Consider the following 57,671-nt stretch of genomic DNA (forward strand, 5'->3'; position numbering starts at 1 on the left):
GCAGGCTGCCGTCCCGGACGAGCCGGCCGGAGCGGATGTCCCCGTAGAAGGCCTGGACCGGCTGCTGGAACACCACATAGCCGCCGTCGGGCATGTTCGCCAGCGGCGAGACGATGGTGACCTGGCCGCCGGCGTCGTCGATCTGCCGGGCCTCGCCGACCCGCAGGGCCGCCAGGCTGGCCGCGGCCACCAGCCGCCGGCCGATCAGGTCGGGATTCCAGGAGAACGTGACCGTGCCGGCCGAATCCACCACGGACAGCCCGCCCACGACGAACCCGAGCGTGCCGCTGGTCGCGAGGTTGGCCTGGTTGGGCGAGTCCCGCAGCGACTCCCCGATGACGACGATCGCCACCGGCCGGCCCTCGCGCAGGACCGGGACCGTCACGTAGTCCCGMCAGATCCCGTCGACGTTCATCACGGGCGAGTTGCCGGCCCGTCCCGCACGGGCGGTCCGCCACGCCGGGTCGTCCGGGCCGATCGGCAGGGCGAGCGACGGCGGTTCGGTGGCCAGCAGGTGGCCGTCCAGGCCGGCCAGCGCCCAGACGTAGTTCCTGCCGCTGATCCCTGACCTGGCGAACGAGCGCAGCACGGCGGCGTCGGCATCCCGGTCACTCAACGACCAGGGCGCCGCCGACACAGCCGTGATCAGACGCTGGCTGTCGACGCTGTGCATGGACGCGTCCGCCACGATGGCGGTGAGCGCCACGTGCTCGGCCAGGCGCTGCCGTTCGGCGCTGTGCCGGGCCTGTGTCTGCAGCCACAGGCTGACCGCAGCCATGGCGAGCAGGGCCCCGCCCGCCACCAGCGGCGGCCCCAGCCGGCCGAACCAGCCGCGGGGGGGACAGCCGTAGGCGATGCGAGCGGGCGCGGCCGGCAGCGGGAAACGGTGGCGGGCCGGCTGCCCGGCGGGCCGCCGCGGCTCGGGCAGCGGCGGCGGCGTGGATGGGGGCACCGCTGAAGGGAGCACTGAAGGGAGCACGTCGTCGGTCTCGGTGACGGGCACAGCGGGCTGCGGGCCCGCCAGCGCGCTGGGCGACCCCCCGGTCGCCATGGCGAAGCGGCCTTTCCCGGCCCGTTTGGCCTCGTACATGGCGTTGTCCGCGACGCACAGGAAATGTTCGGGCCGCGCGACATCGAGCGTCGAGGGCGCGATACCGATGCTGGCGTCGACCTGGACCACCGAGGCACCCACCATGATCGGGACACGTACCGACTCGATGATCCGGTCGGCGGCCGCGGCGGCGGCCGCCTCGTCCGCGCCGCGCAACAGGACCCCGAACTCGTCACCGCCGAGCCGGACCGCCAGGTCACCGTCCCGCAGGATCTGGACGAGACGTTCCGCGACGGCCCGCAGGACGACGTCACCGGCGTCGTGGCCGTAACCGTCGTTGACGGGCTTGAAATGGTCGAGGTCGACGAACAGCACCACGAACGGCGCGCCGCCGGCACGGACGGCACCAGCCGCCTTCTCCAGTTCGCTCATGAAGGCCACCCGGTTGGGCAGCCCGGTGAGCAGGTCGTGGGACGCCTGGTAGCTCAGCCGGTCCTGCAGGTCCTTGCGTTCCCCGACCTCGTGGCAGGTCACCAGCACACCGGCGAGCTCGGGATGGCTGGTGAGGTCGCTGGCCTCCAGGTCGAACCAGCGCGGCTGACCGGCGGCGGTGGTCAGCCGTACGTCGAGGACACCGCCCCCGGTCGGGTCGGCCAGCAGCCGCCGGATCCGCGCCACGTCGTCGGGATCGGCGAAGTCGGTCAGCACCCGGCCGATCCAGGACGCCGCGTCGTAGCCGAGCAGGTCGCGCACGGCGGGGCTGACAAAAGTCATCTCGTGGTTGTCACCGACGACCACGATGATGTCCCGGACCCCTCCGAGCATGGTGTGCAGCCGCGCTCGGGCCCGCCGGGCGACCTGCTCGCGGCGCAGCCCGAACACGACCAGCCCGCCGACGCAGACCACCAGAACGGCCAGCAGCGTCAGATCCCCGTGGCGCCCCGCGGCCCGCAGGTCCGCAAACAGCCGCGTGGTGGGCTGCTGGAAGATCGTGACATATCCGGTCGTGGACTGCTTCTCGGCGACGTTGACCACCTGCTCCCCGGCGCCGCTCGACATCCACACCCGGACCGTGCCCGGGACCAGACCGGCCAGTTCGCGTGGTTCGACCAGCCGCCGGCCCCGCAGGTCCTGCTTCCAGCAGGCGGCCGCGACACCGTCCGCGTCGACGTCACACAGGCTGCCCGACACGCTGTCGAGAGCGGCGAACCTCTCGCTGCTCTCCCGGGCCGCCCCCTCGTCGACGACGCGCACCAGCACCGCCCACGGACGCGGCGCGCCCACCGGCACGACCGTGGCCCGCACCGGCATGCCGTCAAGGACGAACACCTGCGACATGGCCGGCTGCCCGGCCAGCRCCGCCGTCCAGGCGGCACCGAGATCGGCGGCCGTCACCCGCGGCCCGTCCGGGACAGCGACCAGCGAGCCGCCGTCGATGCCGACGAGGGCGGCCAGCAGGCTGACGTCACCGACCGGCGCCGTCGCCAGCTGCTCCAGCATCCTGCGGTTGTGGRCCGGCTGGTCGGGTGCGAAGGAGAAGCTGGCGACCAGCGCGCCCATCCGCCGTGGGTCGGACGTTCTCGCGGCGTTCTCCGCGACCCGTTCGACAAGCCGGGTGCGGTCGGACAGCCGCTGCCGTTCGCCTTCACGCAGACCCGCCTGCCGGACCGCCAGCGCCAGCGCCCCGAGCGCGATCACCACCGCCAGCCCGACGAGCAGCGGGACGGATCGTCGTAGCCRCCCGCCTTCTGCGTCACCAGCGAGGACGGGCGATCGTTCGACGAACGCCGGACGGTCGCCCGGTACCGAAACTGTGCGAATGGCCTTTATCCCTCATCGTAATCGGTTGCCGTCACAGAAGAAGTATGCAGACAAAGCCGGAAGACCCGTCGTACGGCGGGTCGATACCGGTACCCACGGCCCCTCGGAGCCCGGCACGCGAAAAACATGATCGCGCGGCCTTTGGCCCTGACACCCCGCAAGGCCTCCGGCCGGGTAGGAAGGCATCGTTCCGGCCCTTGTCACATCTCGGACGATCACCCCCTACCACCACACCTGTGGACAGATGTAACAAAAATGATAGTTGCGGACACTCAGTAGTAAGAACGCCCAGGAGCGGGACGTTCGATCCGCTGGCGGCGGGCGGCCAACCGGCCGTCGCCAGGGCAGGCGGTCAGATCATGTTCCCTGCGTGTCCGGCATCCCTCCCGACTCCTCCGGGCTCCCTCCCGGGTCCGAGATCCGCGGACCGGCCAGGAGGTCCAGCGGCCGGTCCCGACAGCTGCGGCGGGCTGGCGGATCCGATGGCTGGTGGGCCTGACAGGCTCGAAGAACCCCAGGTGAGGACCGACAGCCCGACAGCTCCGGGCGGCCCGGCAGGTCTGACGGAACCTCGGTTGCGAGGCCGTCGGATCCGTCCCGGACGGATCGGCCCCGCCGGCCCGACCAGAACCCGGCCACACAGGCGGACAGGCATACCAGCACCGGCGCTGCCGGGAGCCGCCGGCCACCGAACCAGCGACATCGCCCGCGCGCAAGGACTACAACGACGATGTGTGACGACTACAAGCAATTACTAAGAGTGACCAAATGATGAGATGGAGACGCTTGCCCGACGCGCCGCGGCGGCCACTTCGCCCCGGTGGGCCACATCGTCGAGTTTGTCCAGCAGCCGGTCCCAGACCTGGCGCGGGATGTCGTGCCCCATGCCGTCGATCTCCAGCAGCTCCGCGGACGGGATGGCCGCGGCGGTCAGGCGCCCACTGGCCACCGGGATCAGCGGGTCGTTCGCCCCGTGCACGATCAACGCGGGGATCTCCAGCCGGGCGAGGTCGGGCGTGAGGTCCCCCGTGGCCAGGATCGCGGTCAGATGCCGCGCGGTGCCATGTGGGTCGTACCGACGCTCCCAGGCCAGCCCGGCCTGCCGCCGTATCCACTCGCGGTCGGGGGAGAACTCGGCCGATCCGACGATGTTGTGAGCCCGCTCGGCTCCGTCCACGTACGCCTCCCGGCTCGCCACCATCGGGCGGAGCACGACAGCGGTGGCGTCCCGAGCGGCATGCCCGACACCGTGGCTGCCGGTGGTGGCCGAGATTGAGGTGAGGCTGCGTACCTGGTCCGGGAAGGACAGTGCCACGATCTGGGCGATCATGCCGCCCATGGAGATCCCGAAGATGTGCGCGGACCGCCAGCCGAGGGCGTCCATCAGGCCAACGGCGTCGGCTGCCATGTCGTCGAGAGTGTAGGGGGCGGCGTCGGCGTTCCCGGACATCACGGCCACGAGGTCCGGCYGCCCCAACTGGTCAAAATGGGTGGAAAGACCGACATCGCGGTTGTCGTACACAAGAACCTGAAAACCGCGGCGCACCATCGCCCGAATAAGATCAGGATGCCAGCCGACAAGCTGTTGGCCCAGCTCACCGACCAGAACGAGCGGCAAGCCACCGGAGTCGCCATGCAGCTCGTATGCGATTTCGATGCCATTGGCCTGAACCGTACCCATAGACGGAAGGTAGCGAGCGCTCGCCGCTGGCGCTCGTAATCCGGCAAACTCCGACCACAGGTCACCTATTCGGGTGACGCCGAACACGTATCGGAGCTCGGRCGGGCCGGTCAGCGGGCGGACCGACCAGCCCGCCGGCCAGGAAAGCGGCCGCTGCCCCCAGCGCCGTAGGCCCGTACCGACCCACGCTCAGGACGGCGCCCATCGGTCGCTCGACGAGGCCCACATCGCGCCGTCGACGTCCCGCCAGGAGCCAGCGCATAAGGAATCATCAACACAAAGGGAGCGCCAACGCAAAAGGCCGTCAGAGCCGTCGGCGTGGCGGGGCCGCCAGAACGGAGGGGCCGTCAGAACGGAGGGGCCGTCGGCGTGAACGCCGTCGACACCGAGCGGCACGTATCATCGCGAAACTCCGCTTTTCGACACGGTGTCACGGAGTGGAAAATCCGCGGGTGGCGGCCGCCCAGAAGGACTGACCGCCGGTACCGGTCACCGCTGGAGGCCTCCGGCACGCCACCGCCGGGACGTCTCCAGATCGATGCGAGCCGCGCGGACAGCCAGCCGAGCCCGTTCTACGAGATCATTCCAAGAGAACGAACCATGCGCGGGGGCGGCGCTGGCAGCGGCCGCGGCCAGTGTTTCGATCAGGTCCGTTGCCAGTACGGCGATCTGGTCGGCCAGAGCGTGGTCGGCCAGAAGCGGTGGACCGACACCCGCGGGAAGCCCGGAGCCCGCCTCACGCCCCAGACCAGCGAGTTCGACGGCCAGCGCACGCGTCCGGTCGGCACGGGTACCGGTGCCGGGCCCGGCGGCCACGCCCGCCCCACCGGCTCCCACCCCGGAACCGGGTTCGGGTGAGTTGGCGCCGAACCGGTAGGGGACGCACGGTTCTCGCCAGGAGGTCGGCGACCATCCGTGGATGCGGTCGTGCAGTCGTCGTACCTCGCTGATCAGCGCCGCCAGCGGCGCGTCCACAACTGCCACGTCCGAAGTGATCAGATCCCGAATCGCCGGGGGATCCGCTTCGACCATCCATAAAGGCTACCCCGTGACAGCCGTGGCGGGTCTTGCCGTTGTCCGACTGGTGGTGCACGCTCCTTCCATGACTGGTTGACCAGTGCGTACTGGAGGCGCCAATGTCGCAACAACGCTCCGAAGAGACCCACCACAGCCTTATCGAACGAATTCCTAGAATCACCGGACACGACGTCGGCCACTGGCTGGGATGCCTGGACCGCGGGCCTGGTCTCCTGCGCTTCTCCGAACGCGTGAACTGGCTACGGGACGAGCACGGGCTCCCCCACTGCTATGCGGCGGCTGTGGTCCACGAAGCGGATCTGCGCAGGCGCGCCATCCGGACCTGACCCGGTAAATCCTTTTCGCTCGATGTAACCTTCCTCGCCCGACCGGTCCGGCGCGGCCCGCATGCGTCACAGCCCCATGAGGATCCGGGTCCCGGTCGTCCTCCCCCCTCGGCGACGAGCGCAGGAGCATCCGGCACGGTGCCGCCGGGCCGGCCGGGCGAGAATCAGCCCATGGACATCGACGCGGCACGGGACTACGTCCGRGACAATCATCGGGCTGTCCTCGCAACCTTCCGGCGGGACGGGACTCCGCAGCTGTCGCCGGTCACCGTCGGCGTCGACACCGACGGCAGACTGGTCATCAGCAGCAGGGAGACCGCCTACAAGGTCCGCAACMTCCATCGCGACCCGCGGGCCGGGCTGTGTGTCTTCCCCGACGCCTTCTTCGGGCCGTGGATCCAGGTGCGGGGCCGCGCACGGATCATCTCGCTGCCGGATGCCATGGAGCCCCTCGTCGACTACTACCRCACGCTGTCAGGCGAGCACCCGGACTGGGAGGACTATCGCGCCGCCATGGTCCGCGACCAGCGTTGCCTGATCAGTATCGAGATCGAGCACGCTGGCCCCGACCGCTCCGGGTGACCAGCGGGCCGGTCACCACCCGCGACGGCGAATCCGGCAGAGCAGGTGAGAGTCAACGCTGGCCCGGCCCCCGCCGCCACTCGCACCCACCTGGCCGCGGCCGCACCCGGCTGACCGCCACCGGGCACCCGGCTGGCCGYGGCCGACCAGCCACCATGTACAGCCGGAGCCGCCGTACAGCCGGAGTCATCACGGCCAGCCGGTCGCGGCCGGCTACGCGGCCTGTGCGGGCCGCGTAGCCTGAGCCAGCCAGGGGAGTCAGGCGCGCAGTTTCGACAGCAGCCTGAGCATCTCCAGGTACACCCAGACGAATCCGACGAGCAGCCCGAACCCGGCCCGCCAGGCCTCCGAACGGGGAGCACCGGCTGCGATCGCGCGCTCGATGTAGTCGAAGTCGAGGATGAACTGCAGGCTCGCGACCACGAGCACGGCAAGGCTGAACAGGATGCCGAGCGGGGACGCGTCATTGATGATCGGCAGATGGCTGCCCGACACCGCTCTGATCACCAGGTCGGTCAGGCCGAGCATGACGACGCCGAGCAACGACCCGTAGACGACCCGGGCCATCCGCTCGGTCGCGCGCAGCCGGCGGCTGCGATAGGCCACCAGCATGGCCACGAAGACCACGGCGGTCCCGAGCAGCGCCTGGAGCACGATCCCGTGGAAGGCGTCCTCGTAGAACCGGGAGACCGCGCCTACGAACAGGCCCTCGAGAGCGGCGAAGAGCACGATCAGCGCGGGCCGCAGCCGCCGGCCGAAGGAGATCACCAGGGACAGCGCGAGCGCGGCGAACATCGCCGTGAAGCCGACCGCGGGGGTGGTCGGGGCGATCGCCCAGCCGACCGCCCCGGTGACGGCCATCACCGCGAACAGGCCCAGAGTGTGGACGACGACGTCGTCGACGGTCAGCCCGCTGGGCGCCCGGTACAGCCCGGCGAGCTGCTCCGGCGTCGGGGTGGGCGGAGCTCCCCTGCCCGGCGGCGCATACCCCCCGGGGCCGTAGTACCCGGAGGACGRCGTCGACCGGCCGGCGAAGCCACGCCGGCTGAACACCKGATTCGACGAGCGCATCTCGGCCATCAGGACACGACTCCTTCCGCCGCCCGCATCCAGCCGGGCGTACAGATCGCAACTGCCGTCGGGTTCGGTCGATCATGCTGCCCGCCGCACCACCTGCCGCGCCGCCCACCATGTGGATCAACAAAGTTGATCAATAAGGTGGATCGGCAAAGCCCGGTCGATCGGCGCGCTCGCTCGACGAACCCGTCGGAATACAGAGTAGAACGCCGCGAGCGGAGGCCGTGCCCATAGTCCCGTGAACGACCGCCGGACGGCGCTGRATGACGTTGGAGCACTCCGCAAGATCGCTCGAAGCCCTCGCCGCCATGATCGCAAAACTCGCGGTGGCAACCGCCGGTGCCAGGACGGCGACCAGCATGAGGAAGGGTCACACGTCAATGACGGTGAGACATTCAGGCGAATAGTCTGATGGCATGACCGAGCGCCGGCCGGAATGATCCGGCCGGCGGCCACGGAACAGACCTGAATGTGCCGGTGGTCGGAGTCGAACCGACACTCGAGCTGTTTTTAGGACAGCCTCCTCTGCCTGTTGGGATACACCGGCTCGGCTACATCGGAGATGTTTCTACMACGCTACGTAGGATTTGTGAAAGAGACAACATGAAGAAAGTATAGGAAGTAACCGGAACCTCCTGATCCGTAACCCGTCGTGACACTCACGCCCAACTCGCCTACCGAAGGTACGCGATCAATCACAGTATGACCGGCTGGCAATACGGCCAGCGTGGCAGCGGAGCTACGCGGAGAAGGGCGGGGCATCCTGGCCCGCGACGGGGTACCTCCGGCCCGCCGCCGGGGCCGGGAAGCGCGGCGAGCGAGGAACCCGGCCCGCGCTCCAGCCACGGGCAGGCCTGCGCCCACCAGGACRTGCCCGATGGATGTTGGTCGATGCGGATGGTGATCCGGGCGGCCTCCCGCAAGGCGGAGGACAGCAGACCCCCGCACGGCTCGTAGCGGTGGATGGGGAGCGCTCAACAGCAGAGCTACTGGTGATGACAACAACACGTCGAGTGGCCATCCGGGCGCCGCCCGCGCGATCGAACATCCGTCAGACACGTCCTGGTGCCGCGTCAGCCGATGTTTGGCCGGCCGCCGTGTCCAGGTTGGTTCCCGGCAGGGCTCCGGGAGCCGCCTGGCAGCAGCGCCGCTCAGGGTTCCCGGCAACGCCGGGGGTCGCCTTGGGCACGGCGGACGGAGTGAACGTTGGCCGACGCGGCAGCAGGGGCCGGGCGCCGGGCCGGCGGTCAGCCGGACGAGGCCGGCACCAGCCGGCGGCTGCGGCGGACTCGCTTTCCTGTCTCGCCGACGGTCAACCGGACGACAGCGGTGCTCCCGGCCAGCAGCCGGGCCGCGCGGCGCCCACGCCAACGTCCGCCGCGCCGCCCGCGGGAACACCCCGACAGCCGGGCTGCGCGGCGCTCACGGTCCCCGCGTCCCCGGTGGTCGATGCTCGCTCGCCGGACGGTGGCCGCGCAGGACACCCGCTCATGGAAATGCCCGCCATAGTGACCTACGGCGGGCATTCAATATTAAAACATCACAAATTAGATGATCACAAGTCAGATGGCATGTCCTGTCCCCGGGGCGAGAACAACGGCGGCCCGCGTGTTCAGTCAGTTGGTGATGCCCGGGCGGACAGGTCACAAGACGGCGGCGAACGGCCACCGGAAGCAGCCGGCGACATCCATATCCGCTGCATTCGCCGTACCCGCGGGAGTGCATGAGTGCCGGCCCGGTGGGYCGCGGCACCCGGGCGCCGTAACCGGAACCCACCTCGCCAACGCCGGCGATCCAGCTGCCCCAAGCGAGAGCAGCCGCTCCCGCGGCCGGGGATCCGTACCGTCGCGGCCGGGCAGGCCCACCGCCGGACACGCTGCCGACCGGTTCACGGGCCGCCCGGGATACCGCCGTGACCGGGGAGCCCCGCCACCACGGCCGGGAGCCTGCGCTCCCACGGCCGGGGGCCTGCGCCGCCCCGGCGCGATACCGCGGGTGGTGACGATACGGCGACGATACGGCGGACAGTGACATACGGGAAGTAACGAAGAACTTTAGGTGACCGTACGTCACGAGCCCATTGATCCTGCCCTCTCCTGCCCTCGGTCGTTCCCGGTCAGGCCAGCGGTGTTCCCCCGGGGGTCTTGGCCGGCCCCGCGGTCCTGGCGGGCGCGGGCGACTTGCGGGCGGCTCCGGCGGAACCGTTCGTCTCCGTCTGTCCTGTCGCCTCCGCCCGTCCCGCCGGCTTCCCGGCAAGCGCGGGCTGCTGGGCAGCCGACCCAGGCGCCGCCACTGCCGGAGCGCCCGGCGGGGTCGCGGCCGCGCGGAAGCTCGCCCGGGGGTCGGCGAAGGATCCCAGCGAGACAATCTCCCGCCGGAAGAACAGCGACAGCGTCCAGTCAGCGAGCACCCGCGCCTTGCGGTTGAAGGTCGGCACCCGGCTGAGGTGGTAGGTACGGTGCATCAGCCACGCGGGCCAGCCACGCAGCTTCATCCCGTACACGTCGGCCACGCCCTTGTGCAGGCCGAGCGACGCGACGCTCCCGGCGTACTTGTGCTCGTACGGCGCGATCGGCTCAGCGCGGAGATCGGCGAGAATGTTGTCCGCCAGCACCTTGGCCTGGCGGACGGCGTGCTGAGCGGAAGGACTGGTAGTCGCACCCTCACCCTTGGTGAGGTCGGGTACCGCGGCGCAGTCACCCGCCGTCCACGCCTGCTCGACGCCGTCCACCTGGAGAAAAGCGGTCGCCCTGATCCGGCCCCGGTCGTCGAGTGGGAGATCGGTGTTGGCGAGCAGCGGATGGGCCTTGACCCCGGCGGTCCAGACGATGGTCTCGGCGTCGAACTCCTCACCGCTGTCGAGCACCACATGACCGTCGGCAAGACTTTTTACCCGGGTATTGATTTTCATCTCGATACCGCGGTGCTCAAGCTGCTTCAACGTATACAGGCCCATCGCCGGCGAAACCTCCGGCAGCACCCGCCCGCTTGCCTCCACCATCACCCAGCGCATGTCCGACGGCGACAGTTCGGGATAGAACTTGCAGGCGTCCCGGGCCATATCCTCGAGCTCGGCTATCGCCTCGATACCCGCGAACCCGCCACCGATGAATACAAATGTCAGCGCGCGGCGCCGAAGCTGCGGGTCGGTGCTGGACGCGGCGGCGTCCATTCGTTCGATGACCTTGTTCCGGATGTGGATCGCCTCGGCCACGCTCTTGAAGCCGATACCCCGCTCCGCGAGGCCCGGGATGGGCAGCGTCCGGGCGATCGACCCCGGACAGGCGACCAGAATGTCATAATGGAGATCATGTGGCGCGCCCTGATTTGGCGCGATATAGGCGACACGCTGGGCATGATTGATCCCGGTCACGCTACCGCTGACCACACGGCAACCATTCAGCACCCTACGTAGTGGCACGACAACGTGTCGTGGCTCGAGGTTTCCCGCCGCCGCTTCGGGAAGAAACGGCTGATATGTCATGTACGAGTTGGGCTCGACCACCGTCACGGTCGCCTCRCCCTGACGAAGGCGACGCTGAAGACGCAAAGCCGTGTACATACCGACGTAACCGCCACCCACAACAAGGATGTGCGGAGGTTGTCCAAAGCTCATACAAAAAAGGTACCCGCCACCACGCGACCATGCCCCCAGATACGGCGCCGGTGGACGACGGACTCACGTGACGTACAACACGCGGAGATCAACTCGGTGACGTGTACATCGACAACGGTTCAGTTATTTATCACTGACCGCGCCACTTACCTCCGCCGCGGCACCGAGCACAGCGTCGATCATCTCGGCGGTGACCCGCCCGGTGAACGTGTTCTGCTGGCTGGGATGGTAGCAGCCGAAGACAACCAGCCCCGCACGATGTTCGGTGACGCCCCGTCCAGCGATATCTCGTTCAGTGACGGCTTCTGTGGAGGCGGCTCGCCGCGCCGGGCCGGCTGGTGAACTCGCGGGGCCGGCTGGTGAACTCGCGGGGCCCACCGTGGGAACATCCGCGAGGACGACCCGACGGCCGTGCCCGAACGCCGGCCGTGGCGACGGCACCGGATGACCGGCCCGCCCCAGGGCGGGCCACAGCGCCGTCCAGGCGAACCCGCCGAGCACGACGATCGCGCGCAGCGTCGGCCGCAACAACTCAAGATCGCGGATCAGCCATCCCCGGCAGGCATCCCGTTCCAGCGTGGTCGGCTTGTTCGCCGGTGGGGCGCAGCGCACCGCGGCCACGATGCGGGTGGAGATCAGACGCTGACCGTCACCGGCCGACAGCGACGTCGGCAACCGCGCAAGCCCGACCCGGTGCAGGGAGGCAAACAGCCAGTCACCACTGCGGTCGCCGGTAAAGATCCGTCCGGTGCGGTTGCCGCCGTGCGCCGCCGGTGCCAGACCGACAACGAGCACCCGGGCGTCCGCGGGGCCGAACGACGGCACCGGCCGTCCCCAGTAACGCTCCCGCGCGAAAGCGGCCCGCCGCAACTGGGCGACCTCCTCCCGCCAGCCGACCAGCCGCGGGCAGGCCCGGCACACCGACATCCTGGCGTCGAGCTCGACGGTGTCGTCCGCAGAGGCGGCGAGCCGACCGACATCACCTGGCGTGACCGCCACCGGGGTCGTCGCCGAGGCGGGATCCCCCGGCCAACCAGACCCCGGCGCGACCGGACGCCGGTCGTCGCCATTCCCGGCATCGCCCTCGCCACCAGCGGAACCGCCCTCGCCACCAGCGGCACCAGCGGGGCCGATGACCTCACCTCCGGCACCGTCATCGGCGGCGCCACAGCCGGCAGCATCACCGACGGCACCACCGGTCGCGGCGTCGAAGGAACGCACCCCACCCCGAAGCTCACCCATCGCGCCCAGCAGCCTAGCCCCTCACCCAGTCGACACGGCTCCACCCCGAAACGCACGGCAGCCCGCAGGCAAGGATGTGGATCCAGTGCTGTCATGACAGCGCTGGATCCACATCCTTCGGACACTTCGGAGGGGCTGTCCGAGCAGAGGTGTGGCGGACGGCGACATTCAAGCGTTTCCGCAGGTCGTGTCCTTACCGAAGAACGCCAAGCAAGATCCCCTGACGCTCTCCTCAAAAATTCGCGAATCACGCGAACGAGGGGACAAGTGGTTGCCCTGACAGCCACTTGCCCCCTCGTTATTTTGATCATTAAAAGGTGCGGGAGTGGATGCGGGTGCGGGGGTGAGGGTGGAGGTGGGTGCGGGTGGGGGTGGGGAGGGTGCGCGGAGGCGGGAGTGTGCGGAAGGCGTGGGACCAGGGGTGGGGAGACTGAGCAGGGCGGGAGCCTCGGGCGGGGAGCGGGGCGGTTGGCGTCGACGACGCCACGGCGATCGCCCGGCGACGGGAACCTCGGGCACGGGCGGGGCGGTACCAAGCCTCTCCGCGGGCATTACTAGAAACTAGAAGACACGGGAGCCTCGGGAGGGACCGGGACGGTCACGGGACGAGCAGTGACAGGGCGATGCCGTCGAGGATGTCGTGCTCGCTGGCGATCACGCTGGTCGCTCCGACCCGCTCGAGAAGCGTCCGCAGCACCAGAGCCCCAGCGACGATCACGTCCACCCGGCCGGGGTGCATCACCGGGAGGGCCGCCCGTTGCGCATGCGACATCGCCGCCAACCGGTCGGCCACCGCGGCGACGTCCGACACCGACGTCACGGAAAGGTGAATCCGGTCGGGGTCGTAGCCGGGCAGGTCCGCGGCGAGGGCGGCCACCGTCGTCACCGTCCCGGCAACCCCGATGAGGGTCGCGGCCGAGCGGATGGCCACGGTCCGCTCGGCCAGGTCGAACGCGGCGTGGGCGTCGGCAACCACCGCGGCCAGCTGCGCGGGCGCGGGCGGGTCGTCGTGCAGATGCCGTTCGGCCAGCCGCACGCAGCCGACGTTCACCGACTTCGCCGCGTGCACCCGGGCCGCGTCCCCGAGGACCAGCTCGGTCGACCCACCGCCGATGTCGGCCACGACGAACGGCTCGGGATGGCCGCGCAGCTCGCCGGTGGCACCGGCGTAGGACAGCGCGGCCTCCTCGTCACCGGTGATCACCTCCGGCTCGACACCGAGGATCGCGCGGACCCCGGCTACCAGGACGTCCCGGTTGCGGGCGTCCCTGGTCGCGCTGGTGGCGACCATCCGCACCCGGGACGCGCCAAGCCGGTCGATCTCCGCGGCGTATTCGCGCAGCGCCGCGAACGTCCGCTCCAGCGCCTCGGGGGACAGCTCGCCGGTGCGGTCGACGCCGGCGCCCAGCCGGACGATCTCCATGCGACGAGTCAGGTCCCGCAGCCGTGGGGTGGCGGCGACCGCCTGCCTGTCACTCGCGCGGCCCGCGCCGCTAGCATGATCCGCGACGGGGTCCGGACGGCCGTCCGGCGTGGGGCTGGCGTCGGCACCGCTCGCTGTCTCGGCGACGAGCAACCGGATCGAGTTGGTGCCGCAGTCGATGGCCGCCACCCGGGTCACGACGATCTTCCTTTTCGTCCGCCGCCGTCTTCCTGGCCGGAGCCGTTACCCGGGTGCTGATGGTTCGCGTCGCCGCCGTGCCTGGTAAGCCCACCGTCGTCTTCCCGGCCGGAGCCGCTCTCCGGCCGGGAGGCGTGCTCCCGGCCGAGGCCGGCATCCCGTCCAGGGCCCGCGTCCCGTCCGGAGGTGGCGTCCCGCGCGAAGGTGCACGGGTCGGCGGCCACGCACGGGCCGCGGGCGCCCCAGTCCGGCAGCAGGGCCAGTGCCTCGTCACCGAACGGGTTCACCCCCGGGCCGGCGGCCAGGCTGTGGGCGACCAGCACGTGCAGGCACTTCACCCTGGCTGGCATGCCGCCCGCGCTCGGCGCGCCGGGCAACTCGGCCAGGGCGTCCCGGCGGGCCAGGTAGTCGCGGTGTGCCGCCTGATAACGGCGGGAGAGATCGCTGTCACGGTCGGTGGCGAGCCGCTCGGTCATCTCCCGCATCAGGCCGGACGCCTCCAGCCGCCCGATCGCCGACGCCGCCCGCGGGCAGGTCAGGTAGTACAGGGTGGGAAACGGCGTCCCGTCGGCCAGCCTCGGCCAGGTCTCGACGACGTCCGGCAGGCCGCAGGAACACCGGTGGGCGACCCGGTGCATCGCCCGCGGCCGCCGGCCGAGCTGCCGCGCGACAACCTCGACAACCTCGACGGCCGTACCTGCCTCGGTAGCCCGGCCTGTCTCGGTAGCCCGGTTGGCCCTGGCAGGCGTATCAGGGCCAATGGTCGTGTCAGAACCAGTGGCAGGGCCGGATCCGGCGGCCGCGCCAGAACCAGTTGCCATCCCGGAACCAGCTGCCGCGCCAGGGCCGGTGGCCGTGCCGGGCAGCGCGCCAACAGCGCCTGCCGGGCCGGCGCCTGCTGAGCCAGCGCCTGCCGGGCCGCCGATGGTGTCTGTCGAGCCGGTGACGGCCATGCCGGGCACGCCGGCACCCCGACGAGCGGTCATCGCGCGGTGGCCGAGGGAGTCGGGGTCGGGGTGACCGACGTTGCCGGCACCAGATAGACCTTCTCCCCGGGCCGGGTGTAGTGCAGCCTGACCCGGGCCTCGTCCTGGGCCCACGCCGGATCGTCGTAGCCGGCCACCTTGGTCTTCAGCGCCTCCACCCGTTCGCGTTGTTCGGCGTTGTGCGCCGCGAGCTCGTCGATCTGGCTGCGCTGCCGCAGATAGAGCCGCAGCGGATAGGCCAGGGTCAGCACGAGCACGCAGATCACCACCAGCAGCAGGGTCATTCGGGTGGTGAACGGGGTGCGGCGCGCCACCGGTGTCACCCGGCTGTCGGTGAAAAGCGGGGAAAGGCCCCCGCCCCGGCATATCGGGCGGCGTCGTCGAGCTCGTCCTCGATGCGCAGCAGCTGGTTGTACTTGGCGACCCGCTCGCTGCGGGCCGGCGCGCCGGTCTTGATCTGCCCGGCGTCGAGGGCGACCGCGAGGTCGGAGATGGTGGTGTCCTCGGTCTCACCGGACCGGTGGGAGATCATGGAGCGGTAGCCGTTACGGTGCGCGAGCGACACCGCGTCCAGGGTCTCGGTAAGCGTGCCAATCTGGTTGACCTTGACGAGCAGGGCGTTGCCGGCCTTCTCAGCGATGCCACGGGCGAGYCGCTGCGGGTTGGTGACGAACAGGTCGTCACCAACGAGTTGCACCGACTCGCCGAGACGGGCGGTGAGCTGCACCCAGCCGGCCCAGTCGTCCTCCGCGAGCGGATCCTCGATCGAGACGATCGGGTAGGCCGAGACCAGCTCGGCGTAGTAGTCGCTGAGCTCCTGCGCGCTGCGGCGGGCGCCTTCGAAGCGGTAGGCACCGTCGTCGAAGAACTCCGTCGAGGCCACATCGAGAGCCAGGGCGATGTCCTCCCCGGGCCGGAAGCCCGCCTTGCCGATGGCCTCCACCAGCAGGTCGAGCGCGGCACGGTTCGCCGGCAGGTTCGGGGCGAACCCGCCCTCGTCGCCGACGGCGGTGGCCAGCCCCTGGGTCTTCAGGACGCTCTTGAGCGCGTGGTAGGTCTCCGCACCCCAGCGCAGCGCCTCGGCGAACGTCGACGCCCCGATCGGAGCGATCATGAACTCCTGGATGTCGACGTTGGTGTCGGCGTGCGCGCCGCCGTTGACGACGTTCAGCAGCGGCACCGGCAGCAGGTGCGCGGCCGGTCCGCCCAGGTAGCGGAACAGCGGCAGGTCGGACGCCTTGGCCGCGGCCCTGGCGACCGCCAGGCTGACCCCGAGCACCGCGTTCGCGCCCAGCGCGGACTTGTCCGGCGTCCCGTCGAGGTCCAGCAGGGTCTGGTCGAGGAGGCGCTGTTCGGTGGCCTCCAGTCCGACGATCTCGGGGCCGATCCGGTCGATCACGGCGGTCACCGCGTTGCGTACGCCCTTGCCGCCGTAACGGTCGTCGCCGTCACGCAGTTCGACAGCCTCGAACGCCCCGGTACTCGCGCCGCTGGGCACGGCCGCGCGGCCGAGCGTGCCATCCTCCAGGACGACCTCGACCTCAACGGTTGGATTGCCCCGCGAGTCAAGGATCTCGCGAGCTCCTACAGCCTCGATGGACGGCACGGGCCTCGACCTCCGGTGTGGCGCGTCCGGACGGACACGCCCGACTAGAACGCTACTGTGCGACAGGGCGGGCATCGGCGGCGCCGACGAAATACGACCCGGCCGAGACTATCGCCACCACGCTCGCGACACGTGCCCAAGGCACGTGTCGCCCACGGCCGCCCGCTGGTCCGGTGCGCGACGGGACGGCTGCGGCCAGTGCCGTGACAAGGGGGTCCGGGGGGAGTCCAGAGGCGGGCCGCCCCGCGGACGCCGCCGAAAGCAGGCCACCCACCGGGCACCACGGCCCGTCGCGGCGGGCCGGGCACCGCGAGCCTGTTACCGGTCTGTTACTGCGGGAGTGTCGCGAACGACCAGAAAAAATTATGATCATGGGTGCAACAGCGGCAATGCCGACCGATTCGGAACATATCGGACGATCAAATTTTCCTGACCGATCCAGCCCTTTTCGACCGGTCGGGCTTTTCACGGCCGGCCAGGCCTTCCGGTCGACCAGGCCTTCCGGTCGGGTCGATCGGTCAGGCGTTCTAGGTGATGCGGCCCAGCGGCGGCATCAGCAGCGGGCCGCCGGCCGGCAGGCCGGCGCGGGCCGCGGCAGCGGCCAGCGGGCCCCAGCCGGCGGCGAACACATCACCACCGGCGGTGGCGTACGCCCCGCCGACGACCCGGTGCGCCATCACCTCCAGTGACGCCCCCAGCAGCGCCGTGCCCGTCAGGGGCCAGCCGGCCGACAGCGGACCGGCCAGCGGCGCCCCGCCCACGCCGGCAGCCGCGGGATCCTCGCTCGACCGCGGCGGGCGCAGCCTGTCTGCCAACGCCAGCTTCGGCAGGACACGCAGCCGCGGGGTCACCGACGTGGGCAGGCCGGCCTTCTCCCAGGCCAGTTCACAGGCCTGGGACAGCCCCCCGAGCACGTCCACCAGGCCGCGCTCGTGGGCGTCGGCGCCCGTCCACACCCGCCCCCGGGCGACCTCGTGCACCGCCTCCGGCGTCATCTTCCGGCCCGCGGCGACCTTGGTGACGAAATCCTCGTAGACCCGGTCCAGGAACTCGTCGAGCTTCTTGCGTTCGGCCGGGCTGAACTCCCGCCGCGGGGAGGTCATCAGCGCGTTCTCGCCCTCGGCGACCGCGCCGAAGCGCACACCGACCTTGTCCAGCAGCTCGCGGACGACCTGCTTGCCACCGAGCACCCCGATGGACCCGGTCAGGGTGCCCGGATGCGCCACGATCGCGTCCGCCCCGAGCGCGACGAAATATCCGCCGGAGGCGGCCACCGGCCCCATCGAGACCACCACCGGACGCCCGGTGGCCTGGAACCGTTCGACCTCCCGTCGGATCAGGTCGGAGGCCACGTACGAGCCGCCGGGGCTGTCCACCCGGAACACGGCCGCGGCAACGTCCTCGTCACGGCCTGCCGCCCGGAAGGCGGCGGTGAGGGCGTCCGAGGTCATGGCCGGGCCCCGCAGCGGCGCGCGCCCGCCGCGGCCGAGCAGCACCGGCCCGGTCCCGTGGATGACGGCGATCACCTTGCGCCGTTCGGGTCCGCGCCGGAAGGCCTTCCCGTCCGGTTTCGCCAGCTGCCCGCCCCGGTGGAGCACGGGGGCGGGCAGTCGCGACCGGGACGTCTCCCGGCGCTGGGCCGTCCGCTGGTAGTGGGAGAGGTACATCAGGATCACACCGTCACGCTCGTCCTCGGCCGTGGCGCCCGTACTCCTGGCCACGGCGTCCGCGCCAGCCTCGGCCTCGCCACCGGCACACGCCGCGTGAGCCGCACCCGCCGTGCGAGCCGCGTCCGTCGCGGGGCCGGTGCCGTCGCCCGCGGTGCGGCGGGCGTGGGCCCGGGCGGCGGCGTAGACCTCGTCCCGGTAGCCCAACCGGTCGACCAGCCCGCCCCGGCGGGCCTGCTCGGCCGACAGCGGCGCGTTGTCGATCAGTTCGCGGACCCGTGCCGGGGACAGGCCACGGGCGGTGGCGATGCCGTCCACGATCATGGACAGGCTGGAGACGACGATCCGCTCGCTGGCCTCCCGGTGCGCGGCGGTGAAATCGCGTTCCACGAACGTGTTGACGGCGTTCTTGTACTCGTGGCGCTGCCCGACCTGGATCTCGATGCCGAGCCGGTCCAGGGCGTCGCGCAGGAACGGTGTCTCCAGGGCCACCCCGGTCAGGCCCAGCTCCCCCGGCGGTGCCAGCCAGATCTGGTCGAACGCGCAGGCCAGGTAGTACGGGACGGTCCCGCCGCCGAACTCGCCGAACGCGTCCGCGTAGGCGAAGGCGGTCCCGCCGGCGTCCCGGAAGGCGATGACCGCGTCCCGGATCTCCTGCACCCGCGCCAGCGGCGTCCCGCAGGGGGCGATCCGGGCGATGAGCGTGGCCGCCCGGTCGTCCTCCCGGGCCCGGCGCAGCCCGTCCACGACGGTGCGCAGGGACGGGCGACGCCGCGCCAGGGCCGCGCTCACCGGATCACCGGGTATCCCTTCGACCGGATCCACGGTGAGGTCGAGCTCGAGGAGGATAGGCGCGGACCGTCGCGCATACAAACGATGGACGCCCGCCAGCGCCTGCCGCGCGGTGTCTGCTGCCATGCAGCGAGGCTACGCGCCGCGTCTGCCGCCACGCGGCGAGAGCACGCCCCACGCCCGCCGCCGCGCGGCGAGGCCACGCCCCACGCGCTGTGGGCCATGGCCCATGGCCGTTTCCATCCGCTTCCATCCGCGTGGCCGGAACCGTCCGGAGCGCGCCCGGTGAGCTCCCCCGCGGGCCTGGCTCGGAGCGCGACCTCGGCGAGAGCCGCCCCTAACGGCGCGAACGGGGGTTGCGACCCGTCAGGCGGCCGGGGTCGTGCTTCCGGTCGGGGTCTGCCTCGCTGCCGGCCAGTGGGCGCGCCAGGAGTCGGCGTCGGTTTCCCGTGGATCCAGGTCGGCGGCGCGGATCGCATCCTCGGCGGCGGCGAGCGTGTCCCGGAAACGCCGTGCGGACGCCCGCAGCGCCGCTTCCGGATCGGCTCCGGCCTGCCGGGCCAGCGCCACGGCCGCGAACAGCAGGTCGCCGACCAGCGTCTCGGCCGGCGTCTCGGCCTCGGTCGCCGCGGACCCGGTGTCCGTGTCCCGGGCCAGCTCGCCGACCAGGCCGACAACGGCATCGGCGGGAGACAGCCGGCCCGCGCCGAGGGCGAGATCCACCGGCACCCCAACCTTGGCCGCGCGCTTCTGGAGCTTTGCCGCCAGCGCGAGCGCGGGCTGGGAGAGGGGCACGCCCTCGGTCACCGACCGGCGGCCCTTCTCGACGTCCTTGATCTTGTCCCAGTTCGTCTCGACGGCGGCGGCGCCGTCCACCGTCACCGATCCGAAGACGTGCGGATGCCGGCGGACGAGCTTGTCGGCCAGGCCCGCGGYCACGTCGTCGATGTCCCAGACGGCCGTGCCGCRCTGGGTCTCCCCCCCGCCCCGGACAGCGCCGTTTCGGGCCGTCTCGTCCCGGCCAGCCTCGTTCCGGGGCGTACTGTTCCGGTCGGCACCGTTCCGGTCGTCGAGGTTCCGGTCGGCACGGGTGGCTCCGGTGTCAGGCGTCCCCGCGTCGGCCGGGCCGTCGGGCCAGCCGTTGCCCTCGGCGGCGATCCTCGCGTGGAAGAGCACCTGCATGAGCACGTCGCCGAGTTCCTCACGCAGGTCGGCGTGGTTGCCGTCCTCGATCGCCTGGTACGCCTCGTAGGCCTCCTCCAACAGGTAGGAGGCAAGCGAGGCGTGGGTCTGCTCGGCGTCCCACGGGCAGCCGCCGGGAGAGCGCAGCCGGTCCATCACGGCGACCGCGTCCAGCAGCCTGGCGCCGGGCAGATCGCGCGATCCCTGGACGACCGTCACGGTGAGATCCGCACCGGCCAGAGTGGCGAGCGCGTCGAGCAGGTCGCGCTTCCCGCCTGGCTCGGCCCCACCAGCCCACAGCGCTCCATCAGCCCCCGGGATCTCGCCGGCTGGCAGGGTCCCAGTAGTCGGCAGGGTCCCAGCAGCTGGCGCGGCGAGCCACACCACGGGCCGGGACGGGTCGGCGTACGCGCGCCCGCGCAGCGCCTCGGCGGTGGCCTGCCGGCCGGCGTCCGCCAGCGCCTCGACCGCCAGCACTTCGACCGCGATGCCGGCCGCGGTGAGGGCGGCCCGCTGGGGATGGTCGGCCGAGCCGCAACAGACCGCGCCGGCGGCGCGCAGCAGGTCCCAGGTCGCGACGTCGAGCAGCCCGGGCGCGACCCGGGGACTGGTCACGACGACGACGATGCTCGCGGTCACCGGGCTGCCTCGGCCAGCCCGGTCGGCCTGACCGCCCCGGCTGGCCTGGCCGCTCTGGTCACCGCGGCCGGCCGGGTCAGCATGATCGAACCGGTCGGCCCGGCCGGCAGAACTGTCGACGGGACGGGGGCGGTCACTGGGTGGTCGCGAGTCCCGGGCCCAGCGGCGGCTCGGGCGCCGGAGTCGTCGCGATCGAGACGCCCGCGGCCGCCACCGCGAGCTGGGCGGAGTCCCAGGTGCCGAACCGCGGGTTGATCGAGACCGATTCCCGGGACGCGGTCTCGCGCAGCTTCGTGTACACGGTCTGGTTGCGCTGGTCCGCGGCCAGCGACCGGATGAGGTAGCCCTGAGCCTGATCGAAGCTCAGCGAGATCTGCTTCCCTTTTGCCCTGAAGTCTGTAACGATCTTGTCGTACCTGCCGCGGGCCTGCTCCTTGGCGGCGTCCGTGTCCGGGGCCGGAGCCAGCCTGTCCGCGATCGCCGACTCCAGGGCGTTGGAGCGTAGGAAGAGCCGCAGGTCCTTGCGGGCTATGCCGCCGAGCTCCGCCAACTGCTCGAAGTCCGCGACGCCGCCGAACTCGAGCACGCCGTACGTCTGGTAGAAGGCGTCGAGATCCTGGTCGGTCACCGTGATTCCGAGGCCGCGGGCCTCCCGCTCGAGCAGGTCAAGCTGGACGAGGGTGGTCAGCGCGCGCCGCTGCAGATCGGTGCGTTCGATCGGCGCGATGCTCTGGGCGGCGCTGGGATTGGCCGCGGCGGCCGACCGGCTGACGGCCAGGCCGCGGTCGACAACGTCACGCAGAGTCGACGTCTTGATCGTGTCATCGCCGATCTGGGCGGCGGACCCGGCATGGGTGGTGCACGCGGAGGCGCTGAGGACCACCAACGCCACGCCGGCGAGGATGCGGCGAGTGGCAGAACGGGGCTTCACGGCTGTGACCGTACCGACTCGCCGCCCGCCGCGCACAGCCAGGCCACAGGTGGACGTACCCCCACCGTCTCCGCGCGCCTCGCCGACCACCCGGTCAAAGATCCACCGGACCCGGCTGGGAAGGCCCACCGAACGCGGCGCGATCGCCCTGTCTCAGCGGGACGCGGYCGTGGCCGCCGCCGCGACCGAGTCACCGGCGACCGCCGCCAGCAACTGCGCGGCCCAGGTGAGGACGGCGCGGTCGCGCAGCGGCCGGGCACCGATGCGCGGAGTCTCCGTCGGCGCCGGCACGAGGACCGTGCGCACCGTCGGTTTGACCACGGCCCCCTTGTACAGCCGCTGGAGGCGCATGGTCTGGCTCTCGCGCAGCTCCAGCGGCGCGAACCGGATCTGACGGCCGGCCACGGTGATCTCGGTGACGCCGTGCCGGCGGGCCAGCACCCGCAGGGAGGCGACCGCCAGCAGGTTCTCGGCCGGCTCGGGCAGCGTCCCGTAACGGTCGAGGAGTTCGGCGCGGACCTCGGCGATGTCGTCGTCCGAGACGGCGGCGGCCAGCCGCCGGTACGCGTCCAGCCGCAGCCGCTCGCTGGGGACGTAGTCGTGCGGCAGGCTCGCGTTCACCGGAAGCTCGACCTTGACCTCGGGCGGCTCCTCGACCACGGTGCCCTTGAAGTTCGCGACGGCCTCACCGACCATCCGCACGTACAGGTCGAAACCGACCGAGGCGATGTGCCCGGACTGTTCCCCGCCAAGCAGGTTCCCCGCCCCGCGGATCTCCAGGTCCTTCATGGCCACGGCCATTCCGGCCCCGAGGTCGGAATGCTGGGCGATCGTCGCGAGCCGGTCGTGCGCGGTTTCGGTGAGCGGTTTGTCCGGAGGATACAGGAAATATGCGTAGGCGCGTTCCCGGCCGCGGCCCACCCGGCCCCGCAACTGGTGCAACTGGGACAGCCCGAACACGTCGGCGCGTTCCACGATGAGGGTGTTCGCGTTGGAGATGTCCAGCCCCGACTCGACGATCGTGGTGCACACCAGGACGTCGAACTTCTTCTCCCAGAAGGAGACCATCACCTGCTCGAGGGCGTCCTCGCCCATCTGGCCGTGCGCGGTGGCGACGCGCGCCTCGGGGACGAGGTCGCGCAGCCTCGCCGCGGCCGCGTCGATCGACTCCACCCGGTTGTGGATGAAGAAGACCTGCCCCTCACGCAGCAGTTCGCGGCGGATCGCGGCGGCGACCTGCCGGTTGTCACTCGGGCCGACGAAGGTCAGGATCGGGTGCCGTTCCTCCGGCGGGGTGTCGATCGTCGACAGCTCCCGGATGCCAGTGATCGACATTTCCAGCGTCCGCGGGATCGGGGTGGCGCTCATGGTGAGCACGTCCACCGCGGTCCGCATCTTTTTCAGATATTCCTTGTGTTCGACACCGAAACGCTGCTCCTCGTCGACGATCACCAGACCGAGGTCCTTGAAACGGGACGCGGACGACAGCAGCCGATGCGTTCCTATCACCACGTCGACGGTGCCCTCGGAAAGCCCGTCCAGCACCGCCTTCTGCTCGGACGCGGAATTGAAGCGCGACATCGCCCGTACGTTCACGGGAAACGCGGCGTACCGCTCGGAGAACGTCTGGAAATGCTGCTGGACGAGCAGTGTCGTCGGGACGAGAACGGCGACCTGCTTACCGTCCTGTACCGCCTTGAACGCCGCCCGTACCRCGATCTCGGTCTTGCCGTAGCCGACGTCGCCGCAGATGACCCTGTCCATCGGGACGGGTTTGCGCATGTCGGCCTTGACCTCCTCGATGGCCGAGAGCTGGTCGGGGGTCTCCCGGAACGGGAAGGCGTCCTCCAGCTCCCGCTGCCACGGGGTGTCCGGGCCGAAGGCGTGTCCCGGCGCGGCCATCCGCGCGCTGTACAGGCGGATCAGCTCGCCGGCGATCTCCTTGACGGCCTTGCGGGCGCGTCCCTTGCGCTTTGCCCAGTCGGCGCCGCCGATCCGGTCGAGGCTCGGGCCCTCGCCGCCGACGTATCGGGTGACCTGTTCGAGCTGGTCGGTCGGGACGTACAGGCGGTCACCCTTCGCATATTCGAGGACGAGGTACTCGCGGGTGGCGCCGGCGACGGTCCGGGTCACCATCTCGATGTACCGGCCGACCCCGTGGGCGTCGTGGACGACCAGGTCGCCGGAGCGCAGCGCGAGCGGGTCGATGCCCTTGCGGCGCCGGTGCGGCATCCGGCGCATGTCACGGGTGGTCACACCGCGCTGGCCGGCGAGGTCGGTCTCGGTCAGGACCGCGATGCCCAGCAGGTCGCTGGTGAAGCCGCTGCCCAACTGGCCGCAGGTGACCGTGGCCACACCACGGGCGATGTCGGCGTCCTCGGCGAGGCGGGCGCCGAGGTCGGCATCTCGCAGCAGCTCGACGAGCCGCTGCGCGGGGCCATGCCCCTCGGTCACCAGCAGGACACGCCAGGAGTCGGCGAGCCAGCCCTTGATGTCCGCGAGCGCCCGCGCGGTGTCGCCGTGGTAGGCGGCGGCTGGCCGCAGGCTGGAGACCACCGTGTGGTCGTCAAAATCATCCTCGCCGGTGGCCGCGTCCCACGCCTGGTAGCCATCGGGACGGCTGTCGCCGCCCAGGCCGCCCCCGGCACCCCCGGCACCCCTGGCCCCGGATGCGCCGCCCTCCAGCCGGTCACCGCCCAGGTGGTCGTCGATGGTGACGCCGGAGCCGCCGAACGGGCCGATCGACCACCACGGCAGACCGATCTCGATGGCCCGCTGACGCACCTGCGCGATCGAACGATAGGCCGCCGCGCCGAGATCGATCGGGGCGCTGCCGCCGGCGGCGGCCGTGCTCCAGGACGCCTCCAGGAACTCGTGGCTCGTGCGCACCAGCTCGGTGGCCCGGGCCCGGACCCGCTCCGGGTCGCACACCAGCACGTGCGTGCCGGCGGGCAGCTCGTCGAGCATCAGCACCATCTCGTCGCAGAGCACCGGCGCGAGCGCCTCCATGCCCTCCACCGGGATGCCGTCCGCGATCCTGTCGAGCATGTCGAGCAGTTCGGGATGCGCCTGTGCCAGTTCCCGGGCCCGAGCCCGGACCGGTGGGGTGAGCAGTAGCTCACGGCACGGCGGCGCGAACAGCTGGCGCCGTCCGTCCCGTCCGTCCCGGCTGTTCTGGCCGTCGGACGGGCCGGACAGCGCCCGCTGGTCGGCCACTGAGAACGGCCGGATGTCCTCGACCTCGTCGCCGAAGAACTCCACCCGCAGCGGATGCTCCTCGGTCGGTGGGAAGACGTCGAGGATGCCGCCGCGCACCGCGATCTCGCCGCGCCGCTCCACCAGGTCGACCCGGTGGTAGGCGACCCCGACGAGCCTGTCCACGACCTCGCCCAGGTCGGCGCTGTCACCGACGGCCAGCGTCACCGGTTCAAGGTCGCCGAGGCCGGCGACCTGGGGCTGCAGGACGGCCCGCACCGGCGCCACCACGACCGACAGCGGCGGCCGGCCGGTGCTGTCGGGGTGGGCCAGCCGCCGCAGCACGGCGAGGCGCAGCCCGACGGTGTCGGCCCGCGGGGACAGCCGTTCGTGCGGCAGGGTCTCCCAGCTCGGGAACACCGCGACCGTGTCGGGATCGATCAGGCTCGACAGCGCCGCGGCGAGATCGTCGGCCTCCCGCCCGGTGGCGGTGACGGCCAGCACCGGCCGGCCGCCCCGGACCGCGAGCGCGGCGGCGGCGAACGGGCGCAACGCCGCCGGGGCCGACAGGTCCAGCCGGGGCTCACCGACCGCGGCGACCGCGCGTGCCAGGGCCGGATCCGCACCCGGAGTGGTGGTGAGGGCATCCAACAGCGGGGCGAGGGTCATAAGAGCGTCCGAACCTCTCGGGAACAGCGCACATTACAGACGAACGACAAACTGCAAACAGGACACAGCGTCACGGAGTGGGTCACTGCTGGCGTACCGGGCTGTTCCCCGCGGGACGGCGCCCGGCCTACAAGCCACCCCACGTACACAAGCCCGGCATACACAACCGCGTTCTCCGTTATTTTACGTGCCGGGGAATCGGCGGACTCAGGACCACCTCCGTGGCCCGCCGAACGCCCGGCTCGCCACCCGGGCAACCGCCCGCCGCGACGCCGACGGCCCATGGCCCATGGCGCGCGCCCCGCGGAGTCCCGCCCCACGCCCGCCGGGAGTCCTGTCCGGCATCCCGCGGGGGCTCCAGGCCGCCGGGTCCGTCCCAGATCCACCCAGCGTCCTGCCCTCACCCCTGCGGGAGCCCTTCTGGATCACTGTCCGTGCCCGACCGCGGCCGCTGTGGACGAGGCTCACCCCTGCTTGCCGCTGGGGCGGGCATAGCGGTCGGTGACCTCGGCGTCGACCACCGCGCGGCGTGCGGTGTCCGCCAGCGGTCGGCCCGCCGAACCTGCCGCGGCCGCTGGGCTTGCCGTCCCTGCCGGTGCTCCGCCGCGGCTGGCCGCGCTGTCGGCGGGGCCGAAAGCGGCATCCTCCCGCGACAGGCCCGACGGTACGGTGGCGCGTGGCACGGCCGTGGCCGACGCGGCAACCCGTGACACGCCGAAGCCCCGGTCGGCGGACCGGCGTGTGCCGAAACGTCCGTCGTGCACCACACCCACCATCCGCTCGGCCAGGGCCGGCCAGTCCCGCAGGACCCGCGCGAGTTCCCTGATCCGCGTCCGGCCGGTCGCAACCACGATGACGACGTCCGCCTGCATGGCGGACGCCGCCGTCATCGGAAGATCGACAAGAGCGGGCGTCAGCACGATGACAAGATCGACGACCGGTGCCCGGTCAGCCAGGATGGGCGCGAGGCCGCCGGGACGGGCCGCCCGGGCCTGCGCGACCCGGTTGTACAGCACATGCCCGCTGCCGGCACCGGACGAACGTGCCATGCAGGTCGGCTCGTGGGCCCACCGGGGCAGCTCGCTGGACACGGCGGGTGGCAGGCGCTCCAGGGCCCCGCGCACGTCCGGCTCCGGCGAGGCGTCCAGGACCAGCACGATCCCCTGGTCGTCCGACCAGCTCGCCGCCACCGCCGTGACCAGGTCAGGTGCCAAATCACCCCGCCCGGCCGGTGTGAGGGCGATGACCTTCCCGGTCGGGGCCAGCACGGAGGCCATGGCGGCGACCAGCCGGTCGGCCGGCGGGGCGCTGCCTCGCCCGCCGGAAATGTCCGCGATCAACGGGGTGCCCAGGACGTCGGCCGCGTCCCCGGCGTCGAGCGCCGTCGGGCGGCGCAGGTAGGCACCACAGAGCCCGGCCGCCGTCAGCAGCAGGCCGGCCAGGGCGCCGACGAGGGCGTTGCGCGCCAGCTTCGGAGTGACCTGGCCGAGCGACCGGGCGGGCTCGGCGAGGGTCACCGCGGCCGGCGCGCCAGCGGCCTGCGCCTGCGGGATCTGCCGGTTGAGCTCGGCGAGCTGTGCGTTGAGGGTGCCGACCTGAGCGGCCAGCGTCTCGCTGTCGGCGGTCCTCGGCAGCGCCGTCAGCCTCCGGAGGCCCTGGGTGATCTCGTCACGCAGCTCCGTCAGCGAACGGGCCGTACCGCCGCCGGCCGCCTGCTGCTGGGTGAGAAGCTGCTGGTAGGCGGCCTCGACGGCCTGGACAAGACCCACCGCCCGCTGCTCGGTGCCGTCCCTGCCGGTGATCGTGAAGAAGTCGCCCTGGTCGGACGCGGTGACCGTCAGCCGCTCGGCCACCTCCTCCCGCGACAGGCCCAGTTGCCTGGAGACCAGATCGAGCGCCACGGTGGAGCCGGCGAGCTGGGCCTGGGTCTGAACGATCCGGGCCGCGTCGAGATGATCACTGCCGGGCAGCGCCTGGGAGGCGCCCAGAAACACCCGGCCGGTCGCCTCGAAACGTTCGTCCTGCTGCTTGCTCACGGCCAGCGCGCAGGCGGTACCGACGACCGCCCCAAGGACGATCACCAGCCACCGGCGCCGGAGCAGCCGGAGCGGTGAGATTCTGGGCAGCGCGCGCTCGGCTTCCGCGCGCGGCCAAGCGGCCCGGGTCACCGGAACGTCCTCCTCGGGCCACGAGAAAATACAAGATCATGGGAAAGCGCGAAAAACTGAAGGACGCGGACGCCCCCGTACCACCCGTCCTGCGCGAACATTACAGCCCCCTGGATTCCTGAGACCTCCCGGACCTCCCAGATCGCTGGAACGGCGGACACCCCCGGGGAGTGAGAAACCCGATGGCCCCACCGTCCTCAAGCATTGAAAGTACACGGCACGTCCGCCACATGTTTCCGCGGTGGCGGAACCCGTTGAAGAAAGCGGTCGGTCACGCAAAGTAACAGAAGCGTGGAGGGTGCGGCGACACAACCGGCCGCGATGACACAACCGGCCCCGACAACAACAGCACCCAACGACGACGGTGTCCGACGACAACGGCCGACGACAACGACAGCCGGCGGCAGCGGCGTCCAACAACAGCGTTGGACGGCAGGCATCCGACAGCACATCTGACGGCACATCCGAGGCGACGGCGCCTGGCCGCGGAAACGTGGATCACCGGTCGGGGCCGGGACGGACGGCTCACCGCCGCGCGACAGCCTGATCTCGTAGCTCGGCATGCCGCGCTCGACATGCCGTTACAGCTCRACATGCCGTTACAGCTCGACGCGCCATCACGGGACGCGCGGCCCACCGTCGTCCGCCTGACGCGGGCCTACATATGACCACAAAACAATAAAAACAATTAGCACACAACCGGCCGGGGAACCGGCACGATGAACTTGCCGCCCCTGCGGGCGAACGCCGCCTGCTGATCCATGATCTCGTCTCTGACGTTCCAGGCCAGCAGAAGCAGGTAGTGCGGCTGACGCTGGGTCAGCACGGCGGGGTCGAGGATCGGCGTGCGCGCGCCCGGGATGTACTTGCCCTGCTTGTCGACGTTGCGGTCGACGACGTACTGCACGAGATCGGTGGTGATACCGCTGGAGTTCAGCAGGGCGGCTCCTTTGGCCGCGGCGCCGTAGGCGGCCACGCTCCGCCCGTGCGCGCGCAGCTCGTGCAGGAGGGTGAGCAGCTCGGCCTGCGACTCGCGCACGTCGTCGGCGAAACTCGCGTACCGGTCGAAGGTGTCCAGGCCGGCGGCGCGCTCACGGTCGAGGCGCTCGCCCACCCCCGGGCCGGGTCTTTCGGCCCGGCTCAGTCGCCAGCGCAGAATGCCGCCGGGATGCTCGGAGAACTCCTCCACCTCCGTCAGATACAGACCGTGACGACGCATCAGTGCGTCCGCGGCGATGGTGGAGAAATAGCAGAAGCAGTCGTGGCGGACGGTGTCGAACCCGGTGTGGTCGAGCAGCGCTCCGACACCGGGATCATCCACTTCGACGATCCCGTCATCGGCGAGCAGAACGGACACGCCCTCGGCGAAGCCGTTCGGATCGGGGACGTGCGCCAGCACGTTGTCGACAATGATGACATCCGCGCGCAGCCCCTGGGCGGCCAGCGACCGGGCGAGCCCGGCGTCGAAGAACTCTGTGCGGGTCGGCACGCCGATCGCCCGGGCGACGGACGCGAGCCCGGGTGACGGCTCGATGCCGAGCACCGGGATTCCGCGTTCGACGAACGCCCGCAGCAGATGTCCGTCGCCGCTCGCGATCTCCACGACCAGGCTGTCGGAGCCGAGAGCACGACCGGCGATGAGTTCTCTGGCGCGCCTGTCGGCATTCCGGCGCGGTGTGTCGCCGGACGACGGGAAGGACCGGTAACCGGCGTCGAACATCTCCTCCGCCGGTAGGGCATGGGTGAGCTGGACCAGCGCGCAGGAGGCGCAGAAACCGACCTCCAGGGGAAAGACGGGCTCGGGCTCGGCGAGGTCGTCGGGGCACAGCAGCCGGTTGGCGATCGGTGTCCGCCCCAGGGAGAGGAACGGACGTGGCCGCGGGCCGCCACACGAGCGACAGGCTTCGACCGGGACGGCCGTCACCTGCGTACGGGCCAGTGGCTGACCGACGGACTCAACTGACATGCGATCCCCTACCTGCCTTTCGATCGGCACCTGGTTCTGATCGGCATCTGATCCTGATCGGCCCCGGGGTTCTGGTTGCCGGCGGATTTTCACCGATCGGCATGGCCCACCGGAACGTATCGGAATGACATGGCATACCGGAATGACACGGCGTACAGAGATGTGGCTCACAGGCGACATGGTCACAGGCGACGTGGTCACAGGCGATAACGCGGGACGGCCGCGTGAACAGGGCGGCACCCGTCACAGGAATTACCGGTCGAGAGGGCGACGCGCATCATCGAGCTGTCCCCTTCGGGCATGTCACGATCTGCTCGCGGCATGCTCAGAGAGCCATGATAGTGGCTCGTCCGAGGCTTTCGACGAGGCCAGTGGCTGTGATGAATCCGTCAGCCGCGGCGGCTGACGGCCAGGTGGACGGTACGTCGGAGAGCCGTCACGAACGCACCCGCCGGCCCGGCCGGTCCCAACAACCCGGCGACCTTCAGGTCCCGACAACCCGAGAGCCTTCAGAACGCCCGGCGCCCGCCGGTGCGCCGCGTCGTCCGTGCACCCGTGCACCCGTGCACCCGTGCACCCGTGCACCCGTGCACCCGGAAAAAGATCGTGTCGGCTCGGATCGCCCGCCAGGTCAGCCCGGCCGCCGTCTTCGCGCCGTCCCTGTCAGGCGCGTACCAGGACCACCGGATTCTCGCCGAACTCGGCTGGCGGGCATTTCGCGGGACGCTGATCCTCGACTACGAGATCCGCAAAGTTCAAAAACCGCCGAGGATGCCGAAGAATCTCAGGACTGCGGCTTGGCGGGCGAGACGTGGAAGGTGTTCTGGGTGGCCTCCAGCCCCCTGTCCAGCAGCGACTCCACGGCGTCGGCCGCCCGGTCCACCAGAAACGGGAGCTCCTTGCGTTCAGGAGTCGAAAAGTCGCGCAGGACGAAGTCGGCCGGGTTCATCCGACCGGGTGGGCGTCCGATCCCGACCCGGACCCGCAGGTAGTCGCGCGACCCCAGCGCGGCGGTGACCGAACGCAGGCCGTTGTGCCCGTTGTCGCCGCCGCCGAGCTTGAGCCGGATCGTTCCGAACGGGATGTCCAGCTCGTCATGGACGACCACGATGTGCCCGATGTCGACCTTGAAGAAGGCGCGCAGGGCCTCGACGGGCGAGCCTGAGACGTTCATGAAGGAACGGGGTTTGGCGAGCAGCGCGCGGACGCCGACGAGGCGGGCCTCGGCGACGTCCGCGCGTCCCCGGTGCGTGCGGAAACGGTCCCCGACCCGCTCGGCCAGCAGGTCGAGAACCATGAATCCGATGTTGTGCCGGTTGCCGGCATACGTCGGGCCGGGATTGCCCAGCCCGACGACCAGCCACGGCCCGGTGGCCTGGGGCCCGGTCTCCGACGGAGTCATCGCGGTGTCATCCGGGCGGTGGTGTCATCCGGGTGGAAGAAACGCCGGTCAGGCCGAGGCGCCGGCCTGCGCCTGCTCGCCCTCGGCCCCACCGGTCGCTTCGGCACCGGCGAGGTCGGCGTCCACCTGGGCGGCGGTCGGCTTCGCCAGCCCCTGGACCACGATCTGCTCGGGATCGGTCTCCAGCACCGTGCCCGCCGGGATGACGAGCTGACCGGCGCTGATATTCGCGCCGGCCTTGAAACCGGTGACGTCGACCTCGATCGACCCGGGGATGTCGGTCGCGGCCGCCTGCAACGAGACGGATGTCAGCTGCTGGTCGACGAGGGTGTCGCTTTCGGCCGTCCCGACGACGGTCACCGGCACCTCGACCRTGACCCGCTCGCCCCGACGGATGATGACCAGGTCGACGTGTTCGAAACTGCCCTTGATCGGATGACGCTGGACGTCCTTGGGAAGGGCGAGCTGAGTCCCGTCGGAGAGCTCCAGGCGGAGYAGCACGTTCGTACCGGCATCAGTCTTGAACGCGTGCAGAAGGTCGTGAGCGCGCAGCGAGATGTGGCGGGGCGGCTGGCCGTGGCCGTACAGGACGGCCGGGACCTTGCCGGCCTTGCGGGTACGACGAGCCCCGCCCTTGCCGAACTCGGTGCGGGGCTCCGCGACGATGCGGACCTCGGACATGGCGGTACTCATCCTCCTACTGCGGATCTTCAATGGACATCGGCGCCGCCTGAACACAAGAAGCCGGCAGCGCCACGACGCGGTCTTTCAGGGTACCGGATGCATCATGAGCCGACGGATCCGCCCTACCGCCGGTGGAGAACCGTTGCCGCACAATGCGCCCATACGGCTGTATGCGCCCATACGGCTGTAACAGCCCGATGACGAAAGGCCACCTGGGAGGAGGCGCTACCGTCGAGGCGGACGGGGCTCCGGCACGATCCGGGCCTGTTCGACGTTACCCGAGGGAGCCGCCGTTCGGGCGCGGCCGCCACCCGGACGGCTGCCCCGGGGCGGAACCGTCGGAACCAGGAACCGTCGGGATCACCGGTGGGGCGCGAACATTATGAGGCCGACTCCGGCCAGGCAGACGAGCGCGCCGGCGATGTCGTAGCGGTCAGGCCGATAGCCGTCGGCGACAACGCCCCAGGCGAGGGAGCTGGCGACGAACACGCCGCCATAGGCGGCCAGTACACGCCCGAAGGCCGCCTCCTCCTGGAGCGTGGCGACGAAACCATAGACGCACAGGGACATCAGCCCGCCACAGACGAACGTGACGCCCCGATGCTCACGAATCCCCTGCCACACCAGCCAGGCCCCACCGATCTCGGCAAGCGCGGCCAGGACGAAAAGCAGCACCGTACGCAGGACGAGCACGGCCGGYGTCCGAACCAGTGACTAAACCAGTCGACGGTTCAACCGATGGGTCGGACGGATCGCGGGGTTGTCCATGGCGTCGCGACCGACAGTCACATGTCTGGTCACGCGTCGCCGCCGAAGAGCTCGGTCACCGAACCGTCCTCGAAGACCGCTCTGATGGCGGCGGCCAGCAACGGCGCGATCGACAGTTCGGTGATCTTGTCGATGCGGGCCTCGCTGGGCAGCGGGAGGGTGTTGGTGAGCACGACCTCGCTGATCTCGGAGTTCTTCAGACGGTCCACGGCCGGGCCGGAGAGCACACCGTGCGTCGCCGCGGCGATCACATCGGTCGCGCCGTGCTCGCGCAGCGACTCCGCGGCCTTGGTGATGGTGCCCGCAGTGTCGATCATGTCGTCGACGACGACGCAGGTGCGGCCCTCCACCTCGCCCACCACGTCGAACATCTTCACCTGGTTCGGGACGTCCCGGTCACGGCGCTTGTGGATGATCGCCAGTGGACAGCCGAGCCGGTCGGTCCAGCGTTCGGCCACCCGGACCCGGCCGGCGTCCGGGGCCACCACCGTGACCGCGGACGTGTCGAGCTTGGCCTCGATGTAGTCGGCGAGCAGCGGCAGCGCGAACAGATGGTCCACCGGGCCGTCGAAGAAGCCCTGGATCTGGGCGGTGTGCAGGTCCACCGACATCAGTCGGTGCGCGCCGGCGGTCTTGAACAGATCGGCGATCAGCCGGGCCGAGATCGGCTCCCGGCYGCGGTGCTTCTTGTCCTGCCGGGCGTAGGGGTAGAAGGGCGCGACCACGGTGACCCGCTTGGCGTTGGCGCGTTTCAGCGCGTCCACCATGATGAGCTGCTCCATGAGCCAGGTGTTCACCGGCGAGGAGTGACACTGCAGCACGAACGCGTCACATCCGCGTACGGATTTCTCGAACCGGACGAAGATCTCTCCGTTGGAGAATTCATACGCGTTGGTGGGCACCGGTTCGACATCGAGCTCCCGGGCAACCTCGGCCACCAGGTCAGGGTGCGCACGGCCACCGAAAAGCATCAGGTTACGCCGATTATCCGTCTGGTAGGCCATCAAAGGTTCTCCACCTTCGTCCCGCTCCGTCATGGTCGTTCTTCACAGCGTGGCAGGCTCTACGTACGGCGCCCGTTGTCGGAGATACCGACAACCGTGGCGGGGGCCGGCCCGGCGTGTCCAACGTGATCCGCCCTGTCCGGGTCACCGTCGCCACGTGCCTGTTCGACATACCCCCRCGCGGCAGCCGCGGCACGTGCCGCCGCAGTGCCCGGACGCCGTAGTTCGACCCATCCCTCGATCGTCCGCTGCCGGCCCTCCCTGACCGCGAGTGCGCCTGGCAGCACATCCTCGGTCACGATCGAACCAGCACCGGTGTACGCACCGTCGCCAACATTCACCGGCGCCACCAGCACGGTGTCACTTCCGATCTTGACATCCGCACCGATCACCGTACGGTGCTTGGCGACGCCGTCGTAGTTCGCCACGATCGTGCCACATCCGATGTTGCTGCGTGCGCCGATCAYCGCGTCCCCGACATAGGCCAGGTGCGGCACCTTCGCCCCRTCGGCGATCTCCGCGGCCTTCGTCTCCACGAACGCGCCGAGCTTGACCCCGCGGCCGACACGGGTGCCCTGGCGCAGATGCGTGTAGGGGCCGACCGAGGCGTCCGAACCGATCACCGCGCCGACTGCGGTCGTCCGGCTCACCGTGGCCGCGGCACCCACCAGCGTGTCGGTGAGCGTGCAGTCCGGGCCGATCACCGCGCCGGACGCCACCCGGGTGCTGCCGTGCAGGAAGGTGTTCGGGAGCAGCGTCACGTCCGCCTCGACGGTCACGTCGGCGTCGATCCAGGTGGTGGCGGGATCCAGCACGGTGACGCCGGCCCGCATGGCCGCGGTTACCAGCCTGTCCCGCATGGCCGCCGCGGCGGCGGCCAGCTGGACCCGGTCGTTGACCCCGGCGGCCTCGCCGGGGTCGTCCAGCGGGTACGCCCGAACGGCCTGCCCGCCGTCGAAGAACGCGCCGACCACGTCGGTCAGGTACTCTTCGCCCTGGGCGTTGTCGACCGTCAGGGACGACAGCGCCGCCAGCAAGGGGCCGGCCGTGAACACGTACACGCCAGTGTTGATCTCCCGGACGGCGGCGGTGACGGCGTCGGCGTCCGCCTGCTCGACGATCGCGCGGATCCAGCCGGACGGATCCCGCAGCACCCGTCCGTAGCCGAAGGGGTCGGACGCCTCGGCGGTCAGCACCGTCGCCGCCGCCGGCTCGTGCGTATGCGCCGCGACCAGCGCCGACATCGTCGCGCCGGTCAGCAGCGGGGTGTCTCCCGGGACGACGACCACGAGATCGTCCGGGTGGATGCCACCCGCCGCTGACAGCGCGGTCCGAACGGCGTGGCCGGTGCCACGCTGGCTGGCCTGCACGACCGGGGTGACCTCGGGTACGCGGYCGGCCAGCGCCGCGATCACCTGCTCGCGCCCGTGCCCGACGACCACCAGTTGCTTCTCGGCCCCGAGCGGGGCGACCGCGGCGAGAACTTGATCTACAAGGGTGCGCCCAGCGACGCGATGAAGCACCTTGGGGGTCGCGGAGCGCATCCGCTTACCCTCACCCGCGGCAAGGACGACAACGGCCGCCAGACGTGGTTGGGTCACACGAGCTCCCCTGATCGTGGACATCAACTCGATGCGTGTCGAGCTTACCGGATTGCGACCAGCGGATATCCACGGCCAGGGGATATCGTGGACAATTCCGGCGGACTAAAATGATTTGTACGGACCGGCGTACCCGCCGATCCGACCCGGGGCTCCGCCGCCACGRCTCGAACGTGGACTAGAAGAACCAAAATCTCCTGTGCTGCCAATTACACCACGGCGGACTGGGAAAATCTTTGGCAGTGTACCACTGCCAGCAAGCCAAAGACGGCATGATCATGATTTTTTCGGGCCTGGAGCACCCCGGTCCGCCTCGCCGTCACCGCGCGCAGCCGTCGCAGGCCGACCCCGCCAACCCTTCGTGACAACTACCGTACCCCGGCCGCAACCGCCCGGACCCGTGAAATTGTTTTTCTCCGATGTTCCCCGCCACGGGCACCACCTGTTACCGCCGCGAGCTACGGTGTCACAACGGAAACTATTGCGACGACGAAACCGGTGGACGGCACTGATGGACGGGGTTATGTCATGACCGCTACCGACACGGTGAACCCGACGGGCGCCACGGCCCCCGCTACCCGGGTGGACGCCTCCACCCGGCACACCGTGACGCCGAGATCCGCGCTGAAGGCACGAGGGGAACAGCTTACCCTCGCCATGGTCATCATCGTCCCGCTGGCGGCCCTCGCCGCCGCGGTACCGCTGCTGTGGGACCGGTGGATCAGCCCGCGCGACGTGATCCTCGCTGTCGTCATGTACGCGATCACCGGCCACGGGGTGACGGTCGGTTTCCACCGCTACTTCACCCACCGCGGTTTCAGGACCTCCAGGCCGATACGCATCGCGCTCGCCATCGCCGGCAGCATGGCGATCGAGGGCCCGGTCATCCGCTGGGTGGCCGACCACCGGCGCCACCACGCATTCAGCGACCGGGACGGCGACCCGCACTCGCCGTGGCGCTACGGCCCCGGCTTCCACGCCCTGACCAAGGGCCTGTGGCACGCCCACATCGGCTGGCTGTTCGACATCGAACAGACCGACCAGCGTAGATACGCCCCCGACCTGCTCGACGACACCGACATCGTCCGCGTCAGCCGCCTGTTCGGGCTCTGGGCGACGGTGAGCCTCGCGGCCCCGGCGCTGATCGGCGGCCTGTGGGGCGGCTCGTTCGAGGCGGCGGTGCAGGCGTTCTTCTGGGCGAGCCTGGTCCGGGTGTGCGTCCTGCACCACGTCACCTGGTCGACGAACAGCATCTGCCACGTCGCCGGCAAGCATCCGTACAGGTCGCGGGACCGCTCCGGCAACGTCTGGCCGCTGGCCATCCTGTCGATGGGCGAGTCCTGGCACAACCTGCACCACGCCGAGCCCACACTGGCCCGCCACGGCGTCAAGCCCTGGCAGGTGGACTCCAGCTTCTACCTGATCAAGCTGATGGAGACGCTGCACCTCGTCCACGACGTCCGCTGGCCCGACCCACAACGGCTGCGAGCAAAGCTCGTCCCCAGATAGTGCCTTGGGCACTATCTGGGGACCCCTGGCTCTTGGGCGGGCAGCACCCGTGGCTTGAGGATCACCTACCGGCGATCGTCAAGGGAAAGCACCCAGGCGCAGCACCACCGCACGACAACCTGGGAAGCCCAGCCCCCTGAGTCGGTGTCACCCACGGCCAGGCGATCACTGACCAACGGTCGCCGAGGGGCAACTCGCTCAGGTGGGGATGCACGGCGGCGCTCCGGACAGCTAGGCGTCCTCGAGGTCGGAGGCGAGGGAGAGCCAGGCGTCCTCGGTGCGGGACTTCTCGGCGACGACCTCGCGCAGTTCGGCGTCGAGGGCGAGCAGGCGCTGATGGTCGGTGGCGGCCTCGGCGAGCGCGGTGTGCAGCGCGCTCTCGCGRCGGGCCAGCCGCTCCAGGGCCCGTTCGAGCCGGGTCAGCTCCTTGCGCGCAAGCCGCGCCTGCCCGGCCGACAGCGAACCGCCGGTGTCGCCGGCAACGGCACCTGAGTCCGCGCCCGCTCCGGCGGCGGCGCCCACTCCGGGGACGGCAGCGACACCGGCAGTGCGGCCAGCGCCGGCGCGTCCGACAGGAGCTGTGCGCCCGGCTGCCCCGGTCTGGGTGGCGGCCTGCCGCCGGGAGAGGTACTCGTCCACCCCGCCGGGCAGCATGACGAGCGACCCGTCGCCGAACATGGCGAAGATCGTGTCGCAGGTCCGTTCCAGGAAGTAACGGTCGTGACTGACCGCGACAATCGTGCCCGGCCAGGAGTCCAGGACGTCCTCCAGCGCGGTCAGCGTGTCGGTGTCCAGGTCGTTGGTGGGCTCGTCCAGCAGCAGCACGTTCGGCCGTTGCATGAGCAGCCTCAGCAGCTGCAGCCGACGGCGCTCCCCGCCGGAGAGATCACCCACGCGCGTCCACTGCCGGGCCGAGGGCAGGCCGAACTGCTCCAGAAGCTGGCCGGCGGTCATCTCCCGGCCGCGGCCCACCTCCAGCACCCGGCCGGCCCGCTCCACCGCCTCCAGAGCGCGCAGGCCCGGGTTCAGCTCGTGGATCTCCTGGGAGAGCAGGGCGGAGCGCACGCTCCTACCAACCCGCACCTGGCCCGCGTCCGGGCTCACCTGCCCGGTCAGTAGACGCATCAGCGTCGTCTTGCCACTCCCGTTGGCCCCGACAAGCCCCACCCGGTCCCCCGGGCCCAGCCGCCAGGTCACATCCGTCAGCAGCGTGCGATCGCTGAGACGCAACGTGACGTCCTCGACGTCGTAGACGTCCTTGCCGAGGCGGGAGGCGGCGAAGCTGCGCAGGCCGAGGGTGTCACGGGCGGGTGGCTCGTCGGCGATCAGCGCGTTGGCCGCCTCGATCCGGAAACGCGGCTTGCTGGTGCGGGCCGGCGGGCCCCGGCGCAGCCAGGCCAGCTCCTTGCGCAGCAGGTTCTGCCGCCGTGCCTCGGTGGCGTCGGCCTGCCGCGCGCGCTCCGCCCGAGCGAGCACATACGCGGAGTAACCGCCGTCGTAGGCGTCCACCCGGCCGTCGACGACCTCCCAGACCCGTTCGCAGACCTCGTCGAGGAACCACCGGTCATGGGTGGCGACGAGCAGCCCGCCGCGCCACGACCGCAGGTGGGCGGCAAGCCAGGCCACCCCCTCGACATCAAGATGGTTGGTGGGCTCGTCCAGGACCAGCAGATCGATGTCGTCGACGAGCAGCGCGGCCAGCGCGACGCGCCGGCGCTCACCACCGGACGACCGTCCGACCACGGCGTCGAGACGGTCGAGCAGCCCCAGGCCGGCAAGCACCGACCGGCGCCGCGGATCCGCCGCCCAGACGTGATCGGGAACGTCGCCGACCACGGCCTGGCGCACGGTCGCGTCGGGTGCGAGCTGGTCGTCCTGAGCCAGCAGGCCGACCCGCACGGAACCGGCCCGCACGATCCGGCCCGCGTCCGCGGTGGCCTGGCCGGCGAGCAGCCGCAGCAGGGTGCTCTTGCCCGCCCCGTTGCGGCCGACCACCCCGATGCGCTCACCGGTTCCGATGCCCAGGCTCACCCCGTCCAGCAGGGTGCGGGTGCCGAAGGCGGCCACCACCGCCTCCATCGTCACCAGGACGCCGCTCATCCGACGGCCACCCAGCGCTCTGGTGGTCCGGGGCCGTCAGCAAGATTGCCCAGGAGAGCGACCCGGGCCGGCGCCGTTCGGGCCGGCGCCGGCTGGGCTGGCCAGTCCCGTTCGACGGTGACGCTCCCGCGCACGGTCATCCGGCGGAGCCACCCGGATCGACCACACGCGCGCCCGATACCGGGCCGTGCGCGTGACGTACCGCCCGGCACACACCCATCCCGGCCAGACTCGCCGCCAGGGCCACGCTCCGCTCCGCGTCCCGCGCCAGGAAGGCGCAGGTCGGCCCGGAACCACTGACGATGGCACCGACCGCCCCGAGCTCGACGCCGGTTTCCAGCACCAGGCGCAACGACGGGCGCAGCCGCAGCGCGGCCGGCTGCAGATCGTTCACCAGCGCCCGGCCCAGCTCGACCGGATCACCGGTACGCAACGCGGCCAGCACCGCGTCCGGCGGGGTCGGCTCGGTACGCAGGCGTCCCTGCGACAACCGGTCGAACTCGGCGTAGACCGACGCGGTGGACAGGCCACCGTCGGCCAGCGCGAACACCCAGTGGTACTCGCCGCGCCCCAGCACCGGCGTGAGCTGTTCGCCACGGCCGGTACCCAGCGCCGTCCCACCCGCGAGCGGGAACGGCACGTCGCTGCCGAGCCCGGCGGCGAGTTCGGAGAGCACCGACCTGTCCAGGCCGGTGCCCCACAGGGCGTCGAAGGCGACCAGCGAACCGGCCGCGTCAGCGCTGCCGCCGGCCATCCCGGCCGCGACCGGAATGCCTTTGGCCATGGTCATGTGGGCTGCCGCTCCCCGCACACCGGCACGGGCGGCAAGTACGTGAGCCGCGCGGACGGCCAGGTTGTCCACCCCGGTCGGGACCAGGGAGATCCGGGCTGCGGCCGCGCTCGCCACCGCGTCGCCAGGCGGCGAGGACGGCCCGGGCCGACCGGACGCCCCGGGCAGCGGGACGAGCGGAGCCGCCGGCCCGGCGGCTCCCTCGCCGGTGACCTCCACGGACACGGCGGGCTCCACGGCGTCCGGGTCGACCGCGGCGCCGTCGACCGCAGCCACCGTGATCTCGTCGTAGAGCGAGACGGCCTGCAGGATTGTGATGACCGTGTGGTAGCCGTCGTCGCGGCGTGCCCCGACACCGAGATGCAGGTTGACCTTGGCCGGCGTACGGACAGTCACCCGGCTGCCCGGAACGGGCGCGGACGGCCGGTCGGCGCCGGCGGCACCGGAAGGGTGCCGGTGAGACCGAGACAGCGGACTCTCCTTCGCTCCTGAGGCGTGTTCTGACACCGGGCACCAACGAACCTATCCGGCCGGTAAGAGGCGAGTACCCTCGCCACCGCCGGGTAAGACGATGCACACGAGCGGCTGGTCACGCCAGTGATCGGCCACGCCGGGCACGACCGGCCGGGCCGTCGTGGGACTCGTACCCGATTCCCACGAGACGGTTACCGGGAGCAGCCCGTAACGAACCGGGCCGCAACAGCGGGCCATGACGAACCGGTCGCGCCGGAGCACAAGACGAACCGGGCCACCCGCAACCCGACCACCTGCAACCAGATCACCCGCAAGGAGAGGCCTCAACAAGGGCGGAGGCACGCCATGAGCACGACGGCCGCTGAGAAGACCGCTGCCGCGACCCGCGAGTCGCCATCGGGCGACCGCACCGGGGTGTCGCAGCGGGCATCCACCGAACTGGTCACGAGCAAGGGGAAGACCTCGATCGCGGACTCGGTCGTCCGCAAGATCGCGGGCGTGGCAACCCGGGAGGTCGAAGGCGTCCACAACCTCGGTTCCGGCGGCGCCCGCGCGGTCGGCTCGCTGCGGCAGCGCATACCTGGCTCGTCCGGACGCAACGTGTCCCAGGGCGTGGGGGTCGAGGTCGGCGAACGCCAGGCCGCGATCKATCTCGACGTCGTCGTCGACTATGGCGTGTCAATCGTGGACCTGGCCCAGACGATCCGCAGCAACGTCGTCGGTTCCGTAGAGGGGATGACCGGCCTGGAGGTCACCGAGGTCAACATCGCCGTCGACGACGTCTTCATCCCCGCGGAGGACGAGGAACAGCCGACCCGGGTGCAGTAACGCCCGGAATCAGCGCCCGGAATCCCAGTCATGATCAACAATCGGATCGACGATCATCCACCTGGCCTGACACGGGGAACAGCCCCCGATGCCACCGGACACAACCGTCGCGCGACACCCGCCTGGCCTCTCGCGGGAAACAGCCCGCCGGGTGCGGGTGGAACAGGAGGACAGGGCGGAGCAGGTGGAGAAGGTGCGGTGGAGAGCATGGTCCACCTGGCTGTGTCCACACGACCGGCCGTGATCGCGGCCGCGGTCGCCCGCTGTCCGGCGGTGGCCGCGCTTTCCGCCGGAGCAACCGGCGACGTGGTCAGTTACCTTCCCGGCCGCCGGGTCGTCGGCGTCCGCAGGGCGCCGGGAGGCGTCGCCGTCCATGTCGTCGCGCGGTTCGGCCCCACCATGGCCGAGGTCGCCGGCCAGGTGCGCTCGGCGGTCACGACGGTGGCGCCGGAATGCGAGCGGATCGACATCGTAATCGACGATCTTGCACTCCCCCCCGGGACGAAACCCCCGCCCGCACCACCAGAAGTAACGCTCGACGAACAGGACGAAAGCGGATGAGGCACCAGGAACGGCGAACGCACAGAGCCGGTGGATTCTGATCAGAAACGGCACCTCCGGGCCGGGATCCAGCGGGCCGGAAAGCTGGCTTCCTCACCGGTCCAAACGGGCGCCGCTGCCCAGAATCCTGATTTCTCCGTAGTGGCGGAAAATTTGGTTGTCATACCGGAAAAATACATCTTCATACTTCGAGGGTCGACAGGGTGCGGGGTCCGGATATCCAGCCTCCCCTGACACCAGTGAAATTTGGCGAAATTTGGCGAGTTGAAACTCTACAACAGTGAACGGTAACGAAAGGGACGGCGAACATGGCCTCCGAGCACTGCCGGGCAACGCTCGACAGCGCCGCGCGCCGCGCCGAGATCCGCAGGTTCGTCCGCGAGAACCACCCGGATCGCGGCGGAGATCCTGACGTGTTCGCGTCGGGTCTGCAGGCTCTGCGCGCACAGCGGCCACCACGACCTGCCTGTGGTGAGGTGACGACGTACCACAAGCGGTCGGGCCTTGCGCTCGTCGTCGGCTGGATCCGGCGGCAGTCGGTCCGACGGCGGGCGGAGTCACACCGGCCCCCGCGGGTGTGTTAAGGCGATGACTACATACCCGCACCGGGTCTCCCGGCAACACGGCGCCTCCTGGCAACACGGCCGGCCGCCGAGCATGCCCAGGGCCGGCCCGAGGGCGGTGACCGCATACCTTCACCAGGTCTCCCGGCTCTCCACCGGGCCTCCCGGCGACACTGTGATCATTATGATGATGCCGCTGCCGTCGCCGCCGGGGCCACAACGGGCTGCTGCGCTATTTGAGATCGTCCGGGGCAAGCCAGATCGGGGCACCACCCGGACGGTCGAATATCTCGTCGACTTTGAAGATCTTCACTTGCGTGCGCGTACAGCCCAGGCGCGCATACGACCCGTTCGACGACAGGAGGCTTTCGATGCGGTCAGGCGCACTCGGTCTCATCACGGGACTGCTCTCAGGTCTTGCGCTCGCCATCGGCGACTTCAGCGACTTTCTGATCGTCCTGCTGCTCGGGGCGATCGGCCTCCTCGTCGGCAAGGTGGTGGACGGGGAGGTCGACCTCACCCGGTACCTCGGCGGCGACCGGCGGCGGGAACCACGGTGAACCCGCGATTCCCGACACCTGCCGTACCGGATCCGCCACCGGGCATCGGCGCCGTCCCGTCGGCGAATCCGCCACAGCGAGCAGGCCCGGTGCGGGGGACAGATCCACAGGCGGATCCAGCGGGGTGGGCGGATCCGGCGCGGCCGGCGATCTTGCGAGGAACCGGCGAACCCATCGGCACGCCCGGCGACCACGGTGGGGGCAGAGCCGACCCCGCCACCCGAGGAAGGCTGCTCATCACCGACCGGGTTGTCGAAAAGATCGCCGCCGAAGCCACGCGGGACATCGAACACGTCGGGGGTCTGCGCCGCGTTCTGCCCCGGCGGGCGTGGTCGGCCGGTGACGACCGCCCGCCCCGGGTGTCGGCCCGCGTCAGTCGGGGCACAGCCCGGATTTCCATGTCGTTGTCCGTTCGGTACCCTGCCCGAATCATGGAGATATGTGATGGAGTGCGAACACGGGTGACCCGGCAGGTAGCCGATCTCGCCGGTCTGCGGGTCACCCGTCTCGACATCGACGTGTCCGCCCTGGATCTTGGCTYGGCCCCGGGCGCTCGGGTGCGATAACTTACGAAAGGTCACCATTGTGCGCCTGACAAACCGGATTGTCGCGGYGCTGCTGGCAGCGCTCCTTGCCGCGGCCGGCGTGATCGCGATAGTCGAGATGGTGAGCGTGGCCCTGGACAAGAGGTAYGCCGTCGTCGACTGGCAGTCGGCCGCGGGCGCCATGGCACGTAACACCTGGTCCGACACGGGCCCGACGGTTCTCGCCGTCATCGCGATCATAGCCGGGGCGCTGTTGCTCTTCCTGGGGCTGCGGCGTGGCCGGGCGGGGTGGCTCGTGTTACGGCCGGTCTCCACTGACACCCGCGGGTTCKTCTCCCGTTCCGCTCTCAGCCACGCGTTGAGCAGCGCCGTCGCGGAGGTCGACGGTGTGAGYCGGGCAAAGGTGCGTCTCCGGCGCCGCACCGCGACAGTCATGGTCGAGCTGTTCCCCGGAAGCAGTGCGGACACCTCCGCGCAGGTGCTCGAGCGGGTCCATGGCCACCTGGCATTCCGTGACCTGCTGTCGGTACCGAAGGTGAAGGCGAAGGCGTCCCATCGCCCCGCCCGCGACCGTAACGTCGTGCCGGAGCCGGCCCCGCCTCCCACAGCGTCTGCCACCCTGCCTCCCACGGCATCGGATGTGACCTCGGGTACGCCCACCGCTGTGTCGCCCGCCCCGGAAACCCCCACGGCGTCAGGTGGCCCCACGTCCGCGTCGTCCGCGTCGGTGGCAGAGGTCACCTTCGGTACGCCGACGCGACGCGAGCCGTATCCGGTGGGTCTGGACCTGACCAAGCCCGACCTGGCGAGCGGCCAGCCCGACCCGGCAAGCGGCCGGGAGGAGGAGCAATGAGCGGAACCGCCACATCGGTCAGTGACGACCAACGGGCCGACAGCCCGATCCCTCGGCTGGGAGCGCTGACGGAGCCGGGCGAGGTGGAGAACGTGGATGGCGGCGAGGGACCGGTACGGCCTGGCCCGTCCCGGTCGCACCGGCGTCCGGTCACCCACAGGGTCGACCGGTTCAACCGGGTAATGCTCACCCTGCTGGGGCTGACGCTGCTGGGCGCAGGAGTGGTCATCCTGCTTGCCGGTAACGGTGTGTTCGGGACGGAGACCGCCGACCGTCCGACGCTCACCCCGGGCAACCGCTCCTTCGCCGGCAGCCACGGCTGGTTCTGGCCGGTGGTGGGGGCGGCCACAGCCCTGATCGTACTGCTGGCGCTGGTCTGGCTGTCGGCACAGTTCTCCTCGGGCCGGCTGTCCGCGCTGCACGTGAGGGACGACAGGTTCGGGCGTGTCCGGGTGGACGGGCAGGCCTTCGCCGCAGCGGTAGGGAACGAGCTGGCCGGCACGGACGGCGTCCAGCAGGTGCGGACGCGGCTGCTGGGCAACGAGGGGCACCCGCTGCTGCAGGCGATCGTGACCGTGCGCCCCGACGCGGACATCCATCGGGTCCGTTCCGCCATCGAAGAGGTTGCGCTGCCGCACGCCCGTGGGGCTGTGGCACGCCCGCACCTTGCCGTCGAGCTCAGGCTCGTCCCGGACGTGCACCACGACAACCGCGTGCGCTGAGCGCATCCGGAGATCCGCCCGCCCGGGACGGGTAGCGCTCTACGGTGGCGGCCTGCCCGTTCAGGTATGACCTGCCCGTTCAGGCATGAGGAGCCGCCCACCCGGGACGGACAACGGACAACGGACAAGATCGACGCATGTTTGTCGTCGGGTACGCCCACCGGGCTGAAAGCTGAAAAACGTACCCGACGACAAACACGCCTGGATCAGGCTCCGCACGAATGATCGCGGATGGCGTCCACGCCACCGGTGCGTCGGTCAGAGCAGGCCCGCCGTCATTCGGGCTCGGAGCTGGGATCGAGGCGGGCGATGGCGAGGCGGGTGAAGGCGGCCACGTCCAGGATCTCGCCTCTGGCGGACGGGTCGATGCCCGCGGCCAGCGCGAGACGCTCGGCCTGGTCCGCCGACCCCGCCCAGCCCGACAGCGCCGCCCGCAGCGTCTTGCGGCGCTGCGCGAAGGCCGCGTCCACCACGGCGAAAACGGCCCGGCGCAACCGCGGCGACCCTTGCCGATCATGACGGGTGAACGCCACCAGGGACGAGTCGACGTTCGGCTGCGGCCAGAACACCGCCCGCGGCACCGGACCTGCCGGACGCGCCGACGCGTACCAGGCCATCTTCACGCTCGGCACGCCGTACACCCGCCCACCTGGCGACGCGGTCAGCCGGTCGGCGACCTCCGCCTGCACCATGACCAGCCCGCGCCTGACCGACGGAAAGCGTTCAAGTACGCCGAGCAGCAGCGGGACAGCCACGTTGTAGGGCAGGTTCGCGGCAAGGACACTCGGCGGGTCGCCGGAGATGTCCGCGGGCTCCAGGCGCAGCCCGTCCGCCGCCAGCACGGTCAGGCGGGCCGCAACCGCTGGTCCGAGCCGCGCCGTGACGGTCGCCGGYAGTGCCGTGGCCAGCGCCTCGTCCAGTTCGACCGCGACAACCCGGCGGGCGGCCGGCAGCAGCCCGAGGGTCAGCGAGCCCAGCCCGGGACCGATCTCCAGGACGGTCTCGTCCGGCTCGACACCTGCCAGGCGTACCAGCCGACGGACGGTGTTGGGGTCGACGAGAAAGTTCTGACCACGGCGCTTGGTCGGCCGTATGCCGACAGCGGCGCTGATCGACCGTACGTCCGCCGGCGTGAGCAGACCATCGGGCAGCCCCGAACCAGACGATGACCCGCCGGACGACGACTGGCTGGAAGAGTCAGGGTCGGGAGGCGGCGGATCGGAAAGGCCTGAACCGGACGACAGCGGAGCTGAAGAACCCGCGCTGGAAGGATCCGTACCGGAAGAATCCGTACCAGAAAACAGCCGACCGGAAGAGCCCAGAGCAGAAGGCGGCAGAGTGGGAGTGCCCATATCGGACGACGGGGAGACGGGAGTACCCGGGTCGGGGGCTACCAGGGCCCGAACATTCGTTCGGAGGTGGCGGCGATCGCCGACGCCAGGGCGTCGACGTCCTCCCCGCGAGCAGCGGCCAGCACACGCAGCGTCAGCGGTATCAGATATGGGCCGTTCGGCCGGCCCCGCCACGGCACGGGAGTGAGGAAGGGGGCGTCCGTCTCGACCAGGAGCAGGTCACGGGGCGCAACGGCGGCAGCGTCCCGCAGACGTTGCGCGTTGTTGAACGTCACATTCCCGGCGAAGGACATCACATAGCCGGCGTCGGCGCAGACCTTCGCCATGGCCTCGTCTCCGGAGAAGGCGTGGAAAACCACTCGTTCGGGCGCGCCTTCCTCGGAGAGGATACGCAGTGTGTCCTCGTGCGCCTCCCTGTCATGGATCATGAGAGTGCGGTCGGCCTGCTTGGCGATCGCGATGTGGCGGCGGAAGCTGTCCTGCTGAGCGGTGTGCCGCTCCGGTGGCGTGCGGTAGTAGTCCAGGCCGGTCTCCCCGACCGCCCGTACCTTCGGCGCCGCGGCCAGTTCGGCGATCTCGGTGAACGTCTCCTCGTTCACGCCGCTGGCAGCCTCGTTCGGGTGGATCGCGACAGCGGCGTAGACGTCGGGATGCCCGGCCGCGACCTGCGCCTGCCAACGGCTGGTCGGCAGGTCGACTCCCACCGTCACCAGCCGTCGGACACCGACGGCCTGTGCCGCCGCGACGGCCGCTGCCACATCCCCACCCATGATGTCGAGGTGGCAGTGGCTGTCGATCACCTCCGCCTCCACCGACAACGGCGGCGGCGCGGGCGGAGGGTCGCCACGGCGTCCACCGTCGCGTGCCATCTACCGCTCACCCACCTTTCTTCCGTCTCGTCCCGCCGGTGACGCGGGACGTGTCGACCAAGGCGCTCCCCGTTGACAGGGAACGCCCCGGGCGGAAGCGCTCCGTCGGACCGATCCTACGGAACCGCGGAAAGCCGGCGGCAGACGAGCGATCCAAGCCCGGATGCCCGCCCGTCCACCCGCCGCGTCCACGGCCGAGGCGCCGGAACAAGCCACTCCCATGGCGGGGGTGTCATAACAACGTCGGCACACTGTTAAACATCGCAGTCCCATCACCTGGTAGACAGGTACCGATGTCCTCGTCGCTCGCTGTTGCGCTGGTGACTCCGCTGACTGGTCCGGCGGCCGTCCACGGTCTGACCACCCTGCGCGCGGTCACGTTGTGGGCTCGTGATGAGCAGCTTCCGCCGCCGTGGGACGACATCAACGTCACCGCGTACGACGCGCATCCGCATCCCGCGGCGGCGATGYGTGCCGCGGCCGCGGCACGGCCGGATATGATCTTCGGTCCGTACGGTCAGCGCAGCGCGCTGGCCGCGTGTGCCGCCACCGACCGGGTCGTGTTCAACATCGGCGCGCCCTCGACCCGGTTCGTCCGCCAGGCGTTCCCGAACGTCGTCAATCTGCTCTCCCCGCATTCGACGTGGACGCGGGGACTGCTCGCCGCGGTTCGTGCCGCCGACCGGCGGGCCCGCAGGGTCACGGTGCTGACGGCCTCCGACGACCGGGCGTTGGAAGTCGTCTCCGTCGTGCGGGCCGCCGCGGCCCGGCTGGGCTTCGAGGTCGCCTCCAGCGTGTTCCGTCCCGGCCAGGCCATGATCGCCGCACGCCGGCTCCCGCCCGCGGACGTTCTGATCGTCCAGGGTGATCCGGACGACGAGAACGCCGCGGCCGAGGTGCTGCTGCGCAGGCCKTGGCGGGCGGCGGCGTTCTCCACCGCCGGGCATGACGGCGCACTGACCGCACTGCGTGATCGCCGCGACGGCCTGCTGGGCCCGCGGGCCTGGTCACCACGGCTGCCCGCGGATGCTGGCACCGGTCCGAGCGTGTCCGAGTTCGTTGCCTGCTACCAACAGATGTACGACCAGTTGCCGGCCGCGACCGCGGCGGTGGCCTACGCGGCCGGGCTGGTTCTGGGCCGCTGTGTCTGGGCGAGTGGCCGGGCCGACGACCCTCATGTGCTCACCGCCGCGCGCACGCTCGACACGTCCACTCTGCTGGGCCGTTTCCGTCTCGACGAGGCCACCGGCCTCCAGGTCGGTCACCACAGCCATCTCGTGCAGTGGCGGGACGGTGCTGCGCATGTGGTCTGGCCCGCCGACCGGGCGCAGTCCCCACTGGCCTACCCTCGCTCGCGGATCGGGGTGGCGCGGCAGCCCGCCATGACCGCCTCATGAGAAAGCCGGGCGGATCCGTCCGGCTGCCGGGCCGGTTCGCCCGGGCCCGGCAGCCGGGCCGGTTCGCCCGGGCCCGGCAGCCGGGCCGATTCGGGTGGATGCCGGGTCCCACCCCAGGCCGGCAGCAGGAACATCGCCCGCTCCGGGCCCGGACTTCAGGCCGGTTCGGACGGACACCGAACAGGCTCGCCCGGATACCAGGCCAGTTCACCCGGGCTTCGGGCCAGTTCGGACGGACACCGGACCGACCCGCCCAGATGCCAGGCTGGTTCAGGCGAATGCCGGACCGGCCCACTCGGACGCGAGGCTGGCCCGGACGGGTGCCGGGTGGACGGGTCGGGATCGGGATCGGCCTGGCCGCCGTGCTGTTCCTCACCGCGACCGGGCGGTTGTTCGTCTGGCCGGTCCGGGATGCCCCGGAGCCGGTCGACGCGATCGTGATGTATGCCGGCAGCCCCGGCCGGCTGGCCAGAGCGATCGAACTGGCCCGGGCCGGGTACGCACCGGTGCTCGCCGTGTCGACCCCGCCCGGGGCCGACGACCCGTGCCCGGCCGCCCTGCCCGGCATACAGGTGATCTGCTTCCGCCCGGACCCGGTCACCACCCAGGGTGAAGCACGGATGACCGCGGAACTGGCCACCCGTTACGGCTGGCGATCCGTAATGATCGTGGTGGGGACCCCACAGGACACCCGGGCGCGACTACGGGTGAAACGGTGTTACGAGGGCCGCGCCCTGTTCGTCACAGTCTCCCCACGACTACGCGGCTGGCCATACGCGATCAGCTACGAATGGGCCGCCATGATCAAGGCCCTGACCATCCAACGAAACTGCTGACCCCTCCGGCGGCCATTCCCTCACCAGCACCCCACTGTCAGACCGACATACCTTCCCCGGTTGTCCGTGTCCGGAATACCACGATGATGCGGAAGCCGGGCGTGGATGCTCCTGGGGGCTATATTGATGGACGCCCTGTGTAATGCAACGACCGGCCTGAACCGCCCCGGTCTCTAAAAAACCCAGGGTGGTTCACTCAATTCCCATCTGCTCTACCTCCGCCGCGGGGACTGGTCAATGACTGCGGGTGAGCATCCGCGCTGCCCGTTCGGCGAGGAGGCGGATCTCACCTGGCACGTCGGTACCGCCGACGATGAACTCGAGCATGCCGGGGTCGGTGTAGTGGCGATAGATCAGCGCTTCGAGCTCGTCGGCGGTCGCGTCGGTCGTGCCGGTGCGCGCGGCAAGCTCGCGGATATCGTCGGCGTCCCTGCGGCGCTGGGCGATCAGCTTCATGGCGAGAAGGAACTCGTCAGACGCGTACCTCACGTGGAGTCCRGGGGTAGGGACGTGCGCGAGGGCGGCCGGTGGCAGCGGCGGCATCCACATGGCCGCGCGGGTGTTGAGCCAGTTCTCCGGCAGACCGTCCTCGCGGGCGATCGCCCGGGCCTCGTCCAGGACGGCCTGGTCGCGGGTGATCGCGTCGATGTCCTCCGTGCGCCGCAGATCCCGGTGGGAGGTCGCCGCGATGGCCGCACCGCCGACGATGAACACGGCGGCTGAGACGCCGCGTGCCCGTAGCCGCTCGTCGAGCCTGGCCAGAAGCGAAATGATCTCTTTGGCGGAGAACTCGTGCCGGTCGTTCACGCCGTGACCAGGTCACGGGCGGGGACGAAGATGTTGAGTTTCTTCAGGTAGTCCGGAGTCCGGGTGATGATTTCCTCCCGGTCGAGGAAGGGATGCTCGGGAACCCAGGGCTGAGGCAGACGCGTGGGCTCGCACCACGTCGGCGGTTCAACTCCGGCCCGCTCGAACTCCCGCCGCGCCAAGACGGCCAGCAGGGCGTCGAAGCCCGCGCTGCCTGTGGCTGCCGGGACGGCCTCCCAGGCGGCAGCCGATCCGTCGCGCCGCTCCAACAGCAGGCGTAGATGGTCACGGCCCTGAAGGAGCATCCGCCACGCCCACTCCTCGTTGTCGGCGGTGCGAACAGCCTTGGCGGTCGCCGGCGCGGACATCAGCCGTGAGGCGCGCGCGACCGCCAGCGCGCGGGCGATGCGCCGCGCCCGGAAGCAGAACACGGCGGCCGGCTTCGTCCCGCCCGAACGGTAGGTGGAGAACCTGGACGCCGACGTCCCCAGCGCGGCTGCGAACTCGACCTGGGTCAGACCACTGTCAGCCAGGGCGGCGTCGAGGAGCGCCATGACCTCACGAGTGTCCTGATCGAGCTTCACAGACCACACCCTACCAGCTCCTTTATCTGATCAGATAAAGGAGCTGGTAGTGATCCAYCGAGCTCGCCGCTCCGCCCTCGAGCAACGCCGTGAGGAGATCCGCCACGGCATGGTCGAATCGATGAAAGTCCTCGACAGCTCACCCACCGCTTCCGTCGCAGCCCTGACCGGCCTGTCGGCCGGGCGGATCGACCAGTTCGGCGGCGCCGGCGACTTGGACGAGGAATAGACCAGCGCCGGTCCGACCGATCCCCACCCCACCCCCGGCAAGCACCTCGCGACCCTGGTCAGCGCCTGGCTCGACGCCGGACAGCCCGCCCTGACCGACGACCACATCGCCCACCTCACCCCCGCCCCGGCCTGCCCGACCCACTGTGGATACCGACCGGCTGGTACCTCTCAACCCGGGCCGTACCAGTCACCACCCACATAGCGCGGATCGTCTGGCGAGACATGAACAGCCCCCGGGCAGCCCGCCACCGTGCAGAGACCCCCCGACACGAACCAGGCGCCGTTCGATGCCATCCCAGAAATCGAGCCCTGCTGACCTACCAGGTCCGACCTGCAACGAGTGACGGCCTGTCCGGCGCGGGGCAATACCAGCTGATCCCGCCGCCGGGTGCATCCACATGCGTTGCGGCGACGGCAAACCCCTTATCCGTCAGGTAGCCCTACGGTCTCCCGCTTGAACGGCTACCCAGCGGGGCCTGCTGGTACAGGTCACATGCCCGCTGGCACAACCCGAGCACGGCACAATTCGTACCCCTACAGGCCGCTCCGTTGCTCACGACCGTTCCGGCACGCGAATACCGCTCTTGTCATGTGTAGTCAGGGATGACCTCGGCCATGCTGTAGGTGGGGGTATCGGGGTTCTCCGCCAAATCGCGGTCGGCGTCCCGAGAGAAATACCGGTCTATGGCGTCTTCAAAGGCGTTGAAATCCTCGATGGGGACGACCGCGGCCACGGCTTGGCCGTTGCGCGTGATGACGGTGGGTGTTCCGCCCTGGGCGCGAGTGATGACCTCGGTGAAATGGGCGCGGGCATCCCTTGCGCTCAGCTCGTTCTGACTGTCGTCCAGACCGGAAGCGTACCCAGAACTGTGTACGCGCAGTGCGGTCACCGCCGCTCCGGCACACCTGTGTCGATCTTTTCTGGTAGCCAGTGCTCACCGCACCACCCCATCGATGATCTACGTCTGCGCACCTCTGATCGCTACGTCACCGATCGTTGTTTTCGTGGTCGGTCTGTTGGCGGTCGGTCTGCTGGCGGTCGTTCTTGGCGGCGAGGACGGCGTCGTAGACGAAACGGCGGGGGACGCCGTGCTCGGCCGCCACCGCCGCGAGGGCCGTCTTGCGCGGTATTCCAGCGGCTTCGCGGGCGGCGACCTCCGCCGCGAGCGCGGCGGAGAGGGCGGCCGCGGCCGGCGTGCCCGGTTGCGGCCGCGGCTGCGACGACGTCCCGGGTCGACCCGCCACCACCAGGGTGATCTCGCCCCGGACCTCCCGCTCGCGGGCCCATGCCGCCAGCGCGCCGAGATCGTCCCGGACGATCTCCTCCCAGGTCTTGGTCAGTTCGCGGCACACCACGGCCGCGCGGTCGGGCCCGAAGGCCGCGGTAAGATCGTCCAGTGTTGCGGGCAGCCGGTGCGGAGCCTCCAGGATGACCAGTGTGCGCCGCTCCCCGGCCAGCTCGGCCAGGCGTGACCGGCGCTCGCCCGGCCGGCGCGGCAGGAAACCCYCGAACACCCAACGGTCCGTGGGCAGCCCGCTGACAGCGAGCGCGGCGGTCACCGCGGACGGCCCCGGAACGACCGTCACCGCCACCCCGGCCGTGACGGCGGCGGCCACCACCCGGAAACCCGGATCCGACACGGCCGGCATGCCCGCGTCCGTGATGAGCGCGACGGTGGCTCCCGCGCGCAGGTGGGAGAGCAGGAAGTCCGCGCGGGAGGACTCGTTGGCGTCGAAGCAGGAGACCACCCGCCCGGTGATGGTGACGCCGAGGGCCGCGGTCAGCCGGCGCAGGCGGCGGGTGTCCTCGGCCGCGACGATGTCGGCGCGGGCCAGCACCTCGCCCAGGCGGGGGCTGGCATCGCGAACGTCACCGATCGGCGCACCGCAGAGCACCAGAGTTCCGGACACCCGCCGAGTCTGCCAGGTGCCACCACCTACATTGATGCGGTGGCGGTGACAGCGACCTATCCGACCGTGGACGGCGGCGAGCCGCGGACCACGGTCGTCACTAAAAGTAATCGCGATGGCCTGAGCCCACGGGAGCGGCTGGCACCGCCGATGCCAACCGACCGGCTCGCCGGCTGGCTCGCGTCGCTGGCGATCGCGGCGGTCGCCGGTGTCCTGCGGTTCTGGCARCTCACCGAACCACGCGGCATCTACTTCGACGAGGTCTACTACACCCACGACGCCTACGGCCTGCTCACCCACGGCTACGAGCTGAGCGACATCAAGAGCGGGTGCGACGGCCCCGGGTTCGTCGTCCATCCGCCGCTGGGCAAGTGGCTGATGGCCGTGTCCGAGTGGCTCTTCGGGTACACCGACTGCGCCGGGATCCGTCACGGCAGTCCCGAACTGGGCTGGCGTTTCGCCTCCGCGGTCGCGGGGACGCTGACGGTGCTCGTGCTCGCCCGGACCGCCAGGCGGATGTTCCGCTCGACGTTGCTCGGCTGTTTCGCCGGCCTGCTGCTCGCCTTCGACGGCCTGGCGTTCGTCCAGAGCCGGATCGGCATCCTCGACATCTTCCTGATGACCGGGCTCGTGCTCGCCCTGGCCTGCCTGGTCCTCGACCGAGATCACGGACGGGTCAGGCTGGCCGCCAGCCTCGCGGACGCCAGCAACATCCCCCTCAGCGGGCAAGCGAGCAAGGACGTATCCGAAGCGGGAAACGGCAATCAAGAATCACTAAGTAGCCTCTACAAGACAGATAGTAATAAATTGCGCTTCGGGGCGCGCCTTGGCGCGCGCCCGTGGCGGCTGGCATGCGGACTGTGTCTCGGTGCGTCCCTGGGAGTGAAGTGGAGCGCCGTCTACACGCTCGTGGGATTCGCCGCGCTGGCCATCGCCTGGGATGCCGGGGCACGCCGGACGGCGGGTGCGCGACGGCCGGTCCTGGCCGCCGTGCGACGGGACGGGCCGCAGTGGTTCGTGAGCTTCATACCGCTCCCGGTCATCGTTTTCTTCGCGACGTGGACCGGATGGTTCGTCACCGACGGCGGTTACAACCGCCACCGTTTCGGTGACGGTGTGTGGGCGGCGTTGCACGGCTGGTGGTACTACCAGCAGCAGATCTTCCACTTCCACGAGCACCTGGACGCCTCGCACCCGTACGCGTCCAAGCCGCTGAGCTGGCTGGTGCTGGCCCGGCCGGTCGCCTACTTCTACAGCACGCCCAAGGCCGGGGAGCCCGGGTGCACCTCCCCGGCCGGCTGCTCCCGGGAAATTCTCGCGATCGGCAATCCGGCGATCTGGTGGGTCGGGGTGCTGGCGCTGGTCGGGGTGCTGGCGCTGTGGGTCAGCCGCCGGGACTGGCGGGCCGGCCTCGTCCTGGTCGGCTTCACAACGTCGTTCCTGCCATGGCTGGCCTTCCCCAACCGGACGATGTTCCTGTTCTACGCGCTGCCGCTGCTGCCGTTCCTCATCCTCGGGCTGACCGCGCTCGCAGGGGTCGCCCTGGGCCCCCGAACAGCCTCTGACCTGCGGCGACTGGTCGGTTCGCTGACGGTCGGCATCTACACGATCGTCGTCGTGCTGCTGTTCGTCTACTTCTATCCGATCATGGCGGCGCAGGTGATCCCGACCTCGGCGTGGCGGGTGAGGATGTGGTTCCCCGGTTGGATCTGACGCGCCGCCGCCGCCAGCCGGTCCGGCCCGCCCGGCCGACCAGGTCCGGGGGCGGGCCCGGGGGTGGCTCCGGCCGGGTCGGCAGATCCGGCCCGGCGCGGCGGCCGGCCTGCCTGGTCCGCGCGCGGACGAGCCGTAGCTGCGCCACCGCGAACGCCCCGGCCGGCGGCAGGCAGACCAGTACCGGCAGCAGGTAGCGATAGTCGAACACCGCCGTCGCGCAGGGCACCACCAGCAGAACCAGACCCATCCCCACCAGCAGCAGACAGTCCTGGCGGATCCGGAGCAGCCCGTAGCCGGCGGCGGCCATCGCCGCCAGCACACCCATCAGCACACAGCCCGCGAGCAAYGGCCCCGGGGTGAATCCGACCGACTGGTATCCGCGCAGCAGACCGCCCAGGACCGCGTCGTGGCGGCGGGGCGTGACCGCGCCGTCGAAGTCCCGCAGCGACCGGTGTATCTGCCAGCGGGGATCGGGATGCCCCGCCCGGAACTGCCAGGTGGCCAGGTACCAGTCCCGGGAGCCGACGCGGCGCACCGGCCCGAAACAGTGCGTGACGTCGTGCGCCACCAGCCGGGCGTACTCCCTCGGCTGCGCGACGATCACCTTGAGGGCGAACCGCCGGAACACCGTGTTCGTTTCGGCGCCGAACGGGCCGAAGGCGGCTCGTGGGCTGTTCGCGTCCCAGTCGTAGTAGTTCGGGCCGGGCCRTTCCCCGGGCGGGTGCGGTGAGCACAGCGGCAGTTCGCGGGGTGTCACCTGAATGCGCGAGCAGTCCGCGAACTCGGCGACCCGGCCCCACAGGAAGAACCCGTCGGCGTTCTGCAGGGCGAAGTTCCCGTACACGGCGGCGAACCATGCCGCGTATGCCGCCAGGGGCAGGGTGACGCCCGCCCCGAAGGCGACGAGCCGGCGTACCCCGACCGAGCGGGCGAGCAGGTACACCGCGGCGAGCACCGGCAGCACCAGCACGACCGAGCGGGTGAGCGTGGCGGCCGCCAGCAGCGCGCCCGCCCCGGCGCACATGCTCCCGCTCGGGCGCTCACACCACAGCAGCGCCAGGACCGCCGCGGTCAGCAGCGCCGCGAAGAACGTCTCCGCCATGACCATCTGTTCGATGTTCACCTGGTAGGCGTCCAGCAGCACCGGCGCGGCCGCCGCGGCGGCCAACCTGCGGGACAGCCCCCGGTGCACCGACAGGCCGTACAGCGCCGCTCCGATCCCGAGACCGAGCAGATGTTGAACGACGGGCACGACAGCGATGGACGGCGACCAGGAGAACAGCTTCAGGAACGCGGAGTAGCCGAACGGCCTGACCTGGTCCGGGCGGAGCTCCTTCGCATACCACAGGTAGGAGTAGGAGTCCCCGTAGAACTCCATGGCCGGCCAACAGGCGAACAACGCCGCGGCCCGCAGCAGCGCGCCGCCGGCCAGYAGCACCACGAACAACCGGTGCCGCACCCACAGCAGGCCGACGGCCCGCCGATATCCCGGGCTCCTGGAATATCCCCTTCCCAGGYGGCCCGCCCCCGARCGTCCAAAGACCATGGTCAGACATCGAGCCCTCGGCCACCACCCCCCTCGAGCATCGGTCAGCTCACGCGCCCCCACTCCAGAACCAATCGTTGAATCATGAGAACGAGGGAACAAGTGGTTGCTGTGGCAGCCACTTCCGTACTCATTTCCTTGATCGAAATGGGACGTATGGCGGTGTTGCGGGGTGTCGGGGGTTGTTTCCAGCGGTCGCAGGATTCTGTCGGGTTCCGGCGAGTGGGACAGCGGTGGCCCGGTCCGGACAGGCGGGGCTGACGGAACGGGGTCGGGCGGTGCCGGTGGTGGCCCGGTCCCGGTCACGTCGCCGGCCGGACCGCCACACACAGCAACGACTGCCCGAACGGGACCTTCGTCCGGCGTTCGATGAACCGGGTGGCCGGCACGACTATCCGGTCGTAGACGCCCACCAGACGCGGATCGGCGCTGCGCCGCCCGGCGCAGCGGACCGCCGCCCACCAGGCGATGCCGCCGAGGAGGTTCACCGGCTCCAGCCGCTGGACGCGCAGGCCGGCGCGCTGGACCCGGGTCCGCAGCGTTGTCGGGGTGTAGCGGCGGACGTGGCCCACCATCCGGTCGAACTCCCCGTACAGCGCCGGATACGCCGGCACCCACAGCACCACCTGGCCGCCCGGTGACACCAGCCGCCCCAGCCGCCGCAACGCGGCGACGTCGTCGTCGACGTGTTCCAGGACATTCATCATGATCAGCGTGTCGACCGGRACGGCCAGCCCGCCCGGCCCACCTGGGCTACCCGATCCACGTGGGCTACCCGGTGCGTGTGGGCCGTCTGGTGCGTGTGGGCTGCATCCGGTCGTGTGCCCGGCGGCGACGCCTGTCCCGCACCCGTCCGGCTCTGAACCGGCTGTGTCGCGGTCAGACGCGTCGAGCCCGGCTGGGGCGGACTCGGTCACGTCGAGCGCGATCACATCGACGTCGGGCCGCCCGGCGAATCGCTCACGTAGCGCCCGCAGGCAGAACGCGTCGGTGTCGGAAACGGTCAGATGGTCGTATCCACGCAGGCCCGCGGCGAACTCGCCCAGCCCCGACCCGACCTCCAGGATCCGTCGGCCGCAGTATGGCGAGACCAGATCGAGCTCGAAACGCCGGTAGTTGGCCGCGGCCGCACCGCCGAGGTGGTTCTCCAGTACCCATGGGTCGACCCCGCCCGGCGGGGCGGTCATGGCGGCCGTCGGGGCGGACACGCCGGCACCGGCCGTCCCGGTCGAAGCGGGTACGGCAGACCTGGCAGACCCGGCGGACGTGGCGGGCCCAGCGGCCCCGGCCGCCGCGGTCATCGCCCGTCCCCCGGCGCACCGACCCCGCTCCTCGGTGCGCCGGCTCCGTCGCTCGGCAGGCCAGGCTCCGGGGACTGGTCCTCCGGTCGGCTCCTGGGTGCTCGCCCGCTCGCTGGCTCGCCGGGCCGTGGGCTCTCGCTGCCGCCGTGGGCGGCGGCGACGCCTTCCGTGGTCAGCAGTGCAGGAAGAAGGAGACGAACCCGGTCCCGGCGCCGAGCACCGCTACCGTCATCGCCAGCAGTCCCGGTCGCGCCTGCTCCAACGGGCCGGCGCCGGTGACGATCCAGCGTCCCAGCACGGC

The 57,671-nt window shown here is 70.6% G+C and carries 44 protein-coding genes, 1 tRNA gene and 2 pseudogenes (2 of these 47 cut by a window edge); 13 read left to right on the forward strand and 34 right to left on the reverse strand.

What is annotated here, in order from left to right; translation table 11 throughout:
- The 3 genes from BL254_RS01220 to BL254_RS01230 form a co-directional block, all read right to left on the reverse strand.
- Nucleotides 1-2,749: the 5' portion of a diguanylate cyclase domain-containing protein gene (locus BL254_RS01220; protein WP_139342121.1), read on the reverse strand. Its footprint begins 1,037 nt before the window's first position; 2,749 of the gene's 3,786 nt are visible here — the first part of the coding sequence; the start codon lies at nt 2,747-2,749; its stop codon lies off the left edge, out of view.
- A gap of 877 nt (nt 2,750-3,626) precedes the next feature.
- Nucleotides 3,627-4,490 (reverse strand): alpha/beta fold hydrolase, encoded by an 864-nt coding sequence (locus BL254_RS01225; RefSeq protein ID WP_371389749.1) that lies wholly within the window; start codon nt 4,488-4,490, stop codon nt 3,627-3,629.
- Between the two features lie 552 nt (nt 4,491-5,042).
- The gene (locus tag BL254_RS01230) at nt 5,043-5,537 is read right to left on the reverse strand and encodes a hypothetical protein (RefSeq protein ID WP_235433205.1); all 495 of its coding nucleotides are present in this window, start codon (nt 5,535-5,537) and stop codon (nt 5,043-5,045) included.
- Nucleotides 5,538-5,689: 152 nt separating this feature from the next.
- Between BL254_RS01230 and BL254_RS01235 the strand changes: the two genes are divergently transcribed.
- Both BL254_RS01235 and BL254_RS01240 read left to right on the forward strand, forming a co-directional pair.
- Nucleotides 5,690-5,917 carry a DUF4287 domain-containing protein gene (locus BL254_RS01235; protein ID WP_013872262.1) on the forward strand — a complete coding sequence of 76 codons (228 nt, stop codon included), beginning with the start codon at nt 5,690-5,692 and terminating at the stop codon, nt 5,915-5,917.
- Between the two features lie 171 nt (nt 5,918-6,088).
- The gene (locus BL254_RS01240) at nt 6,089-6,499 is read left to right on the forward strand and encodes a PPOX class F420-dependent oxidoreductase (RefSeq protein ID WP_076842270.1); all 411 of its coding nucleotides are present in this window, start codon (nt 6,089-6,091) and stop codon (nt 6,497-6,499) included.
- 258 nt (nt 6,500-6,757) lie between these two features.
- On the opposite strand, the gene BL254_RS01245 is transcribed toward BL254_RS01240, so the two are convergent.
- The 19 genes and pseudogenes from BL254_RS01245 to glmU form a co-directional block, all read right to left on the reverse strand.
- Nucleotides 6,758-7,579, reverse strand: a complete 822-nt coding sequence (locus BL254_RS01245) for a Bax inhibitor-1/YccA family protein (RefSeq protein WP_076842271.1) — start codon at nt 7,577-7,579, stop codon at nt 6,758-6,760.
- 469 nt (nt 7,580-8,048) lie between these two features.
- Nucleotides 8,049-8,123: transfer RNA gene (locus BL254_RS01250), tRNA-Leu, on the reverse strand.
- A gap of 1,569 nt (nt 8,124-9,692) precedes the next feature.
- Nucleotides 9,693-11,192, reverse strand: coding sequence for an NAD(P)/FAD-dependent oxidoreductase (locus BL254_RS01255; protein WP_047221230.1), 1,500 nt, complete (start codon nt 11,190-11,192; stop codon nt 9,693-9,695).
- 123 nt (nt 11,193-11,315) lie between these two features.
- Complete coding sequence (locus BL254_RS01260) at nt 11,316-12,191, reverse strand: uracil-DNA glycosylase (protein WP_076842333.1); 876 nt, start codon at nt 12,189-12,191, stop codon at nt 11,316-11,318.
- An 841-nt stretch (nt 12,192-13,032) separates the two neighbouring features.
- Nucleotides 13,033-14,055: a Ppx/GppA phosphatase family protein gene (locus BL254_RS01265; protein WP_047221231.1), complete on the reverse strand. Its 1,023-nt coding sequence runs from the start codon at nt 14,053-14,055 to the stop codon at nt 13,033-13,035.
- A gap of 137 nt (nt 14,056-14,192) precedes the next feature.
- Nucleotides 14,193-14,876: pseudogene (locus tag BL254_RS01270) on the reverse strand (DUF501 domain-containing protein); the annotation flags it as partial.
- Nucleotides 14,877-15,037: 161 nt separating this feature from the next.
- Nucleotides 15,038-15,355 carry a septum formation initiator family protein gene (locus BL254_RS01275; protein WP_076842272.1) on the reverse strand — a complete coding sequence of 106 codons (318 nt, stop codon included), beginning with the start codon at nt 15,353-15,355 and terminating at the stop codon, nt 15,038-15,040.
- A gap of 5 nt (nt 15,356-15,360) precedes the next feature.
- The gene (gene eno, locus BL254_RS01280) at nt 15,361-16,647 is read right to left on the reverse strand and encodes a phosphopyruvate hydratase (RefSeq protein WP_076842273.1); all 1,287 of its coding nucleotides are present in this window, start codon (nt 16,645-16,647) and stop codon (nt 15,361-15,363) included.
- A 527-nt stretch (nt 16,648-17,174) separates the two neighbouring features.
- A complete protein-coding gene (gene sppA, locus BL254_RS01285) occupies nt 17,175-19,232 on the reverse strand; it encodes a signal peptide peptidase SppA (protein ID WP_076842274.1) in 2,058 nt (685 codons plus the stop codon).
- Nucleotides 19,233-19,472: 240 nt separating this feature from the next.
- Complete coding sequence (locus BL254_RS01290; protein WP_076842275.1) at nt 19,473-20,927, reverse strand: YabN family protein; 1,455 nt, start codon at nt 20,925-20,927, stop codon at nt 19,473-19,475.
- Between the two features lie 133 nt (nt 20,928-21,060).
- Nucleotides 21,061-21,858 (reverse strand): SurA N-terminal domain-containing protein, encoded by a 798-nt coding sequence (locus tag BL254_RS01295; RefSeq protein WP_047221291.1) that lies wholly within the window; start codon nt 21,856-21,858, stop codon nt 21,061-21,063.
- Between the two features lie 153 nt (nt 21,859-22,011).
- On the reverse strand, nt 22,012-25,722 hold the full coding sequence (gene mfd, locus BL254_RS01300; protein WP_076842276.1) for a transcription-repair coupling factor: 3,711 nt from the start codon (nt 25,720-25,722) through the stop codon (nt 22,012-22,014).
- A 464-nt stretch (nt 25,723-26,186) separates the two neighbouring features.
- Nucleotides 26,187-27,890, reverse strand: coding sequence for a lipopolysaccharide biosynthesis protein (locus BL254_RS01305; RefSeq protein WP_254857688.1), 1,704 nt, complete (start codon nt 27,888-27,890; stop codon nt 26,187-26,189).
- Nucleotides 27,891-28,578: 688 nt separating this feature from the next.
- Nucleotides 28,579-29,856 carry a class I SAM-dependent methyltransferase gene (locus tag BL254_RS01310; protein ID WP_047221236.1) on the reverse strand — a complete coding sequence of 426 codons (1,278 nt, stop codon included), beginning with the start codon at nt 29,854-29,856 and terminating at the stop codon, nt 28,579-28,581.
- Between the two features lie 784 nt (nt 29,857-30,640).
- Entirely contained in the window at nt 30,641-31,258 is a 618-nt protein-coding gene (gene pth, locus BL254_RS01315) for an aminoacyl-tRNA hydrolase (protein WP_047221237.1), read from the reverse strand.
- Between the two features lie 48 nt (nt 31,259-31,306).
- Nucleotides 31,307-31,939: a 50S ribosomal protein L25/general stress protein Ctc gene (locus BL254_RS01320; RefSeq protein ID WP_076842335.1), complete on the reverse strand. Its 633-nt coding sequence runs from the start codon at nt 31,937-31,939 to the stop codon at nt 31,307-31,309.
- A gap of 363 nt (nt 31,940-32,302) precedes the next feature.
- A complete protein-coding gene (locus BL254_RS01325; protein ID WP_047221238.1) occupies nt 32,303-32,635 on the reverse strand; it encodes a YnfA family protein in 333 nt (110 codons plus the stop codon).
- A gap of 104 nt (nt 32,636-32,739) precedes the next feature.
- Entirely contained in the window at nt 32,740-33,714 is a 975-nt protein-coding gene (locus tag BL254_RS01330) for a ribose-phosphate diphosphokinase (RefSeq protein ID WP_076842277.1), read from the reverse strand.
- Nucleotides 33,715-33,773: 59 nt separating this feature from the next.
- The gene (glmU, locus tag BL254_RS01335) at nt 33,774-35,315 is read right to left on the reverse strand and encodes a bifunctional UDP-N-acetylglucosamine diphosphorylase/glucosamine-1-phosphate N-acetyltransferase GlmU (RefSeq protein ID WP_076842278.1); all 1,542 of its coding nucleotides are present in this window, start codon (nt 35,313-35,315) and stop codon (nt 33,774-33,776) included.
- A gap of 528 nt (nt 35,316-35,843) precedes the next feature.
- Between glmU and BL254_RS01345 the strand changes: the two genes are divergently transcribed.
- Nucleotides 35,844-36,824, forward strand: coding sequence for an acyl-CoA desaturase (locus tag BL254_RS01345; RefSeq protein WP_047221240.1), 981 nt, complete (start codon nt 35,844-35,846; stop codon nt 36,822-36,824).
- A gap of 231 nt (nt 36,825-37,055) precedes the next feature.
- On the opposite strand, the gene BL254_RS01350 is transcribed toward BL254_RS01345, so the two are convergent.
- The 3 genes and pseudogenes from BL254_RS01350 to BL254_RS01355 all read right to left on the reverse strand — a co-directional run bounded on the left by BL254_RS01350 (nt 37,056) and on the right by BL254_RS01355 (nt 40,110).
- Entirely contained in the window at nt 37,056-38,450 is a 1,395-nt protein-coding gene (locus BL254_RS01350) for an ATP-binding cassette domain-containing protein (protein ID WP_371389803.1), read from the reverse strand.
- A gap of 2 nt (nt 38,451-38,452) precedes the next feature.
- Nucleotides 38,453-38,924 (reverse strand): annotated as a pseudogene (locus BL254_RS29190) (ATP-binding cassette domain-containing protein); the annotation flags it as partial.
- 136 nt (nt 38,925-39,060) lie between these two features.
- A complete protein-coding gene (locus tag BL254_RS01355) occupies nt 39,061-40,110 on the reverse strand; it encodes a 4-(cytidine 5'-diphospho)-2-C-methyl-D-erythritol kinase (RefSeq protein WP_047221241.1) in 1,050 nt (349 codons plus the stop codon).
- Nucleotides 40,111-40,533: 423 nt separating this feature from the next.
- On the opposite strand from BL254_RS01355, the gene BL254_RS01360 reads away from it, so the two are divergent.
- The 6 genes from BL254_RS01360 to BL254_RS01390 all read left to right on the forward strand — a co-directional run bounded on the left by BL254_RS01360 (nt 40,534) and on the right by BL254_RS01390 (nt 44,820).
- Complete coding sequence (locus tag BL254_RS01360; RefSeq protein WP_076842280.1) at nt 40,534-41,016, forward strand: Asp23/Gls24 family envelope stress response protein; 483 nt, start codon at nt 40,534-40,536, stop codon at nt 41,014-41,016.
- Nucleotides 41,017-41,223: 207 nt separating this feature from the next.
- Nucleotides 41,224-41,577: a hypothetical protein gene (locus tag BL254_RS01365; protein WP_047221294.1), complete on the forward strand. Its 354-nt coding sequence runs from the start codon at nt 41,224-41,226 to the stop codon at nt 41,575-41,577.
- A 934-nt stretch (nt 41,578-42,511) separates the two neighbouring features.
- Nucleotides 42,512-42,700, forward strand: a complete 189-nt coding sequence (locus BL254_RS01375) for a hypothetical protein (protein WP_047221295.1) — start codon at nt 42,512-42,514, stop codon at nt 42,698-42,700.
- A gap of 89 nt (nt 42,701-42,789) precedes the next feature.
- Nucleotides 42,790-43,266, forward strand: a complete 477-nt coding sequence (locus BL254_RS01380) for an Asp23/Gls24 family envelope stress response protein (protein ID WP_254857690.1) — start codon at nt 42,790-42,792, stop codon at nt 43,264-43,266.
- A gap of 19 nt (nt 43,267-43,285) precedes the next feature.
- A complete protein-coding gene (locus BL254_RS01385; RefSeq protein ID WP_076842281.1) occupies nt 43,286-44,098 on the forward strand; it encodes a DUF6286 domain-containing protein in 813 nt (270 codons plus the stop codon).
- Nucleotides 44,095-44,820 (forward strand): hypothetical protein, encoded by a 726-nt coding sequence (locus tag BL254_RS01390; protein WP_052914196.1) that lies wholly within the window; start codon nt 44,095-44,097, stop codon nt 44,818-44,820. Before BL254_RS01385 ends, BL254_RS01390 begins: the two co-directional genes overlap by 4 nt.
- 275 nt (nt 44,821-45,095) lie before the next feature.
- On the opposite strand, the gene rsmA is transcribed toward BL254_RS01390, so the two are convergent.
- The gene (rsmA, locus tag BL254_RS01395) at nt 45,096-46,172 is read right to left on the reverse strand and encodes a 16S rRNA (adenine(1518)-N(6)/adenine(1519)-N(6))-dimethyltransferase RsmA (protein ID WP_371389761.1); all 1,077 of its coding nucleotides are present in this window, start codon (nt 46,170-46,172) and stop codon (nt 45,096-45,098) included.
- Between the two features lie 38 nt (nt 46,173-46,210).
- Nucleotides 46,211-47,041 (reverse strand): TatD family hydrolase, encoded by an 831-nt coding sequence (locus tag BL254_RS01400; protein WP_047221244.1) that lies wholly within the window; start codon nt 47,039-47,041, stop codon nt 46,211-46,213.
- A gap of 320 nt (nt 47,042-47,361) precedes the next feature.
- Between BL254_RS01400 and BL254_RS01405 the strand changes: the two genes are divergently transcribed.
- Nucleotides 47,362-48,438: an ABC transporter substrate-binding protein gene (locus tag BL254_RS01405; protein ID WP_371389763.1), complete on the forward strand. Its 1,077-nt coding sequence runs from the start codon at nt 47,362-47,364 to the stop codon at nt 48,436-48,438.
- Between the two features lie 320 nt (nt 48,439-48,758).
- Nucleotides 48,759-49,274 carry a YdcF family protein gene (locus tag BL254_RS01410; RefSeq protein WP_338052662.1) on the forward strand — a complete coding sequence of 172 codons (516 nt, stop codon included), beginning with the start codon at nt 48,759-48,761 and terminating at the stop codon, nt 49,272-49,274.
- A gap of 234 nt (nt 49,275-49,508) precedes the next feature.
- On the opposite strand, the gene BL254_RS01415 is transcribed toward BL254_RS01410, so the two are convergent.
- Together BL254_RS01415 and BL254_RS01420 are read right to left on the reverse strand one after the other, a co-directional pair.
- Nucleotides 49,509-50,081: a DUF6036 family nucleotidyltransferase gene (locus BL254_RS01415; RefSeq protein ID WP_052914197.1), complete on the reverse strand. Its 573-nt coding sequence runs from the start codon at nt 50,079-50,081 to the stop codon at nt 49,509-49,511.
- Nucleotides 50,078-50,665, reverse strand: coding sequence for an XRE family transcriptional regulator (locus BL254_RS01420; RefSeq protein ID WP_235433206.1), 588 nt, complete (start codon nt 50,663-50,665; stop codon nt 50,078-50,080). Before BL254_RS01420 ends, BL254_RS01415 begins: the two co-directional genes overlap by 4 nt.
- Before the next feature lie 49 nt (nt 50,666-50,714).
- On the opposite strand from BL254_RS01420, the gene BL254_RS01425 reads away from it, so the two are divergent.
- The gene (locus tag BL254_RS01425; RefSeq protein ID WP_047221247.1) at nt 50,715-50,894 is read left to right on the forward strand and encodes a hypothetical protein; all 180 of its coding nucleotides are present in this window, start codon (nt 50,715-50,717) and stop codon (nt 50,892-50,894) included.
- Between the two features lie 589 nt (nt 50,895-51,483).
- On the opposite strand, the gene BL254_RS01430 is transcribed toward BL254_RS01425, so the two are convergent.
- Nucleotides 51,484-51,786, reverse strand: coding sequence for a type II toxin-antitoxin system Phd/YefM family antitoxin (locus BL254_RS01430; protein WP_235433207.1), 303 nt, complete (start codon nt 51,784-51,786; stop codon nt 51,484-51,486).
- Nucleotides 51,787-51,883: 97 nt separating this feature from the next.
- Nucleotides 51,884-52,792: a 16S rRNA (cytidine(1402)-2'-O)-methyltransferase gene (rsmI, locus tag BL254_RS01435; protein ID WP_254857692.1), complete on the reverse strand. Its 909-nt coding sequence runs from the start codon at nt 52,790-52,792 to the stop codon at nt 51,884-51,886.
- Between the two features lie 54 nt (nt 52,793-52,846).
- Between rsmI and BL254_RS01440 the strand changes: the two genes are divergently transcribed.
- Nucleotides 52,847-54,520: a dolichyl-phosphate-mannose--protein mannosyltransferase gene (locus tag BL254_RS01440; protein WP_083730751.1), complete on the forward strand. Its 1,674-nt coding sequence runs from the start codon at nt 52,847-52,849 to the stop codon at nt 54,518-54,520.
- Here the strand turns inward: BL254_RS01440 and BL254_RS01445 are convergent.
- The 3 genes from BL254_RS01445 to BL254_RS28055 all read right to left on the reverse strand — a co-directional run.
- Nucleotides 54,453-55,970 carry a hypothetical protein gene (locus BL254_RS01445; RefSeq protein ID WP_139342122.1) on the reverse strand — a complete coding sequence of 506 codons (1,518 nt, stop codon included), beginning with the start codon at nt 55,968-55,970 and terminating at the stop codon, nt 54,453-54,455. The genes BL254_RS01440 and BL254_RS01445 overlap by 68 nt on opposite strands.
- 401 nt (nt 55,971-56,371) lie before the next feature.
- A complete protein-coding gene (locus tag BL254_RS01450) occupies nt 56,372-57,277 on the reverse strand; it encodes a bifunctional 2-polyprenyl-6-hydroxyphenol methylase/3-demethylubiquinol 3-O-methyltransferase UbiG (protein ID WP_052914199.1) in 906 nt (301 codons plus the stop codon).
- A gap of 265 nt (nt 57,278-57,542) precedes the next feature.
- Nucleotides 57,543-57,671, reverse strand: partial view of a hypothetical protein gene (locus tag BL254_RS28055; protein WP_338052665.1) — the final stretch only. It continues 681 nt past the right edge of the window; the window shows 129 of its 810 coding nt (coding positions 682-810); its start codon lies off the right edge, out of view; it ends in the stop codon at nt 57,543-57,545.

This window comes from Protofrankia sp. BMG5.30 (genome assembly GCF_001983005.1).
GTDB classification, from domain to species: domain Bacteria; phylum Actinomycetota; class Actinomycetes; order Frankiales; family Frankiaceae; genus Protofrankia; species Protofrankia coriariae.

Bases quoted from the DNA above. Each gene is read 5' to 3' on its own strand.
- BL254_RS01400 (WP_047221244.1), bottom strand. From the start codon at position 47,041: ATGGCACGCGACGGTGGACGCCGTGGCGACCCTCCGCCCGCGCCGCCG.
- sppA (WP_076842274.1), bottom strand. From the start codon at position 19,232: ATGGCAGCAGACACCGCGCGGCAGGCGCTGGCGGGCGTCCATCGTTTG.
- BL254_RS01390 (WP_052914196.1), top strand. From the start codon at position 44,095: ATGAGCGGAACCGCCACATCGGTCAGTGACGACCAACGGGCCGACAGC.
- BL254_RS01310 (WP_047221236.1), bottom strand. From the start codon at position 29,856: ATGTCAGTTGAGTCCGTCGGTCAGCCACTGGCCCGTACGCAGGTGACG.
- BL254_RS01375 (WP_047221295.1), top strand. From the start codon at position 42,512: ATGCGGTCAGGCGCACTCGGTCTCATCACGGGACTGCTCTCAGGTCTT.
- BL254_RS01235 (WP_013872262.1), top strand. From the start codon at position 5,690: ATGTCGCAACAACGCTCCGAAGAGACCCACCACAGCCTTATCGAACGA.
- BL254_RS01365 (WP_047221294.1), top strand. From the start codon at position 41,224: ATGGTCCACCTGGCTGTGTCCACACGACCGGCCGTGATCGCGGCCGCG.
- pth (WP_047221237.1), bottom strand. From the start codon at position 31,258: ATGACTCCGTCGGAGACCGGGCCCCAGGCCACCGGGCCGTGGCTGGTC.
- BL254_RS01345 (WP_047221240.1), top strand. From the start codon at position 35,844: ATGACCGCTACCGACACGGTGAACCCGACGGGCGCCACGGCCCCCGCT.